Genomic DNA, 57,671 nt, shown 5'->3' on the forward strand with positions numbered 1-57,671 from the left:
ACAAGAATGGCGACGCCCATTACGACACGATTTCTGCTTTTCAAAAATCGATTCGCGGCTCGGATGTGAACGCTGCACTGCACTATTTGGCTGTCCTGGCCGCCAGCGGTGATTTACCCGCTATCATGCGCCGTTTGTTGGTAATTGCGTATGAAGACGTGGGAATGGCTAATTTGCCCGCGGCCGCGCGCACTGTCGCCGCGGTCCAGGCCGCTGATCGGCTAGGTTTGCCGGAAGGGCGTATTCCGTTGGCCGATGCGGTGATTGAGCTTTGCTTATCTCCCAAATCAAACTCTGGGATTAAAGGGATTGATGCTGCCTTGGCGGATGTAAACGCCGGTAAGGGGCAGCAAATTCCAGATACATTGCGGGACGCCCACTATCAGGGTGCCAAGGAATTAGGCCACGGAACCGATTATAAATTTCCCCACGATTACCCTGGCGATTGGGTCGCTCAGCAGTATCTGCCTGACGATATTCGCACCGCTCAATATTATGAACCAAAGGAAAACGGCAAATATGAAAGTGCCTTCGCGGTCCAATATCAACGCCTGCAAAAGGCAAATCACTACCCTGCCAAGAGTTGAATCAGCAGACATAAAATGTGATTTAATTAGGCTAATGCCCTTGACAAATCCGAGGAGAGAATGTTGTCATCATCATGTTGGAAGAGCTTCCACACTCCTTGCCAAACACCCGTGACCATGGTAGTATTAGTTATGGTCATCTTAGGTGTTCGAGTTTTCCTCTTATCAGGTTGACCGATCAAGTAACACCACATTGGGACGGCGAATTTCTTCTGTGCGTGCATGCCATTTCCCTTGGTAGCCCAGAACGGAAGAATAACTGACCCACCTGCTTAATAATAGCGGGTTCAACTGTACGGAAAAATCAACGGCACCACTAAGAGCCAGCGTGTGGCAGCAATGTCACACGTTATTTTTTTGCTCAATTAACCTTGCCGCACTCACGCCGACAATAAAAACCGCTGCGCATCTCTGGTATAATGGGGTTAGTAGCGCTTCACCGAAAGGACCGACCTTGTTTATGTTGATTACTGTGCTCATCATCGTTTTAATCGTCTTCTTGCTGCTCTGCAGTATCGTCGCCAACCAAATTGCTATTCGTTTACGCGGTGTAAGCAATGCGGTGCCAGCGACGCAGACCATTCCGCCAATCCTGCAGCATGCCACGTTTGGCTTTTTAATTCTAGCGGTCATAGGGGCAGTAATATTACGGTTTGCGCCACCTCTCGGAAACTTAGTCACGGTAGCTTTGACATTGATTTACATCATTCAGCTGGTTTTCCGCATCGCTCATTTACTGAAGCAATCGCATTAATTCCACGCAAGTGGATTGAGTACGGTATAATAGGATTGAAAGAAGAAATGAGGTGGGAAACATGTTGCAACAATACAAACGGATTTTAGTCGCCATCGATGGTTCATACGAGGCTGAATTGGCTTTCCGCAAAGCAGTGGAAGTCGCCAAGCGTAACCATGCCCATTTGTTCCTACTGCACGTCATTGATACCCGGGCATTCCAGAACGTATCAAGTTTTGATTCCGCGATGGTTGAACAAGTGACAGATACACAGAAACAAACAATGAAGGAATATGTCTCGATCGCCAAGCGGTCCGGGCTGGATGATGTGTCGTATGAAATCGAATATGGTGCTCCCAAAACATTAATTGGCCGCGACTATCCCCAAGCCCACGACATTGATTTAATCATGATCGGCGCCACCGGATTGAATGCGGTGGAACGGCTCCTCATCGGGTCCGTCACGGAATACATTACCCGGGTCGCCAATTGTGACGTCCTGGTCGTCCGGACAGACTTGGATAACAAGCCAGCATTAATTGATGATAAACATCCAGAAAGTCATATCCAACCTGAAAACGACAAATAATTAATTTTGCACGCAAAAACCGAGCCAGCTGATCATATCGTTGATCACTCGCTCGGTTTTTTTGTGTCAGGCTAACCAGGAAACTGACTTCCCTCTTCTTGATGAAAATGGTAGCAAATACTCATTTGCCATTCTTTCACTTTGGCACTGATTCGCCGTTTCATATCGTCGTGTTCTCGCAACGTGGCCAACCACAGTGCACCATCGAGATAATGGGCAGTCTCCTGTTTTTGCCCCATGGCATGTGAAATTTGAGCAAAAAGAAATAAAAATCGATCGATGATGAATAATTTGCCGTTTGCGCGTAACTTCGCCAGCCCTTCGTGGACGAGCATCGCTGCGCGTTCATAATTCCATTGAGCCAAAGCCAGCTCCCCTTCTGCCAGTAACAGTAATAAATTACTTTCCAACCCGTATGGGTGATGAAGCTGCGGTCTTTCCTCAATGCTCATCCGCGCAGAGCGAATATAGTAATCCGCCTGTGTCATTGCATTCTTCCGAAAGTGGGCGCAACCATATCCTAATTGGGCCAAAAGCCTAAAGATGTCCCACTCTCCCACCTGTTCCTCATTCACCGCTTGACCAAACAGCGAAATTGCACTGGTCAAATTATGTTGCTGAGCCAATGCGACCAATCCCGATAGGGTAAAATACTGGCGCCGGATGGTCGCCGTCATCCCTGCACCCGTACGAATCGTGGAAAGAATTTGGGCGCACCCGTCGACATCCTCTTGCATGAACAAAATCAATGCATCTTGCAAGCGTTGGGGAGTTAATACCGTGGACTGACAAATTACCTCTTGGGGTTGTATATTCAACCGCAGACACACCGCATAAAGAATATCCATTGAAACACATTGATCATGCTTCTCCAGCAGACTGATTGTTCCTTGCGTACAAATGCCCGCGGCCAAATTGGCTTGTGACAGATGTTTACGCAAACGGGCACTGCGAATTATCGCCCCTTTAATTTCCATTATTCAATACCTCTCTGTATCCCGCGCCCCTATTCGTTCAATTATACGCAACTGTTTCACGCCGAGGCAAGCTTAAAAACGCACATTTTTTGAAAACATTGGTACAATGATCGGTAGATACACGTAGAAAGTAGTGAAAATAATGGAGCTTAAACAATATCGATATACAGGTGCTAACCATTTCAAAATTGCCGATTGGTCGACCACCCCACCCACTGAATTTCAGGGTAAAAAAGACGATATCAAAAAGAGCATCGCCCAAGAAGTGAAAAAACTAGCCGATGCTCAGGATAAGCTGTATGCCCAAAATCGTTATAGCGTCTTGATTCTGTTCCAAGCTATGGATGCCGCTGGGAAAGACGGGATGATCAAACATGTCATGACCGGACTCAATCCCCAGGGGATCCATGTCACCCCCTTCAAAGTCCCTACCAGCCTGGAGTTGGCCCATGACTATTTATGGCGCGAACGCAATGCCTTCCCCAAGAGCGGCGAAATTGCAATTTTCAATCGTTCGTATTACGAGGAAGTGCTGGTGGATAAAGTCCATCCAGAAAATATTCTGAATGAGCACATTCCCGGCATCGATGGTGTGGATGATATCACCGCCGACTTTTGGTATCACCGTTATGAAGATCTTCAATACCTAGAAACTTTCGCTCAGCGTAATGGCACAATTGTATTGAAGTTCTTCCTCCACTTATCGAAAGAAGAACAACGCCGACGTTTCCTGTCCCGAATTGAAGTCCCCGAAAAAAACTGGAAGTTCTCTGCCGCCGATATTCGGGAACGCCGCTTCTGGGATGATTATCAAGAGGCCTATCAAGACGCTATTGACCACACTGCCACGAATATCACCCCATGGTACGTGATTCCTGCAGACGATAAGTGGTATGCGCGCTGGATCGTGTCGCAGATCATCAATGCCCGGATGGCTGAATTGCCGTTGCACTTTCCCACTGTGACCAAAGAACAAAAACTGGCGTTAGCGTCTGCGATGGATCAGTTAAAGCAGTAATTCAAAAGCGTCCCGAGCCGTGCCATCATCCAACATGTATACCGTTCCGGTATGTTGAAATGAAAAATGGCCCAGTAAATGATGCATCGGCAAATTGACCGCATGGGTATCAATACGCACGGACGGCAGGTGACTTTTTCTAGTCTCTGCAATCAATTGGGCCATGAAGTCGCTGCCGATACCATGATGCAAATGAGTCGCCGAAACTACGAACCGGTGGATGGTCGCATAAGCATTGCCCTGAGTGAGCCACTGCCCATCAATCTGGGCGTAATTGGGATCGGGCTCAGTGACTAACGCCGCATAACCCACCACCGTCCCATCTGTGAGAGTTGCCACCCGTCCTTCACCGGTATGTAAGTCATTTTCAAAATCCGCAATGCCTGGATATTCTTCTTGCCATTGCGGTATTTTTTCATCATGCAATCGTTGCCGGGCACTTTGCCACAGCGCGTTGACGGCTGATTCATCAGTCGGTTGAGCTAATCTTACTTGTATTGTCATCATTCACCGCCATCCAAGTGTTAGTAATTATTTGTCACATCATTCAGAAACTGATTAATGCTATCTGGAAAATCACCGCGTAAAATCATCGCTTCCAACAAGCGGTTACGATTGTACCAACGATTCCAAAATGTCACGCTGTCTCGTGGGCGAATACTCATCAATCGGCCCTGCCACTGTTTCAGCAGCAATAACAAATAGTCGGCATAAAAAGTCTCTTTATTCACCAAATTACTCAGTGAAAAGGCAAGCCGCTGGTCTTCCCCATAGACAAGCGGGTCGCGGACCTGTTGATAACCCAACACAATGGCAGTCATCAAAAATATTTTATCCGCACGGGTCAAATTTCGCTCAATTAATTCATCGAAAACATTGCCCACATGAATCCAAGCGTGACCCCAACCCTTATTCTCAATAAACCCGCGGCCATCCTCTTCAAGTAATGCATAAGTCGCCAAGCGGTGCAAGAGGACGAGAATCTCACCTTCAGTTAACGTGTGATAAAAATTACGATCGGCAAACAACAATGTGCCCATCACCAGCACTGCAAAGCTGCGCCGAAAAAGAGCGTCTGACTCTGGTTCAAGGATGTGGGGAAACAGGTATTCTGGCGAGGAGGTGACTGCCACAGCATAATGAAATTGATCATCATTCAACACGCCAGTCCTTAAAATGTCATTAAATACATAGAACGAGCCATGATCCCGCATCCGCGGATCGGGATTGCCGAGCTGATCTAACAGAAAGTCCAACTCTTTGTCATCTAAATCTTGGGGAACTTCTTTATCGGCGTCTTTTTCATCCGCATTTTTCAGCTCTTGTACGCGGTCGCGATATTTCTTAGCGAGGGCCGCCATCTGCGCTAGATTCGCTGCCGTGCTCTCTGGCGCCTTGTAAGCTGTTCGTCTCTTTTTTCGGTCCAGATTAGTCCGGGCAGCGATTATTAACTCAGGCATATTCTTGTAAATATCACCTTCATTGAATTGCAGCCGGATTTGATCCAACCGGTCGTAAAATGCATTAATTTCGTTATTCATCAGATTTTCCTTTCATCGTTAATGGTCCAAAACCGCTGGTAGTCGCGTATCGATGCAACGCGGTATACTGGAATGAGGAAGGTGGTGGTCAAATGTCAACGGAAACCCAGTATTGGTTAACGATGTTGGCGCAATTATGGCACGTCTATGAACGTGATCGTCAATTGGCCATCCATCGCCGACTGATTGCTGATCATTATCGGACGGATATGCTAGCCCGCGTTGGCCGAGAATACCGCCGTCCTTTCCTGACTGCCGCCGCCGCTGGCACCGTCGTAGCCGTTGGACTTAGTATCGTGGCAATCGTTGGCGATGCCGCCTGGGTTTGGTCCCTGGTCATTGGCTTACTCATCATCGCTGGTGTCATCAGCTTTTGGGGCATTTATCAAAGTCACCGGATGGCCTTGTTGCGTAGTCCGCGTTACCGGAAAAAGATTCATCGCCTCAAACACACTGTGCATTTTTCCCGTCTCGCAAAAACAGATTGGAAAATTCATCAAGAGCAACAACATCTGTTTCAACAACCAAATATTGTCAATGGCTTGAATGCTTTACCGCCTGCCCTGCGCAACCAGCGTGCGGTCAGTATACTCTATGCGTTATTGTATACGGGCCAAGCAGCCTCCATGGCGATTGCGGTGGCGCAATATCAGCGCGGCGATTCGGTCCGGGGAATGACACCTACAGATATTCGAGAGTTATTATACCAAACAAAGGCTGCCGATGAATCCTAATACCACATCCCCGATACACAAAGATGGTTCCATTGCTTCCCCGAAGAAGTGGTGGAACCATCTTTTTTACTGGTCTCAGCGAACTGACTTAACCGACTGAACCGACCATTTCATAACCAATCAGACGATTCAATTCCACTGCATATTCCATTGGTAATTCTTTGGTAAAGGGTTCTACGAAACCCATGATGATCATTTCGGTCGCCTTAGCCTCAGTAATTCCCCGGCTCATCAAGTAATACAATTGCGCTTCTGAAATCTTGGAGACTTTGGCCTCATGTTCCATCGATACATTGCCATTCAAAATGGTGTTGTATGGAATCGTGTCAGAACTGGACTTCTCATCCATGATAATGGTGTCGCACTCCACATGGGCAAACGAGCCATCACTATCCCGATCAAACCGCACAGTCCCCCGATAATCCACTGCTCCGCCATCTTTAGCAATCGACTTAGATACGATCGAACTAGAAGTATTCTTGGCATGGTGAATCATCCGGGCCCCATTATCTTGATCAACGCCAGCACCGGCCACAGCAATACTGAGCATTGTGCCGCGGGCACCCTCGCCGTCCAAATACACCGACGGGTACTTCATGGTGATTTTGCTGCCTAAATTACCATCTACCCATTCCATTGTGGCATTCTTCATGGCTTGCGCACGCTTTGTTTCCAGACTATACACATTCTTTGACCAGTTTTGAATCGTCGTATAGCGGCAATAAGCATCGTCATTCACAAAAACTTCGACCACTGCTGCATGCAGACTATCGGAAGAGTAGTTCGGCGCTGTACACCCCTCCACATAGTTAACACTAGCCCCTGGTTCAACGATGATCAGTGTCCGTTCAAATTGACCAGAATTTTCTGCGTTGATCCGGAAATAAGACTGAATGGGAATATCCGTCTTAACACCCGCCGGGACATAAATGAAACTACCGCCTGACCAGACTGCTGAATTCAACGCCGCAAATTTGTTGTCTGTGGGTTTAACCAGTTTCGCAAAATATTTCTTAAACAGCTCTGGATATTCCTGCAACGCCGAGTCCGTATCCATAAAAACGATTCCTAATTTTTCGAACTCTTTTTTCATATTGTGGTACACCATTTCGGACTCATACTGGGCAGCAGAACCGGCCAGATAGCGTCGTTCGGCTTCTGGTACCCCCAATTTTTCGAAGGTATTCTTAATGGTGTCCGGCACATCATCCCAATTCCGGTACTTCTTGTCCGTCGCCTTTTGAAAATACAGCATATCGTCAAGATCTAATTTGGAGAGATCGGGACCAAAATCAGGCATGGGCATCCGCCGATAAATTTTATATGCCTTCAACCGAAAATCGAGCATCCATTGCGGCTCTTTTTTTTCACGACTGATAGTCCTTACAATTTCTTCAGTTAGTCCCCGGCCAGTGGAAAAGACCGGCTTCACATCGTCGGAAAAGCCATAATCATAGTCCTCATCCAATGTCGGGACGGTATTGAGCAGCTCTTCATTGTTCTTAGTGTTTTTGGTCTTTGCATCAGTCAATGGCATTATCCTCCTTTGGGAAACCTGGTAAGGCCTGATCTAACGCCTTCCAGGCCAATGTCGCACACTTGATCCGGGCCGGAAAAGCACGGACGCCTGCGAGTAACGCGGCGTCTCCTAACACTTGATCCATTTCCTTGGTCGTTTTATCCCCCGTAATCATTTGCGAAAAAAGATACACCGCATCCCGCGCTTGATCGATTGTTTTACCCTGGACCACATCGGTCATCATACTGGCACTCGCCTGAGAAATTGTACAGCCGCTGCCGTTAAACGCAATGTCCTGAATATGAGTACCGTCTTCCCCCAACCTCACCTGCACGGTGATCACATCGCCACAGGTTGGATTCTCCAGTTGCTGTTCATGGCTGCCATCACTCAAGGTGCCATGGTGATGGGGATGCTGGGAATGGTCAAGAATCACTTGACGGTACAACATACGTAATTGATCCTCATTCATACCTGAAAGAACTCCTTTGTTTCATTCAAAGCGGCCACTAACCGATCCACATCTTTTTCCCCATTATACAAGTAAAAGCTGGCGCGCGCTGTGGCGACGACTCCGAGTCGACTCATCAGTGGTTGCGCACAGTGATGCCCCGCCCGCACGGCTACCTGTTGGGTGTCCAGTACCGTGGCCAAGTCATGGGGATGGACGCCTTGCAACGTGAAAGCGATGACGCCTCCTCGTTGCTGAGCGTCAGCGGGACCATATATTGTTAATCCCTCTACCTGTTTTAATTGCGTCAACGCATATTGCGTCAGGGCTTCCTCGTGTGCCCGAATTTCAGCCATGCCGATTCCCTGCAAATACTTAATTGCAGCAGCCAAGCCGATCGCCCCGGCAATATTCGGTGTGCCGCCTTCAAAACGCCAGGGAATATCGGCCCAGGTGGTGTGATATTTCTCGACCTTGCTGATCATTTCGCCACCGAATTCGATGGGTTCCATTTCTGCTAGCAAAGACATCTTCCCGTACAAAACCCCGATGCCGGTTGGTCCTAACATCTTGTGCCCAGAGAAAGCAAAGAAATCCGCATCGAGCGCCTGCACATCCACTGGCATATGCGCTGTGCTTTGCGCGCCATCCACGACTAGAATAGCGCCAACAGCATGAGTCAATTGACCAATCTGACGAATCGGATTGATCGTACCGAGGACATTGGAAACCTGGGTGACGGCGACGATTTTAGTCTTCGCGGACAGCATGGCCTTAAACTGGTCAAGATCAAGCACACCACTATCATCAATATCGACATAGCGCAGAGTCGCACCCGTCCGTAATGCCAGCTGCTGCCAGGGAACCAGGTTGCTGTGATGCTCCATGATGGTAATGATGATTTCATCACCTGCTTGAAGGTGGGTGCCACCATAACTCTGGGCGACCCAATTCAAGCCCTCCGTCGTGCCACGGGTAAAGATAATATTTTCGGGACGCGGGGCATTGATAAACTCAGCCACTGTTTTACGGGCTCCTTCGTACGCTTCGGTGGCTTGTTCAGCCAACGTATACACGCCCCGATGGACATTTGCATTTTGCTTCGTGTAATAATGGATCAAGGCATCAATAACTGCTTGGGGTTTTTGAGAAGTCGCTGCCGAATCCAAATAAACAGCATCTGGGGCGGATGGTCCTTGCCACATTGGAAAATCATTCTTGTGCATGGGCAACAGCTTGGCCATGAATAAGCTTCCTTTCAATTGTATCAATCAGGTCTTTTTGGACTGCTGGCAAAGGAATGGCCGTTAAAACTGCTCCTAAAAATCCGCGAATGACTAATCGCTGGGCCAAATCCCGGGAGAGACCACGACTCATCAGATAATACATTTGCGATTCATCTACGCGGCCGACAGAAGCCGCATGACCCGCCTTCACGTCATTTTCATCAATCAGCAAAATTGGATTGGCATCACCGTGAGCCGTCCGCGATAACATTAAAACACGATTTTCTTGTTGGGCATCTGCACCACGCGCACCTTTGACAATGTGCCCGATACCGTTGAAAACTAACGTGGCGTTCTCTAAAATGACGCCATGCTGCAAAATATTGGCAGTGGTTTGTCGTCCGATGTTAGTGATTCGCGTGTTCATACCTTGAATTTGCTTGCCACTGGCCAACGCCACCATTTTGACATCCGCTTCTGCACCGGTCCCAACCAAGTCAGTACTAGTGTCCACCAAGACATTGCCATCATTTAGGACGCCACCAGTCCAATTCAGCACACCATCTTGCGCCACAGTCGCTTGCCGACGAATAAAGGCTGTGATGTTGTCATCAAAAGCATCCACATTGGCATAATTGACCCGGCTGCCAGCGCCAACGACCAATTCAGTCACCACTGAATCGCCACTTTTTGCTCCTACTTCACCAGTGTATCGATCGACGATGGTCACTTGAGCATCTTCACCAACCACCACCAACACATGATGATGAGCGGTGCGTCCAGCGAGTAACTCAGTATTCAAGACAATGGGGTCCGCTTGGTGAAAATGATCAGGCACATGAATCAACAGACCACTGTTGATTTGGGCGACATGAAATGCAGTTAACCGGTCTTTGACCGTCGCCTCTTGAAATAAATATTGAGTAGCCCATGGCATCTGATCAATGGCTGCATCTAACAATGGCGTAATCAATAAACCGTCCTTTTGGTCAGGCAACCCATCTGGATAGCGGATGCCGGCATCGGCAGCTGGGGCCCCGAATAACGGCCAGGCATGAAACTGAACCTTGGGAAAATCTGGCCAAGGCGCGGTTCCATAAATTTTCGCTGCCGCAAGCCGTTGAGCCGTTAGCCACGCACTATGATCCCGGGGACCGAATTGATCCTGGATGGCTTGTTTCGCGAGTGTTTTCGGTCCGAATGCCATTTAGTGGGCCTCCTTTTTGTCCGCCGCTGGTTCGTCAGTCAAAGGCACATCCAATCCCAGATCATCCCGCAAACCCACGTAACCTTCCTTTTCCAATGTCTTGGCCAAATCGGCATTGCCGGATTTCACAATTCGGCCGTCCATCATGACATGGACCACATCTGGCACAATATAATTGAGCAGGCGCTGGTAATGGGTGATGATCAATGCCCCGAAATTATCGCCGCGCATGGCATTGACCCCCTTGGACACGACTTTCAAAGCGTCGATATCCAAGCCGGAATCAATTTCATCCAAAATGGCAAAGGGTGGTTCAATCATCAATAGTTGCAAGATCTCGTTGCGCTTCTTTTCACCACCCGAAAAGCCTTGATTCAAATAACGCTCAGCCATTTCCTCGGACATGTCTAAAATAGCCATCTTGTCATCCAACTTTTGAATAAACTCGCGCACGCCAATTTGGTGATCGTCATCACGCCGAGCGTTGATGGCTGCCCGCATAAATTCAGCATTGGTGACACCCGCAATTTCGGCCGGATATTGCATGGCTAAGAAAAGACCATGGCGGGCCCGTTTATCCACTGGCCAATCCAAGATACTCTCTCCATTCAGCAAGATGTCGCCTTGGGTGACATGGTACTTGGGATTGCCCATGATCGTTTCTGATAGTGTGGATTTACCCGTGCCATTGGGACCCATGATGGCGTGAATTTCGCCGGTATGCATAGTGAGATTAAGCCCTTTCAGGATCACTTGGTGCCCATCTTCATCGTCCACGGCCACATGTAAATCTTTCACTTCTAACGTATCCATTCTTATCCGTCCTCTCGTGTCATAGTGCTCAATCAAATTGTACAGCAAATAGTTGGTGAATGCAGAGGGCGGAGCCGACCGGTTGGGGGCGTAGGCAGAAGGCAGGGCAGGCAGAAAACTCGCCCTTAGGTTTTATGTCTGCCCTGCCTTCTGCCCTAGCCCCTGGTCGGCGGAGCCCGTTTATGTCGGTGCTCTAGCTTCTGCTCGGCTTTGCCCGTTTCAGGGAGCTGAGCGGGGACCAACATAAACGGGTTGCGCGCCCCAGCTCCGCCCTCTGGCAAAAAACCAGCCGCTACCTGTTCTTCAGGACGACTGGTCGATTATACTTAAAAGTCCTCTTCTTCGCCGCCAAACATGTAACTGGTGTAATGATAACGCATCGACATAATGAAGCCGATACACATCATATTCCCCAGCAATGACGATCCGCCCTGCGAGATGAACGGTAAAGGAATCCCGGTTAGCGGTAAGAGACCGATGCTCATCCCAATGTTTTCAAAAACATGGAATACGATCATCATGATGACGCCCGTAGATACATAGGCATAGAATTCGTTTTTGGTATCAAAAGTGACCTGAATCATTTGATAAATCAGCAGGAAATACAACAAGATCACCGTACAACTGCCAACGAAACCAAAGTTTTCACCAATGACGGAAAAGATCATGTCGGATTCACGCACAGGGACATATACCTGCGAGTTATCGAATCCACGGCCCGTCATTTGGCCTGAACCAATTGCTTTCATCGACTGCCATAACTGATAACTGGTTGACGAGGTATCCCCCGACGGATTTAGCCAAGCATCAATTCGGTTAAATTGATACTGCTTGAAACCAATGTGGGTTAAGATTTCCCGGCCCCAATCTTGGGTGACCAGCAAAACAGCCGTACCGCCCGCCAATACAATGAGAGTGATTAGCGGGACCAATATCTTCCAGGTAATGCCCGACACCAACATGACACCACCGACAATGGCGAAGAAAACAATCATCGTCCCAAAATCATTCTGCAATTTAAGCAAAACAGCCACTGGGAGCAATGTTAACATCATTTTACCGATCAACAGTAAATCCGTGGGAATCGTGTGGGTCGCGAATTTCTCGTTGTGCCGGGAAACAACCATTGCCAACATCAAGATAAAGGCCGGTTTCATGATTTCAGAAGGCTGAAAAGTGATCGATCCAATCGCAAACCAGCTTTTGGCCCCTGTGTTGGCAGCGTAACTCTTCGAATAAAACCGCAACACCAGGACTAGCAGCAGCAATCCCCCGGCATAGGCGTAAGGTGCAATCTTCCAAAGCTGTTCGGAATCGAATTGCATAATCACCGCAATGGCCACAGCGCCGATCACATACCAAAGAACTTGGACACCGACTGTTCGCAAGACGCTGCCGCCGCCATTTGAATCGTGGGTAGTCGCGACATAGATCGACAGCAACCCCACAATCGCTAACATCATGACGGAGAAAATCACCCCGTAATCAATGCGGTCCCCTTCAGATTTATTCTTGCGATGAAGTGTTTGCATGCAATCCTTCCTTATTCATTATTACGCGTTGTGATGATGTAAATTGTATTCAGCGATCAACGCCTCAACTGCATCATCCGCATTTTTATACTTACCACCGACAAGTGTCGAACCGGTTCTTGCCAGATAATAATCGCCTTCTTGAGAAACTGTTCCCAATACGCCTTGCGCACTGGTGAGTCGCCATGTATTCGGCGTATCCGGGATGTCTTCTAGAGAAAGCGCAATGTTTTGTTTTTTCTTACTTGTCATGGGTACCTCCAGTATTTTCCGCAAATTTTTCAGGATGGAAGCGGCGAGCGATGATCTCATCCTCGTATCGTTCGGGATGGGGATTGCGACGTAACGAAAAATGGTCTGGCACCGGATCAAAGCCGCCCTTCACGAATGGATTACACCGCAGTATGCGGGCCAAGCCCATCAAAAAACCACGCACTGCCCCAAACTTTTGAACAGCCTGCAACATATAGTTTGAACAGGTTGGATAATAACGACAGCTGGGCGGCGTGAGCGGTGAGATAAATCGTTGGTAAAAACGGACAAAGCCGAGTAACAAACGACGCACGATTCATTCCCCCCGACTAATTAATGCCAAAATGAAAAGACGTGCTGCCATGTGGCCGGATCAAAGAAACGGAAAGGGTTTTGGCCACCTAAAGCCATCCCCGCCATTCCGCCGATCAGCAGCGCCAAAAACGCTGCGATGAGCACGATCAACACATGCTTCAATACTTTTCGGGCATGATGACTATCTGTTTTCAACAGCATCACTTCCTGCTTTCATCGTCACCATTAACGTTTCTTTTTACCGACAATGTGGTCCAGCAAAATGCCTGTGCCCAGTGCCACTGAATCCAACGGATCATCAGCAATCACCACAGGTAAGTCCAATGCGTCGGCAAAGAGATGGTCAATATTCTTAAGTAGGGCACCGCCACCAGTCAGCATCACTCCGCGGTCAATAATATCCGCCGAGAGTTCTGGCGGCGTCTGGTTCAATACCTCTTTGGTCGCCGCAATCACTTCACTCAGTGTGGGGGCAATGGCGTCAGTAATCTCAGTGGCATTGACCGATACTTCTCGCGGCAAGCCGGTCATCAGATCTCGACCACGAACCTCAATACTATCATCGGCTGGTGGTTCAAAAGCATAGCCGATTTCTTTCTTTAATGTTTCAGCGGTATGTTCACCAATTAATAAGTTGTGCTGCTTCTTAATGTGATTGACGATATCCTGGTCCAAACGATCGCCTGCGCGTCGTAATGACCGAGAAGTGACTACATCACCCATGGACAGTACCGCAATATCGCTGGTCCCACCACCGATATCCACCACCATGTTACCTTGCGGCTTAAAGATATCCATACCTGCACCGACAGCCGCCACTTTCGGTTCAAGTTCCAAATAAACCTTGCCGCCGCCAGTTTTTTCAGCAGCCTCAATAATTGCTTTGCGCTCAATATCTGTCGTATTGGTGGGCGCACAGATCATGATGACTGGCTTCGACATGAAGCCCTTCACATTCAATTTATTGATGAAATACGCGAGCATTGCTTCTGTCACGTTAAAATCAGCGATTACGCCGTCTTTCAACGGCCGAATTGCACGAATGTTGCCTGGTGTCCGGCCTACCATTTGATAGGCCTCTGTTCCGACTGCCAAGACTTTCCCAGTTTGGGTATCGATGGCCACAACGGAAGGCTCGTTCAAAACGATCCCCTTGCCCTTTACGTTAATTAAAACATTTGCGGTACCCAAATCGATTCCGATGTCCTTTGCCAAAATGTTGACTCCTCTCGCAGAAATGCTTGCATTATTATAGCATAAAAATCCCCGCCATTGCGCCGCCGACACCCTGGAGTGTCTTGTCGCCCATGACGGTGCGGCATTGGACCGGCGTTAATACCAATACTAAAGATTACTAAAAATAGTCGAAAATTGGTCAATAATGTCCAGCACAAACGAACTGACCCCGAATCCAATCGCACAAGCTAACAGAATTAAGAAAATACGGGCAGGTCCTGTCTTATCACGCTGCAAAATCATGTCGAAACGTAATGCAATAAATGAACGAAATGTTAAGAGGATAAAAAACAAGTGCGATGCAATCCGTAAACCGGCTTGGATTTTGAATTGATTCATAAAGTTCTCCTTTGTATATACAAAAAGTCAGCGCATTACACGCTGACTTTAGCATACCATACTCTTTATTTTTGTTTGACTTGAATTCGATTCACAGCCCGCTGCAACGCGACGGAAGCACGTTTCACCTGATCGGTGTCATGCTTCGCGTTGGCAGCCGCAATCGCTTTCTCGGCCCGTTCCTTGGCGCGCTGCGCTCGGCTCAAATCAATATTGCGCTGTCGTTCTGCCGAATCAGCCACAATACTCGCCACGTTGTTGGAAAATTCCATGAAGCCGCCGTTCACTGCAATATGGTTCTCATGGGTCGGGCCATCAATTCGTTCCACCCGGACCTCCGCTATTTTCAACGGGGCAATGATGGGTTCATGATTGGCCATAATTCCCAATTCACCGTCAATCGCATTAACGACGAGCAGACGGGCGTGGTGGTCATACACGACACCATCGGGTGTCACGATGCGCACCGTGATGATGTGGTCATTATCTTCCGCCACTTAAATCCCCCCTACTGTGCTGCTTGTGCAGTCGCTTTGTTCGAGGAATCAGCGGTATTTGCCGAGGTGTCCTTCGGCGAGAAGCCTAATTGTTTAGCCTTCTTCACCACATCTTCGATTGGTCCGACTGAGCGAAAAGCTTCTTCCGGATAGTCGTCATATTCGCCATCCAAGATGGCCTTAAAGCCAGCGACTGTATCCTTGACAGGAACATATGAGCCAGGCTGACCAGTAAACTGTTCAGCCACGAAGAAGTTCTGGGACAGGAAGAACTGAATCTTCCGCGCCCGGGATACAATGAGCTTTTCATCATCGGACAGTTCATCCATCCCGAGGATCGAGATGATATCCTGTAATTCCCGGTAACGTTGCAGCACATGCTGGACCTGGGTAGCCACTTCATAGTGGTCTTGACCCACGATCTCTGGATCCAAAGCAGAAGATGAGGACTCCAGCGGATCAACTGCTGGATAAATCCCTTGTTCAGTCAACCGTCGTTCCAAGTTAGTCGTCGCGTCCAAATGGGCAAACGCAGTGGCAGGCGCCGGGTCGGTATAGTCATCGGCCGGCACGTAAATGGCTTGAATCGATGTGACTGAACCCTTTTTAGTGGATACGATCCGTTCCTGCAACTGGCCCATTTCTGTCGCCAATGTGGGTTGATAACCTACAGCAGACGGCATTCGACCCAGCAATGCAGAAACTTCGGAACCAGCCTGGGTAAATCGGAAAATGTTGTCGATGAACAACAACACATCCTGCCCGGCGACATCCCGGAAGTATTCAGCCAGAGTCAAACCAGTCAACGCCACCCGCATCCGGGCACCAGGCGGTTCATTCATCTGACCAAAGACCAGTGCGGTTTTTTCAAGCACCCCGGAACCCTTCATTTCAAAATAAAGGTCGTTCCCTTCCCGGGTCCGTTCACCAACCCCGGTAAAGACGGAGATGCCCCCGTGTTCTTCGGCAATGTTATGAATTAATTCTTGAATTAATACAGTTTTACCAACACCGGCACCGCCGAACAAACCAACTTTCCCACCTCGTAAATACGGAGCCAGCAAGTCAATGACTTTAATGCCAGTTTCCAACACTTCCGAAGTCGTACTAATATCGGCGTACTTAGGCGGCTCACGGTGAATGGGGTCGCGTCTGAAGTCGGCTGGGAATTCTGGGCCACCGTCGATTGGTTGCCCTAAAACGTTAAATACCCGTCCTAAAGTTTCCTTACCCACAGGGACAGAGATGGGACCGCCAGTATCTTTGACGGTCATCCCGCGCTGCAAACCATCGGTGGATTCCATCGAGATGGTCCGCATAACGCCGTCACCGAGCTCCAGAGCGACTTCCAAGACAACGGTTTGTTGGTTATTGTTTTTCACTTCCAGCGCATTGTTAATATCCGGCAATGAGCCGTCAAGTGGAAAAGTCACATCGACAACAGGACCGATGACTTGGACGATTGTACCTTCACTCATTCAATTGTCTCCTCCCATCTTGATTATTCCAACGCAGCGGCACCACCGACAATTTCGGTGATTTCCGTTGTGATTTGAGCCTGCCGAGCGCGGTTCAATTGCGTCGTCAGCGTACTGATCATGTCGTCTGCATTATCTGATGCCGACTTCATCGCCGTCATTGCAGAGGCATGTTCAGCCGTCTTGGCATCCAGAATCGCACCGAAGATCAGGCTTTCAGCAAATTGCGGTAAAATCGCACTCAACACAACAGACAATGACGGGTCAGTGTCATACTCCGTTGTCACGGGTGCTTCAGTGTCATCCTCTTCCGCTTCAATGTCATTAATCGGCAGCATTTTTTCAACCCGGAACGCGCTGCTCAATGAATTGATATGATGGTTGTAGCACACATACAATTCATCGAACACGCCGTTGTCATACATGGTGACAGCAGTTGAAAGAATTTCCCGAATTTCATCGAAGGTAGGGATATCACTGATACCGCGATATTCATAAATCAAATTCATGTTGTTTGTCTTAAAGAAGTCGGCACCCGTTCCGCCAATCGCCATAATCGCGTAATCTGGACCAGATGGGTCATGATCCCGGTGAATCATATCCAGCATGGCTTTGAGGATGGTGTTATTGTAACCACCGACCAAACCACGATCCGATGTGATGACCAGGTAACCAGTCTTCTTGACCGGCCGCTGAATCATTAAATCACTGAGGCTAATGCCCAGCTCATCCGTCAATGGATTCGAACTACTACCTACTTCATTCGCTTTTGCCAGCAATTGAGCGCTGGCCAAATGTGTCACAATAGAACGAATCTTATCCGCATAAACCTGATAATCAGTGGAACGCTGTTGAATTCGATTCAACTTGGAACCAGAGACCATCTGCATTGCTTTGGTGATTTGCCGAGTACTCTTGGTTGAGGCAATGCGCCGTTTAATGTCAATTAAGGAATCAGCCATGTTGCCCCCTCCTATTTCGCTTGACTTTGTGTGGTATTACCCTGTTTGCCACCATTCACGGCAGCAGCTTCTTGAGCGGGCGTTTGCTTTTGCGTCGAGAATCCAGCCGCAAAGTCTTTCACGGCCTGCTCCAATGAATCATCCTTCGGCAAATCACCAGTATCTTTGATTTGTTTCAGAACATCCGCATGGGTGCCATCAAAGTAAGCAAACAATTCTGTTTCAAACCGAGTAATATCGTCAACCGGCACAGCATCCAAGTAACCATGAACCAAGGCATACAAAATCAAAACCTGTTTTTCCACTGCTAATGGTTTGTGCAAGCCTTGCTTCAATACCTCCACTGTTCGACGACCACGGTTCAACTTTGCCTGAGTCGCTGCATCCAAGTCAGAACCGAATTGGGTGAATGATTCCAGCTCCCGATAAGAAGCCAAATCTGTCCGCAAAGTTCCGGCAACTTTTTTCATTGCCTTAATCTGTGCCGCACCACCAACCCGAGATACGGAAGCCCCGGCATCAATAGCCGGCCGTGTCCCAGAGAAGAACAGATCACTTTCCAAGAAGATCTGACCATCAGTAATCGAAATTACGTTGGTTGGAATATAAGCAGAGATATCGCCTGCCTGGGTTTCAATGATCGGCAAAGCGGTCATGGAACCGCCGCCCAGCTTATCACTCAGCTTAGCGGACCGTTCCAGTAAACGAGAATGTAAGTAGAAAATGTCCCCCGGATAAGCTTCACGACCAGGTGGACGACGAAGCAGTAAAGAAAGTTCACGGTAAGCAACTGCCTGTTTAGACAGATCGTCAAACACAATGAGCACGTGTTTGCCGTTATACATGAACTCCTCACCCATCGCAGACCCAGAATAGGGTGCGATATAGAGCATTGGGGCAGGTTCAGAAGGACCCGCTTCAACAATAATGGTATAATCCAACGCCCCGTATTTACGTAATGTCTCCACTTGTGCACGAACTGTCGATTGTTTCTGGCCAATCGCGACGTAAATACAGATCATATTTTGACCCTTTTGGTTCAAAATGGTATCGATGGCAATGGATGTTTTACCAGTCTTACGATCACCAATGATCAACTCCCGCTGACCACGGCCAATTGGTACCAAGGCATCAATTGCTTTAAGCCCAGTCTGCAATGGTTCATCAACGGATTGACGTTGCATGACGCCGGGGGCTGGTGATTCAATGGGACGGGTTTTGTCCGTATTGATCGGTCCTTGTCCATCGACTGGTTGACCTAATGGGTTGACCACGCGGCCAATCATGGCATCACCGACCGGTACTTGCATGATTCGGCCGGTCCGCTTGACCCGATCGCCTTCACGAATATTATCAAACTCTCCCAGGATAATGATCCCGACATCGTTTGTTTCCAAGTTCTGGGCGACCCCATAAGAGCCATTGGAAAATTGCAACAGCTCATTACTCATGGCATTTTCCAGTCCGGTCGCACGGGCAATCCCATCACCGACGTAAGTGACAGTACCCACTTCGTCGACTTGCAGATCATCTTGGTAACTCTCTAATTGTTTTTTGATCAGAGCACTGATTTCCTCAGCTTTGATGCTCATTCATTTCACCTCTCTTGCGACCAATCACGAAGTCATTAACGCTTGCTTGAGGTGCGCCAACCGACGCGCCACACTGCCATCTAGGACTTCATCGTGCACCCGTACAACAACTCCGCCGATTAAAGCGGGATCTTGTTGCAAATGCAGATGAACGGCAGTAGCGCCATAACGTTTTGCCAAAGTTTCTTGCAACGCTGTCTGCTGGTCTGTGCTCAATGGTACAACTGACGTCACAAACGCCTCAATAATTCCCTGTTGGGCATCGTAAAAGCGTTCGTACGCCGTCACCACGTCAGGCAGATCAGTCATCCGTTTATAATCAAACATCATTTGCAGCAATGTCTGTATTAATTTGGAAAACGGCTGTTGCAATCCGGTCAGAATTGGTGCCTTCTCTAACGCAGACAATCGATTGTCTGTTAAGATTTGGCCCAAATCCGGCTGTGCGGCAAAGACTTGCGCCAATTCCTGGAGTTCATCCAGAATCTGTGCCGCATTATTTTGCTCATTGGCCACTGCCAATAATGCTTTGGCATAACGCGTGCCCACAGTCTGTCTATCAAGCTTTGCCATGATCATCCAATCCTTTAATATAAGAATTGATCAATTGCTGATGGGCGCTGGCATCCAACTCTTTATTGATCATCTTACTGGCAATTTCCACAGACAAACTGGCAATGTCGTCCTTTGCGTGGGCAAGTGCATCTTGACGGGCCTGAGCGGCATCTTTTTCAGCAGCGGCTTGAGTCGCTGCTGCTGCCGCATGGGCTTGTTTCATTATGGCGTCTTCTTGCGCCGATCCGCGCTTTTGCGCTTCGGCGATAATGGAAACGGCTTGATTCTTAGAATCTGCTAGTGCAGCAGCAGTCTTTTTCTGGTTGTCTTCGGCATCACTGCGCGCCTTTTGGGCATGATCAATGTCACCATTGACCTTATCTTGCCGTTTTTGCATCATGGCGTTAATGGGACCCCAGGCAAAGTGCCCAACAGCCCACATCAATAATGTGAAGAGAACGAGGTAAAGAATCAAGTCGCCAACATATAGGCCACCTGCTAATATTAAATCATTAGCCAATCATACACACTTCCCTTCGTCCAAATTCGTTGCCTTGAAGTTAGACAAAGAGAATAACGAAGGCGACGGCGACAGACAAGATCGGCACGGCTTCAATTAAACCAACACCGATGAACATCAAGGTACGCAGCGTACCAGCAACCTCGGGCTGACGGGAGATGCTTTCCACCGTCCGGGAAATAACTAACCCGTTACCAAAAGATGCAGCCAGGGCAGCTAAGCCCGCAGCGATAGAAGCGGCAATATATTGCATGTAAGTTCCTCCTAGATTATGTTTATTCTGTTTCCAATTTCCGTGACATGTACACCATAGCCAGTGTCACAAAAACATAGGCCTGAATGGATCCGATGAATACGGAGAATCCTTGCCAAATCAGCTCCAAGGGAGCCGCCAGCACAATACTCACAATACCGAAACTCTTCATAACGGAGCCCAGTAAAGTCAACAAAATTTCACCGGCAAAAATATTACCATAGAGCCGGAGAGCCAGCGTCAAGAAGTTCGTGAACTCCTCCAACAAGTTAATTGGCAACAAAAGGGCCATTGGTCGCAGGTAATTATGCAAATACCCGCCAAAACCAAACTTGCGTACAGAGAAGTAATGGGTCAAGACTAAGGCCATGAAGGCCAAAGACATGGTCACCATTGGATCGCTTGTGGGCGACTTGATCCAAGTCGTGCCGCCAACATTGACTTCAATCGCCAAACCCAGTTGATTGGACATCCAAATGAACAAGAACAACACAAAGGCAAATAAACGAAAAGGCTGAGCAGCTTCACCTGGGATCGCACTATGCACGATACCATCGGTGAAGTCGATCAACCATTCTAAAATATTTTGCTTCTTTGTGGGGCGAAACTGGGGTTTACGGGACAGCCAAAATACCAATGCAAAAACTAAGACAGCGGCAACAATACCGGATAAATCATTGGCCAAGTTGAAGCGAATCCCCATAAATTCCACGATCGGATACTTCTCGTTCACGTTGTGACCTCCTTTCTGAAAATGGTGGGTAGAGTCGTGCAAGAAACGTGCACTCTCTCCCGAACACACTTGGAATGATAACACCACTAAGTCTAAAAGACAAAGTGAAAGAAGTGCGGAAAACGGTTGCGAAATGGACAATTACAAGGGATTGTCCAAAAAAATGCGCGCACTAATCAACAATTCATCGCAGTCCTCGCACACATGCGACTACTTGGTACCGAATAACCGATCACCCGCGTCACCCAAGCCTGGCACAATATAGCCATTGTCGTTCAAATGATCATCCAATGCGGCCGCATAGATGTCCACGTCGGGATTTTCAGCCTGGACCGTTTTGACCCCTTCAGGCGCGGCAACTAATACCACCAGGCGCATGTGAGTCGCACCACGCTTCTTTAAAGCCGCAATGGCCATGTTTGCAGAACCACCCGTGGCCAGCATTGGATCAACGATAAACAGCTCCCGTTGATCAATATCTTCCGGCATCTTGACGAAGTATTCATGGGGCTTCAACGTCTTTTCATCCCGATACATCCCAATATGCCCGACCTTGGCGGCTGGTACCAATTCCAAGACACCGTCCACCATGCCCAGACCAGCCCGTAAGATCGGAATGACTGCTAATTTTTTGCCGGCCAATTGTTTCTGGATGGTTTTACCCATCGGCGTTTCGATTTCAACATCCTCCAAAGGCAAATCCCGGGTAATTTCATAGACCATTAACTCAGCAATTTCGTTAGCGACTTCACGAAATTCCTTCGTACCCGTGTGTTTGTCCCGAATGATGGTGAGCTTATGTTGGATCAGCGGATGATTCAACACTGTAAATTTTCCCAATGTGCGATACCTTCCTTTGCATTTTCTTCTATTCTACCATGCTTTGCGCAGCAAAAGACCCGCTTACCGGGTAATTGGGCGGCGATCGGTTAATTCGTACACCTGCTGACGAAGCGTGGCCAATACTGCAGGATCATCATGGTGGTGCAAAGCGTGCACGATAATTTCCGCGACTTCATGACAATCTTTCTCGTCAAAGCCACGGCTAGTGACCGCCGCTGCACCAATTCGCACACCACTGGTCTTAAACGGTCCGAGTTTCTCGCCAGGAATCGTATTTTTATTAAGTGTAATAGCAATACTATCGCATAAGTCTTGCACATCGCGACCGCTCATACCAACGCCTGTCACATCCACCATGAAGAGGTGATTATCCGTACCGCCGGAAACGACCCGTAAATCAGGCTGTTCAGCAAAATAATCGGCCATGACGGCAGTGTTTTTGAGCACCTGTTGGATATACGTCTTGAACTCTGGCTGCAAAGCTTCATTCAACGCAACTGCCTTGGCGGCAATGACATGTTCTAAAGGACCACCCTGGGTACCAGGAAAAACAGCCGAATTGATGGCCCGACCATAGTCTGCCTTAGCTAAAATCAGCCCGCCCCTGGGTCCCCGTAATGTCTTATGGGTCGTCGTGGTCACCACGTCAGCATAAGGTACTGGACTAGGATGCAAGCCAGCCGCAACGAGTCCGGCAATATGCGCCATGTCCACCATTAAATAAGCTCCCACAGAATCCGCAATGGCGCGAAATTTAGAGAAATCAATTGTGCGCGAATAAGCCGATGCGCCCGCGACGATCATCCGCGGCCGAATTTCTTCCGCTAATGACCGGATTGCATCGTAATCAATTCGTTCCGTTTTTGGATCCACACCATAACTATGGAACGCATAAGTCTCACCTGAAAAGTTAACGGGTGAACCATGCGTCAAGTGCCCACCAGCCGACAAATCCATCCCCAAGACCTTGTCCCCGGGTTTCAAAAAGGCACGGTAAGCAGCTTCATTTGCCTGAGAACCAGAGTGCGGTTGAACATTGGCATATTCCGCACCAAACAATTTTTTGGCCCGGTCAATGGCGAGGTTTTCCACAATATCGATGTACTCGCAACCGCCATAAAAACGGTGACCAGGATAACCTTCCGCGTATTTATTAGTGAGTACTGACCCTTGCGCGGCACGCACACCAGTGGAAACGATGTTTTCAGAAGCAATCAACTCGACATTATGCTGTTGACGATCTTCTTCCTGGTGCACTGCTGCCCACAATTCATGATCTTCATTTTCATATGTTGGGGTTGTCATGGCGCTCATCCTCTCAAAATTGATTCATTCCAAACCAGCTAATCGAAATATTGCAACCCCGCGGCTTTTTCCAACCGATTCATGTAGGCTAAGCCCAGACCGTCCGGGGTAAAACCCTGGGCCAAGATGATTTTGATTTCGGGGTTTAGGTCAAAATAACGCAGTCCGGCAAACAGGCGGTGAGTGGCAGACTCGACATCATTTCCCAATGAGTACTGGGATTTAAACCGCACCGTATTTTGCTTCTCCAACACGGCATCAGTGGCCAATAAGCCCACAGGTGCCTTTTCCTCTGCCCAGGCAATCGCTTTGGCAAAATCTGCCGGGTCCCGCACAATAATCACTTGGGCGTTGGGCGCATAATGTTTATACTTCATTCCCGGTGCCTTAGGAATTTCGTTGGCCTTGACCTTATGGCTGTCATTCAACACTTTCCCAATAATCGGTTCAAGATCATGGGCAGAAATTGCCCCTGGCCGTAAAATAACCGGCGGCACCACGGACATGTCCACAATCGTAGATTCTACCCCGACCTTGGTCTGACCATCATCCAGTACAGCTGCAATCTTGCCATCCATGTCGTGGAGGACATGGTCCGCAGTGGTCGGACTGGGTTTACCGGATGTATTCGCACTTGGACCGACAATGGGTACCCCCGCGCGGCTAATGATCTCTCGGGTCAGTTTATCCGCTGGATTGCGGAAAGCGGCTGTGCGTAAGCCCCCTGTCACGGCACTGGGCAATGCATTGGGTTTGATGGGCAAAATGATGGTTAACGGTCCCGGCCAGAAATTATCAAACAGTGCCTGAACTTTTGGCGTAATGCCTGCCGCATACTGGGCCACTTGATCGGGGCCAGAGACGGTGACAATAAGTGGATTATCGCTGGGCCGGCCCTTGGCCGCATACACCTGCTTCACCGCTTCCTCATTCGTGGCATCGGCGCCAAGGCCGTAAACTGTTTCTGTTGGAAAAGCCACCAATTTCCCTGCTTTAATGAATTGGGCTGCTTGATCGACTTCTTCTGGTTTTAATCGTAACGTATTCACTATCTATTTCCTTCTTTTTTGCTCATTGTTGAACTTTTTTGTGTTTGCCAAATGGCTTGGACCATGCGGGGATGGCCGGCCATGTCGCGTCGAAAGTTGGCCTGCCAGTCTGGTGCAGCTAATATCGTTTTTAACGCGGGGGCTTGTTGATAGCCGTACTCCAGAAAAATCCGGCCAGCAGCTGTTAAATGGGCAGGCACTTCCCGAATGAATTGTTCATAAAAAGCCAATCCATCGTGGGGCGCAAACAACGCAATGCTGGGTTCAAATTTTTTGACTGACTGATCCATCACGCCGAGTTCAGACCAGGCCACATACGGCGGATTGCTGATCACGACATCATATTGCTTGTCGCTCACTGGCTGAAACATGTCCCCTGATAAAAAGTGGATACTGTGCGGTGCCAGGATAGCGGCATTCTTTTCTGCCACTGCCAACGCCCGAGGTGAAATATCTGTCGCTGTAACCTGCCAATCCGGTCGTTCGCTGGCCACCGTCACGGCAATCGCACCTGAACCGGTGCCCATATCCAATACCTGCAAAGGTTGTTGCGCCGGTAATGAATCCAACAGCCACGCCACGAGTTCTTCCGTTTCTGGCCGTGGAATCAATACGCCTGGGCCGACTTGGAAAGGACGGCCATAAAACCACGCTTGCCCCACCACATATTGCGCTGGCTCAGCAGCTAACAACCGCTGCGCGTCACTCGCCAGTTGCTGTCGCAAAGGGACTGGAATTAAATTGCGGCCGTGGATGACAAAATCGGTGTGCCGCCAATTATTTCTAGCTAACACCACGTATTCAGCACCGCCATCGTCTAATCCGGCAGCTGCCAACTGTGTCCCGATTTGATCCACCCACTGGGCATAAGTGACTGAGTGTTTACTGGACTCCGGCATTTTGCAGGTTCTCCAGTTTTTGAGCCTGGTCGTGGACGATCAGTGCATCAATAATTTCGTCCAAGTCACCATTCATAATCCGATCCAATTTATTGAGGGTCAGACCAATGCGGTGATCGGTCACTCGGTTTTGCGGATAATTATAAGTTCGAATCCGTTCAGAACGGTCACCGGTACCAACCTTATTCTTTCGGTTTTCATCGTACTTATCCTGATTTTGGGTTTCGTAAAAGTCGTAAACCCGCGAACGCAAAATTTGCATTGCTTTTTCCCGGTTTTGTTGCTGTGAGCGTTGATCCTGCATGGCCACCACAATACCCGTGGGCAAATGGGTCATCCGCACGGCCGAGGAAGTCTTGTTGATATGCTGACCACCGGCACCAGACGACCGATAAACATCCACGCGGATATCCTTGGGATCCAGTTGGAAATCAATTTCGTCATATTCTGGCATGACCGCCACCGTCGCCGTGGATGTATGGACCCGACCAGCAGATTCGGTCACCGGTACCCGCTGAACGCGGTGAGCGCCATTCTCATACTTCAATTTGGAATAGACTCGATCGCCAGTAATCATTACCGCAACTTCTTTATAGCCGCCCACGTCGGTTTTATTCTCATCAACGATTTCGAAGCTCCAACCTTGGCGTTCCGCATACTTTTCATACATACCCAAAAGATCGGCCGCAAACAAACTGGCTTCGTCGCCACCGGCAGCACCGCGAATTTCCATGATGATATTCTTATCGTCATTAGGATCGGCAGGCAGCATCAGGACGAGGATCTCATGCTCTAATGTGTCTTTTTCGGACCGCAAATTGGCCAGATCTTCCTTAGCGAGTTCTTCCAAATCAGAATCCTTAGAATCTGCCAAGACCTCTTCGCTTTCCTCGATGTCGTGCATCACTGTTTTGTAGTGCTTATATTTTTGCACCACATCCCGCATGCTGCCCTCTTCTTTGCTGACGGCCATATAGCGTTTCGTATCCGAAATTACATCTGGATCGGCCATCATTTCTTGAAGCTCATCATAGCGGGCCAAAACGCCCTCCAGCTGAGCAATAATCTTATCCATTTACGTCATCGCTTCCTTCTAATTTATTCAGCGGCGGGTGAAGGTAGTGATGGCGGCACACTGGGTAATAAGACTCGTTGCCGCCAATCATGATTTGTTCTCCTTCATACACTGGCTGTCCATCGTGTACGCGCAGATTCATTGTGGCTTTGTGGTTGCAGAACCAACAAATCGTCTTCATCTCTTCAATTTTATCCGCAAACAGGAGTAAATACTTAGACCCTTCAAATAATTCATTGCGAAAGTCGTTTTTTAACCCAAACGCCATTACCGGAATGCCTAAATCATCCACGACCCGGCAGGCCTGCAGAATTTGATCTCTTTTTAGAAACTGAGCCTCATCAATGAGCACACAAGCGGGCTTAACTGGTTGCGCATCAGCCACTGCAAAAATATTTGTATCATCTAAAATCGGCAATGCCGGTCGGTGCAAACCGATCCGGCTGGCAATCACACCTTCTCCACTACGGGTATCCAAATGACTGGTCATTAAAACTACCGGTTTATTCTGTTCTTCATAATTATGGGCCACCTTCAAAATTTCGATGGACTTACCACTGTTCATTGCGCCGTAACGGAAAAACAATTGGGCCAAAACAGCCACCCCCACTTTCGTCAAGATCTTAATTAGTATAGCGGAAAAAAAAGAGAGAGTGAAGCAGAGGGCAAAGCCGAGCGGTCAGAAGCGTAGAGATAAGGCAGGGGCGGTGAAAAACTCGCACTTAAGTTTTACACCGCCCCTACCTTATCTCATAGCTTCTGCTCGGCTTTGCCCGTNGGTGAAAAACTCGCACTTAAGTTTTACACCGCCCCTACCTTATCTCATAGCTTCTGCTCGGCTTTGCCCGTTTACAACGAGTTAAGAACGGGCGCAAACCCTAAAGTTTTATTGGTCACTGCATTTGTCTGTCCCTGGGATGGCCCAGGCGTATACGGTTCAAGGCGGTCTCACATAAACGGGCGGAGCCGACCAGGGGCTAGGGCAGAAGGCAGGGCAGGCAAAAAATCTAAAACCGGGTTTTCTGCCTGCCCTGCCTTCTGCCTACGCCCCTAACCGGCCGGCTCCGCCCTCTCGCTGTGCTTCCACCTTCATCTATGCTAAAATTTATCAAGAAATCAGTTCACAAAGGATGGGTGTCGACGGATGAGTATTCGGGAGCAATTGGCAATTACAGCAGGAAAAAGTGTGTACTGGTTTTTACATACCTTTCGCAATGGCGGCAGTTCCTTTCCAGGTCAGCTGGTAGAACGTATGGCGCCCAATGCCTTAAGTGCTCTTGGCAAACGGTATGACACCATTATTATTACCGGAACCAATGGCAAGACATTAACCACCGCATTGACGGTGAAGGCGCTTGGTCAAGGCTACCAAAATATCTTGACCAACCCTACCGGCTCAAACATGACCCAAGGTATTGTCGCAGCCTTCTTAGCAAAGCCGCAACCAGCTCGGGGACAAAAAGGATTGGCCGTTTTAGAAGTTGATGAAGCTAATGTGGAGCGGGTGGCTATTCAGTTGCATCCCAAGATGTTTGTCCTCACCAATATTTTCCGGGATCAAATGGACCGGTACGGTGAAATATATACCACGTACGAAAAAATCTTGGCTGGTATTCGCCGGTGTCCAGACGCCACCATCGTGGCCAATGGTGACGCCCCAATCTTTAATTCAAAAAAATTGCCAAATCCAAAGGTGTATTACGGTTTCAACTTGCCCGATCAAGGTGACATCCGGGCAGACGTCAATACAGATGGTGTTTTATGTCCAGTATGCGATCACATTCTTCACTATCACTTCAATACCTACGCAAATCTAGGTAATTACTTTTGCCCGAATTGCGGATTTCACCGTCCCGCTCTCAAATACACCGTGAACAAAGTGGACACATTGTTACCAACGGAATCTCAATTCGATCTGGATGGACATTCGGCCACGATTCACATTGGCGGCATGTATAACATCTATAACACTTTGGCGGCCTATACCGTCGCTCGTGAATTCGGTATCGCTGGTCCAGCGATCGTCAATGCCTTAGCGGGTGACGAAACTGTCTTTGGCCGGCAAGAAGTGATTACCATGGGCGGTAAAACAGTGACGATAATCCTTGTTAAAAATCCGGTGGGTTTGAATCAAGTCTTGACCATGATTGGCAATGATCCTCAATCATATTCGCTCGCGGTATTGCTCAATTCAAATTATGCTGATGGTATTGATACCAGTTGGATTTGGGATGGTCGCTTTGAAGACTTGGATTACCCAAAGATTCCCGCGATTATCACCGGTGGCCATCGGTACAAAGACATTTCACTGCGCCTGCAAGTGGCCGGTGTACCCGCTGAACGGATGCAAACTGCCGAGAATGTAGTGGATGTCATCCCTTTGATCAAGCAAATCCCCAACGATCGCATCTATGTGTTGGCCACTTATACTGCCATGTTGGAATTGCGTAAAGCATTAGCCGATCAGAATTATGTGAGCCAGCAATTGGTGAATGAATAACCTCGATATGGACAAAAACGACTCTACCATACGGATTGCGTATTGGTAGAGTCGTTTTTTAAGTCCGATCACATTCCGCCAACCACGTATTCACGATCCGTTCGCGGTTAATCAAGAAGCGGTCATTGTGACCGTTGGGATAGATTCGATTAGTGAGCACAATCAAGCCCTGCTGATGCTGGCGGTCTAACGCCATAAACGTCCCTGTGAACCCAGTGTGAAACAGGACCGGCGTACCATGTGGCGTTGTCTTTAAATCCCAGCCCAGAGATCGATGACCATGACGCGGCGCCCAATCGTGCCACAACGTCTGTAACCTCGTCTGAGTGACCGGCGCTGCCACTGGCGCCCACTGACCTAAATACCACTGACCAAAGCGTATGAGGGTCGCCAGATCACTGAAAAGACCTGCAGAGCCGCTGTGGGGGCCTAGAATACGGCTCTTAGGATCATGCACAACCCCTGCGAAGTTGGTTTTCGTCGACACATCGTACAAAGTAGGGACAGCTTGGTCAGGTTGAAATGTTGCACCTGCCAAACCAAGGGGACCCAATACGCGATCGGTAATTAAATCATGAATCGCTGCGCCATACAATTTTTCCAACACAAAACCAGTCAACAATAAATTCGTGTCGCTATATATTGGCCACCCTGCAAAAGCTTCAGTAACCGGCAACCGCAGCAGCGCCTCCTTTAACGCCGGTGCAGGCAATTCGTTGCGGTGGGGAATGTAGCCTGCAATACCGGAAGTATGGGTCAAGAGATGGCGGAAGGTCACTCGATGATCCGTCATGGTCGGTAAAAAGTCTGCCAACGCACTATCCGGTGTGAGTAATCCCTGGTCCACTGCCTGCAAAAACACTGTCAGCGTCCCCACTACTTTGGTCAGTGATGCTAAATCAAACTGAGCCGTGGGCGCAAGGGGCGCTGGTATCGGCCACAGCGCGGAATATCCATTAATCTGGCTAGACACTGTCGCTGGGCCGATATACGCATAGGCACAACCGGGCACAATCCGAGCCGTTGTTAAGCGATTAATCAATGCCTGACTCTGTCTCATGCCAGTGAAAACCAGAGGTTAATACCATTGGGATCTGTCACCTGGAGATAATGAAACTGGGCGTTATAATCAAAGTCCGAAAATCCTTGCGCAGCCAAATTGGTTTGCAATAAGTCCATGGCACTTTCGTTTGGTAATACCAAATTGACAAAGTCGAGCCCATAATTATTGAACGCTGGCCTAGCCAGCTGCCCGCTATCGGCCAAATTCACGCCAATATGATGATGATAATCGCCAGCGGCCAGAAACAGCTGCTTGGGATCAGCATCGTCATTGATTGAGAAACCAAGTCCCTTTTCGTAAAAATTTGCCGTTTCTTTCAAATTGTTTACGCGCAACTGGACATGGCCAATATTGACCCCCGCGGGTGCCTCTGAGTATTTACCATCCTGGTGGTTCAACACATTGTCTAAAGGAATCTTCACGGTGCGTTCGCTGTGCCAGTCGACAGCATTAATATTACGCCACTCTGCCGCCGATTTATCATAAGCAAATTCCACACCGTTGCCCTCTGGATCATGAATGATAAACGTTTGCGAATAGGCATTTTCATACACGCCGTCAATGGCAATACCATTATCGACCATGTGCTGCAAAGCAGAACCCAACGTATTGCGATCCGGCAGCAGAATGGCAAAGTGTTCCAATCCTGCTGTAGCTTCCTTGGGCTTTTCACCCGCAATTTTGTGCAATGTCACCAATACTTCTTGATTCTGCCGAGCGCCCAGGTACGCGGCCTCTTCTGAACGTTTTAACAATGCCAAACCTGCAATCTGTGAATAGAAATCCAACATTGCTTGCAGATCTTTGACCTTCAAGGCCACGAAGCCGATTCGTGTTTCATCGGCAATATTATAACCGGACATCGATCCCAATCCCTTCTCGATTCGTAGTCTGTGTTAATTGTGAGCGAACCAGCGTTAAAATTCAAGCATGCCGGCTTGAATCTCATTCTTCTTGATGTTTTCTAAGGACAAAAATTGAGCCGCCGACTCACCATGACTGCAGAATTACCGTAATCAAGGTGAACTAGCGACTCAGTGTTGTCATAAATGTAATTTAGTCTGGTTGGGCCATGGCCAAATTACCAGAGAATTGACTGTTATACAAATCCGCATAGAAACCATTTTCTGCTAACAGGCTCTGATGGGTCCCAGTTTCCACGACATCACCGTGGTTCATCACGATGATGTTGTCAGCGTCTTGAATGGTCGACAGCCGGTGGGCTACCACGAAGCTGGTCCGACCCTTAAGCAGCCGTTCCATCGCGTGTTGAATATGCAATTCTGTCCGCGTATCCACCGAACTGGTCGCTTCATCCAAAATTAGAATGTCCGGGTCAGCCACAAATGCCCGGGCAATCGTCAACAGCTGCCGTTGTCCCTGCGAAATATTTGAAGCTTCCTCATTCAAAACAGTGGCATAGCCATTGGGTAACTGACGAATAAAACCGTCCGCATGGGCCGCTGTGGCCGCTGCATAAATTTCGTCATCCGTGGCATTTTCTCGCCCATAGCGCAAATTATCCATGATTGAACCCGTAAATAACCAGGTATCCTGAAGCACCATGGCAAAGTGCGCCCGTAAATCTGACCGTTTGATATCCCGAGTATCAGTACCCGCCAAGCGGATCGAACCGCCGCTGATATCATAGAAGCGCTCCAACAAGTTGATGATCGTCGTTTTCCCTGCACCGGTGGGCCCTACGATGGCGACCATTTGACCCGTATATACATCCAAATTGAAATCGCTCATCAACTGCGGCTTTCCGACATAGCCAAATTGAACATGTTCCAAGGCAATTTTGCGTTTGTCATCGGGAATCGGTGCGACATTCGAGTGCGTTTCAGTCATTTCTGGTTCATCGAGCACTTCAAAAATCCGCTCTGCTGACGCAATTGTTGCTTGAATGGTATTAGCGAGGTTGGCAAGTTGTGAAATCGGTTGGGAGAATTGTTGGGTATACTGCAAGAAGGCTTGCACATCCCCTAAGCTGACCTGCCCGTTCGCTACCCGCACGCCCCCGAAAATGGCGACAAAGACGTAACCCAAGTTATTCACGAAAGTCATTAAGGGCATGATGATCCCCGAAATCATTTGAGCTTTCCAAGAAGAGTCGTACAATTTCTTGTTTTCGACTTCAAACTGGGTAATACTCTTATCTTCGTGGTTGAAGGACTTGTTAACGATATGACCACTATAATTTTCTTCAATTTGATCATTCAATAAACCCAAAGACTTTTGTTGAGCCGCGAAGAACTTCTGTGACCGGGGGGCCACAATACCAACAACAATCAGACTCAACGGAATGGTTAAAACGGCAATCCCCGTTAGTAACCAGCTGATGGAAGCCATCATCCATAACGTCCCGATAAACATGACGGTACTGGTAATGGCCTGGGTAATATTTTGCTGCAAAGTGCCGGCAATATTATCCATATCGTTGATAGCCCGAGACATGATGTCCCCATTGGGATGTGTATCATAATATTGGACTGGCACCCGGGCCATCTTATCCTTTAGATCGCGCCTTAACCGATAAACCGTGTCCTGGGATACCTGGGTCATGATAAACTGCTGCAGAAAGCTGAATAGGGCTGCTGCCAGGTAAAGAAGCACCACCGTCATAATAATTTGTTGAATCTTACCGAAGTCAATCGGGAATTGATTCACTGTGATTCCCGCTTTTTGTTCAGCGGTCCCTTTCATGACCCCTTTGAAGATTTCAGTTGTGGCTTCCCCTAAGATTTTGGGCGTCCGCACTTGGAAAATTTGGGATACCACCGCCAAAATAATTACCGCTGAAAAGGCAATGGCGTGGGGTTTCATATAACCCATTAAGCGCCGAGTCGTGCCCCAGAAATTCTTTGGCTTGACCTTGACACCCATTCCGCGCATTGGCCCCCGCGGACCCGCATTTACCGGTCGGCGACTCGTTTTATTATCACTCATGGTGTGTCTCCCCCTTTCGAATTTGCGACGAGACAATTTCTTGGTACGTCTTATTATTCGCCAATAATTCTTGGTGGGTGCCGCGACCAACCATCTTACCGCTATCTAATACAATAATCGTGTCCGCATCGGCCACAGTGGATACCCGCTGCCCAACGATGACCACGACGCTTTGCTGCATTTGAGTATCATGATGCAAAGCAGCCCGTAAATTTGCGTCCGTTTTGAAGTCCAAAGCAGAGAAAGAATCGTCGAATACGTAAATGCTGGCTGGCTTTACCAGTGCCCGGGCAATTGCCAAACGCTGCTTTTGACCACCGGAGAAGTTATTCCCGCCCTGTTCAACAACGGCGTCCAGACCGGCGGATAAGCCTTTCACAAATTCTGTGGCTTGGGCAATATCCAAAGCGTGCCAAATCTGTTCATCGGTGGCCTGTTCATTACCATACAGCATATTTGAACGAATGGTGCCGCGGAATAGAACTGATTTTTGCGGTACGAAAGCGACGTGCCGGTGGAGATCCGATAGATCCCAAGAACGCACATCCGTGCCGTTCACATCGACATCCCCCTTTTCCACATCATAGAAGCGGGAGATAAGATTCACCAAGGTGGTCTTACCGGAACCAGTACCCCCGATGATCGCTACCGTCTGGCCAGTGGCGGCATGGAAGTCGACACCGGTTAATGCTGGATTCTCAGCTTGGGCATAACGGAATTGGACATTGTTAAAATCCAAAGACGCTGTCGCTGATTTTTGCTCTTTGGTTTGGGTTGGCGAAGTCAATGTTGTCTTGGCATCCAATACCTGATTGATCCGTGTCGCGGACGCTTGGGCCCGGGGAACAAAGAAGAACACCATGGCGAGCATCATGAAACTCATCAGAATTTGCATCGCGTATGTAATGAAGGCAATCATATTACCAGTTTCCATAGACTGGGACGCAATCCGTTGGGCTCCAAACCACACAATGCCGATGTTAGTCCCGGACATAATCAGTGTCACCAATGGGAAGAGGACCGCTATGATGGAGAAAACGCGCCGGGCATTCTGGGTATAGTCCTTGTTGGCGACATCGAACCGGTTTTGCTCAAACGCATCCCGCCGAAACGCCCGAATGACCCGGACCCCAGTAAGACCTTCTCGAAAAATCAGGTTTAACCGGTCGGTTTTCGTCTGCATTTTTTTGAACAACGGTACAGCAAAAAACATTGTTCCGCCCATCACGATGACCAATACTGGGATAACGACTAAGAAAATACGGGTCAGATAGGCATCTTTAGAATAGGCCAAAAAACTAGCCCCGACCAATGTGATTGGTGCCATGATCATCATCCGCAGCATCATCATGGTGACGTTTTGAATCTGTACGACATCGTTGGTCGTCCGCGTAATTAATGAACTCGTCCCAATCTGATCGAACTGATCGTTGGAGTAGTACAGCACTTTATGATACAAATCGCTGCGCAGTTTTTGACCTAATTGTTGCGACGCCCGGGACGCCAAAAAGACGTTCCCCGTAGCCGACAAAACGGCCACCAGGGTCACCAGTAACATGCGCATACCAGTTTGCCAGATATAATTCACATCACCGTTGGCAATACCCTTGTTCACGATGTCTGCCGTCAAGTTAGGCAAGAATAAATTGGCCACCACTTGTCCCGTCATGAACAGGATTGCGCCCAAGATGGCCCAAATGGACATCCTGGATTTCATTAACTTGATCATTAACTTTCCTCCTGCGTTTCTTTTTCAACACCGAACTGCAGCCAATCAAACATCAGCAGCATGTTTTGGCGATACTGTTCAGCCACCAGTTCATCATTTTTACCGGCCGTCTCGTTAAAGTAGTTCGCGACGTTTTGAGCGAAAACACCAAAAAGCATGTAAAGTAGTGTCCGCAGCTGGGTATCATTGGACACATTCAGGCGTGACACATCCACCATTTCTGCCCATTGCGTGCGCGGGTGGCCCTCAGCCTTGTAGGCCCTAGCCCATTCTTTATTGACTTGGGCAGTACCGCGATAACTGAAATTGAGGAAGAGCGTGCGATAAAACGCCCGGTGTTTGCCGCGACTGACATCACGAAAGCCAGCTTGTGCCAGCTCCCGCACTGTCGCAAATAGGTCGCCCTGATGACGCCGCAAGGTACCCGTCGAATTGGCCACCCATTGTTCTCGCATCTGCGTCAGTAGGTAAAAATAAAGGTCTCTTTTATCAGCAAAATACTGATAAAAACTGCCTCGAGAAATTTTCGCCAACCGGACAATTTCACTCACGGAGGCGTCTTCCAGACTGGCCCGAGAAAAAACAGAAAAGCCCGCTTCGATTAACCGTTGACGCTTCATCTCAGGTAAATTAAAAAACGTTTGGGTGGGCACGGCCGCTTTCCTCCTCCATTATCACATTATCGAATAAAAATGACACACTGTCATATGACAATGTGTCATTTTTATAGCCTCTTCACAGGAAAAATCAATCCGTAATCGTATTGGTTTCCTTCAATATGTTTGTTAAATCACGGGTACTGGTCAGATTCACCGCCAATACTGTCGGTACACCATCTTCCACATCGACTAGGCTCACGCTGGTATTGTCCAGCAAGTGGCCATTGATCACTGAGCGATCCAATCCATACAGATAGTTACTCAACGATAAACCAGAAGAGACGATCAAAATATTACCGTCTTCGTTTTGGTCACAGATGTGCTGCATTGTAGTCGTCATTCGCTGCTGCAACGTCCGATAATCCTCCGCTTGATCGGTTGAATCTAGTGCAGCAAAGGAATTCGTCATTGCCATGATATTACCGTCACCCGCATACAAATTGCGCGCGGTCCGCAAACCATAGCGCCGCACAATTTCGATAAACACTCGACGCATCGGTTGTCCTTCCAGCGCCCCGAAGTACATCTCCCGTAAACCTGTGTTCACATGCAGTGTCGTTTCCGGATGTTTTTGCAAAATCAGGCGGGCGGTGACTTGCTGACGTTCTAAGTCGCTGGCATATGCTGCGGCAAAGTCCACTTTACGCAGCATATGGCTCAACTGCCGGGCTGATTTCATCCCCTCCGCAGTTAACGGCGAATCAATCCAGCCTTGCAGTTTGTCTGCCACATTCAATTCTGTTTGGCCATGACGGACCAGGAACAGCAATTGTTTGGTCATATTTGGGTCACCCTTCTCTTCGAACCTCTTGATACTGCATTTTAACATATTTCAAGCCGCCACAAATTTTTTTGCCCGACCGTCTTGACAACCCCACCCAAAAATTTATATACTATTACTCGTTGTTAAGCACTGGGTAATAGCCAAATTGGTAAGGCAACGGACTCTGAATCCGTAATGTCTAGGTTCGAGTCCTAGTTACCCAATAATCGGGTGTCACCGGCTGTCATGGACGTTCAAAACGTTGATGTGACAGCCTTTTTTATTTCTCAAATTGTCACTGAACCGCACTGATTTTCAAACCAGGCGCATTTCGGGCGGTTGCCGTTGCGCAAAGACGTCACGGCTATTTTTGTCCACAAAAAAGCTGGCCCTCGTGAACCAGCTGCTGTTATCGTATTAAGCTTGTGCACTGCGCAAAACCTTCAGAATATTTACCCATTCGAAGGTCACCACTTGATCGACATGCAAATAGGGCAAACGGACCGGTGCGGTCAAAATCTTGCCTTGTAAATCATCCACATTGATCGCCGTGATGGTCACCGGTAACATTTCCCCTTGAATCTCAGGATCAACAAAACCCAATTGCACTTCGTCACCCACCATCAAGCGTTTAATCGCCTCTGGAGTGGGTGCTTGGAACGTCACCGGTTGGGTGATTGCTAATTGTTGGGCATTGAGATAATGAATCTGGTCATCTTGTACCATGTTGTTCCTCCTATTGAAAAATCAGATAAGGGGTTGAAACCGATTGGCTTCAACCCCTTATGATTTACTGATAGCCCGTACGAGAATCGAACTCGCAACTCCGCCTTGAGAGGGCGACGTCTTAACCATTTGACCAACGGGCAATAAAAATGGCACGTTTATTATTCTACAAAATCTACGGAAAAAGTCAAGGCCTATTTTCACCGTCGGTAGGCAAACCAAAACGTGCCGGCCATAATGATCAGTAAGAAAATACAGAGAAACAAACTAATGTAGAACGCATAGTGAAAAGCCGGCCACCGAAACAGTTGCCAGCACACCGCAAAAACCAACGTCATGATGATACATTCCACCAGTCGAGCGCGAAACTGCATGAACACTGATTTCATTCGTAGGACAACTCCACCATTAACAAGTGTTGATCCTTCAACCAAGAAGTGGTCATCCAAACATCTTGATACCCTCGCTCAGTGGGACTCAAGGTTTCTTGGTATAACGCATCCAACATTTTCTTTTGCTTTTTGACAAATTCTCGCGGCAATCGGTAGACATGCAGCCGCATCGGGACAAAATAATCGGGATAATCAGCGTATGGGAAAAGTTGTTGATCAAATGCAAAAGTCAGCATGTTAACGTACTTACGCGGCTCCCGGACAATATCATCCCGATGGGTCATAATAAATTGCAAAATTTCAGCAGATGGTGACATACTTGCGTCTCCTTTCATCAATATAACTGAGCATTGGCATCCTGGGCAAACCGGACGAAGGATGGTTGGGTAATGTCCCGATCATGTTGCTCCAAATTAAGGACAGCACTATCCCTTTGTCCGCCTTTAATAAAATCATACATAAAATCATCGCGGAACCCAATTTTTGTGGCGTCAGCAGGAGCGTTACCATAATATACCGTTTTGATATTGGCCCACATAATCGCCCCGAGACACATTGGGCAAGGATAAGCCGATGTGTACAATTCACAGCCTGTGAGGTCATAGGTATCCAAGGTTTCGCAAGCCTGGCGAATCGTCACAATTTCGCCATGAGCAGTGGGATCATGCTGGAAGAGCACTTGGTTGTGACCCTTTCCCACGATCTTACCATCTTTGACAATCACACAGCCAAATGGGCCACCTTCATGTAGTTCATTGTTAAGTTCTGCCTGCGCGGCAGCAATCTTCATAAAACGCTGTTCATACGCCATTTTTCGTCGACCACTTTCATATCGCAATTAATGCGTCGCCTGTCCTAATAAAGTATTCAGTCAATCGACGCTATTCAAACTCCAGCATACCACAGTCCCAAGCCTATTTCTTGGGCCGCAACGGTAAGACGACTGTGAATTGTACCCCCTGGGGATGGATATCACTGACAGTCATTTTACCCTGATGATTCTGGACAATCCAATGGGCTATCGCCAATCCCAGACCACTCCCCCCTGTATCTCGATTACGGGATGGATCCACCCGGTAAAATCGGTCAAAGATACGCGCCTTATCGGCGTCCGGAATGCTGGGGCCAGAATTACCGACTTTAATTGTCCAAGTATTCTTCTCTCGGTCAAGCACGACCCAAATAGAATCGCCGGCACTCGTGTATTTGAACCCATTGTCCAACAAAATGACCAGTAATTGATGCAACTGATCTGCGTCAAAGATGGCTTCTCCAGCGGCATTGAGAGTGCTGTCAAAAGCCCGTTGCTGCGCACTGGCGATCTCCGGATAAGGGGTTAACACACTGGCCGCCCAGGCCTTGATATTGTGGGCCTGCAAATCAGTAGTCAAAGCATTGCTGTCGGCCTTCGCCATCGTTAACAAGTCATTAGTCAAATGTTCTAACCGCGTCGCCTCAGCCAGTGTGGTGGCAATTGCTTCACTTTGCGCCATCACCGTGTCGCGCGGTTTCGTTAACAGATGCTCTTGTTGACTTTGAATCACCGCCAACGGTGCCCGTAATTCATGCGCAGCATCCGCCACGAAATCCTGCTGCCGCTGCCAGGAGCGAATAATTGGCCGCATGGAGCGGCGACTGAGGAATGAGGCAAACAATAAAGCCAGTAACCAGAAAATGATCATAGTGACGACTAACACGCGCAGAAAACTGTTAATCCCATCAAGCTGCGCATCCACATTTTGCAAAATCAGCACATAGTTACCCGCATACAACGGATTCAACGTGTCTTTGGAGACTTTCACCAATAATGTGCGAAAAACGCCTCCGCTAGTCGTGAGGGTTTGTTCTTTACCGACAGAACCTTTGTCCAAGTGTAAATTTTGAAAATAGGCATAATAGCGATCCCCTAAATCGGTGGCATTGACAATTTCTCCACTCGCATCGAAGACCACCAAATTAGTCCGAAACGGTGCACCATTTTGACCACTGGGCCGCCGATTGGGTGTCAATGGCCCAGGCGGTGTGCCAGGGCTGCTTTGCAGCAGCTTCTCTTGGCGAATCAAGGCATTGTCGACCCTTCGATAAACAGAATTTTGATACAGAAAAAAGACCACTGCGCCAAGTGTGAAAAACAGCACCGCAAAGCTAAGCACTTCGCCCCAAAATAACCGTCGCTGCTGTCGCCGAATCCCTTCATTTGGCCTCATCATTATCTCCTTGTTCAAAAATATACCCCACGTTGCGAATGGTCCGAATGGCTGCCGCCGTGGCCGTTCCCCGTAACTTCTTTCGTAAATTACTCATATAGACTTCAACCACGGCTAATCCCGTATCGGAATCAAATCCCCAGAGGCGATCAAAGATTTGCTCTTTCGTAAGAATCGTTCCTTGGTTTTGCAACAGGTAAACTAACAAATCAAATTCTTTACCCGAAAGTGGCACAGCAGTCTCGTTCACCGTCACCGAACGATTGTCCAGCTGAATCTTCAGCGAGCCATCCGTCAACATGTGATCATCGGCAATTTTTCCAGCTCTTTTAAGCAGCACTTTGATTCGGGCCATCAGTTCTTCCCGGTGAAACGGCTTAGTTAAATAATCGTCCGTACCTAACGTGAACCCGCGCATCTTGTCACTGAGACCGTCCTTAGCCGTCAGAATCAGCACGGGCGTAGTAATTCCTTTCTCCCGAATCTTGTGTAAGATCGTAAAACCATCCATTTCAGGCAGCATGATATCCAAAATAATGGCATCAAAAATACCTTCTGCCGCTAAATACTCTCCCTCATCGCCAGTCAGCACACCCTGGGAATCGGCCAGCGGTGCCAAAAATTCACGGATGCTGTCATTCAAAACACGGTCGTCTTCCACGACTAATACCAACGGCTTGGTGGTCATGAGGTATCTTCCTTCTTTCCTATTAATATCGAGTATACCGGTTCAACCTTTATGGCACCTTAAACATTTTCTGTATGTTTTTAAGCTGAATTTATGCTCCACCCCTTAATGTGGTCCCTAAAGCAAAGGAGGTGGCAATTGTGAAACGATTGCTCACTCAGTTCATCCAGTTTGGATTAGTGGGTGCACTGAATACTGTGTTAACTTACGTCATTTATTTGTTATTATACCAACAAATTTCTCCCACTCTGGCAATGGCAGTGGGATACGGCCTCACGTCTTTAATGGGCCTTTGGCTCAACAAGTCCTGGGTCTTTAAACGTGCCGGAGGAGAATTGTCCTGGCTCACTTTTAAATATTATGCCACATATGGTTCAACATTTTGTCTCAGCCTCGTCCTCACTAGTCTCTGGGTGGACGCCTGGCATTTGCCATCCGCGATAGCACCATTGTTCAGTCTGATGATCACGGTGCCGGCCAACTTCGTATTAAGCAAATATTGGGTGTTTACACAGAAAGGAGTCCGCATCAATGCAAGCAAAAACTAAACCGACTGTCACTGAACCACCTGTAAAAAAGCGCTGGTCCATGGATATATGGTTAATTGCCATTCTAATTCTGGCCGCATTCCTTTATGGCTGGAACATTTGGCAAGCCGGGAATGCCAATGATTATTACACCGCTGCCATCGTCAGCATGACCAAGAGCTGGCACAATTTTTGGTACGGCGCGTTCGATCCGGCCGGCTTTATTACTGTCGATAAGCCGCCAGTCGCATTATGGTTCATGGCGATTTCGGCCAAAATATTCGGGGTCCACGGCTGGTCCGTGGTTTTACCGTCGATCCTCTTTGGCATTGGCTCCGTATATCTCCTTTACGCAATGGTCAAACGTCCGTTTGGTGCCTGGGCAGGCCGCTTAGCTGCCTTGATCATGACATTAACACCAATTGTGGTCGCCGATTCACGAACCAATAATATGGATGCCACATTGGTGTATTTCCTCTTATTAGCGACTGATTGTCTCTTTATTGCGATTGCCAAGAAGAAACCTTGGCTTGTCATTGTCAGCTTTGCATTGATTGGTGTGGCGTTCAACATCAAGATGCTGCAGGCATTTATGATTCTGCCGGCACTCATTCTTTTCTATTGGCTAGCCAGTTCTGCCACTTGGCCCAAGCGTTTACTGACTTTAGGCGGTGCGGCTGTTGCTTGTGCCGTCTTCACTCTGGCTTGGCCCTTGCAAGTAGATTCCACCAATGCTGCCGATCGGCCATATATCGGTAGTTCGCAAACCAACTCGGTGATGGAACTTGCTTTTGGTTATAACGGCACTGAACGGCTACTCGGTCAATCCACCGGCACTGGTGGTGCATTCGGGGCTGGTATGACCGGTAAGACAAATAGTCAACAAGAGGGCATGCCCGGCAGTATGGGAACAACGAAGTCTGGGACCACCACCAAAAAGAGTACCGGTAAGACAACGACTACCCAAGGACAAATGCCCGGCGGCGGTAATCCGCCATCTGGTACCCCAAAAGGCGGGAACCCGCCTACAGGAGCCAAGGGTCAGAACCCGCCGGGCCAAGCCGCTAATGGCACAGCCACCAATAAAACTACGACAAAAGGTAGTACAACGGTAACCGCCAATGGTACCACTACTGGTCAAACAGCCGAGGGCGGCTTCCCCGGTGGCACGCCGCCCACAGGTAACCGCAAGGGTGGTTTTGGCGGTAGTAATCGCCGTGGCCGCACGGGCGGCGGTGGCGGTGCGTTCAACATTGGTACTGTCGGTGTATTCCGAATATTCCAGACTGAACTAGGACCGCAAATCAGCTGGCTATTACCCACAGCGCTGATTGGCTTTGTCAGTGCCTTTGCCTACTACTTTGATCGCAAACGCAAATGGTGGCAATTGACCTTGCAGCAGAAGCATCTCGGCTACTGGCTCGCATGGCTAGTTCCCGTCGGTGGCTTCTTCTCCATCGCATCGTTCTTCCATCCGTATTACACAATCATGCTGGCACCTCCCATTGCCGCTTTGGGCGGGATTGGTCTTTACACCATGTTTAAACAGTTTAGCGGTTCTTGGAAAAAATGGACTACCTACTTACTTCCGCTAGCAATTGCTGCTACCGTGGCGTTGCAAGCTTGGTATCTGACGCTGTACTACACCATTGCGCCGTGGCTCTTAATCATCGCGGGCCTCGTCGTCATCGCAGGGTTACTGGCCACTCGACTGCGCCGCTTCCGTAAAACCATGGTAGGTGCAACCTTGATCACCATTCTGGCGGCTCCAGGCTTTTGGTCACTCACCCCAACATTAGCTGCAGAGTCCGCGGGTATCCCCACCGCCGGTCCAGATTTACTTTCTCAAGGCGGTAATGCCAGTGGCGGAATCGGCAGTGGCAGTGTCAATTCTGGCATGCTGAAATACTTGGAAAAACATCAAGGTTCTGCGAAATACCTTTTTGCCACCTCTAATGCCTCCACCGCTGCCCCCTATATCATTAAATCGGGCAAAGCGGTTATGGCCATCGGTGGATTCAACGGCACCGACCCAACATTAACTTTGAAGCAATTCAAAGCGTTAGTGAAGAAAGGTGAAATCAAGTATTACTACAGCTCTGGCCGTGCAGGTAACTCAACCATTACCACTTGGATCGAAAAAGTCGGTAAAAAAGTCTCCAGCAGCAAGTATTCTTCTGGCAGCACAAAAACTACCAATCAGAGAAGCTTTGGCGGCGGTATGCCAGGTGGCATGGGAGACAGCGGTACGCTGTACCAACTGAGTCCCAGCGATGTCAAATAATCCCACTAGAAAGGAGTCATCATTATGGCTAACATACATTCAATCAATCCCCTCATTTCCATTGTTTTACCGGTATTTAATGAAGAAGCGGGTATTCAAGAAACCATCGATGTGTTAGAACGCTTCGTGGTTGCCCGAAAGGAGCGCTATGAACTGATTTTTGTCGATGATGGCAGTCGCGATCATACAATTGAAATCTTGCATGCCGCCATGCAAAAGTTTCCGCAAATTCGGATCGTCGAATTTTCTCGCAACTTTGGCCATCAATTGGCTATCACTGCTGGGGTGCGTTATGCGTCCGGTGATGCGGTAGTCGTAATGGACGCAGACTTGCAAGATCCCCCTAGCGTGATTCCCAGTATGATCGCCAAGTGGCAGGAAGGATTCGCCGTGGTGTATGGCAAACGACGGCATCGCGATGGTGAGACGTGGTTTAAAACCGCTACCGCAGCAGCTTTCTATCGATTACTGCGCAGCATGACGAACGTCGATATTCCTGTGGACACTGGTGATTTCCGCCTTATGGATCGCAAAGTCGTCGACATATTGGCACAAATGGACGAACCCGACCCTTTCGTTCGCGGAATGGTCAGCTGGGTCGGCTTCAAGCAGACGGGGGTGCTCTATGATCGCCAAGAACGGTATGCTGGTTCTTCCAAGTATCCCCTGCGCAAAATGTTGGGACTGGCAATGAACGGCATCACGAGCTTTTCTAAACTGCCCTTGGTCATTGGCTACTGGGGGGCCGGTCTGCTCGGTATAATCAGTGTCTTAGCCGTATTGACGAACTTATTTTTGGGCACCATGACTGGTACGACTTGGTTGATTGCCATGACTGGGTTCGTGGGCGCCTTGATCCTCCTGTCGTTAGGAATACTGGGCACCTATGTTGGCCGCATGTTTACTGCTTCCCGGCAGCGTCCACTTTACATCGTGGCGCAAACGGAAGGATTTAAACAAGCCATCGTGAAACCAAAGCAAAATGATTATCACTTGGTTCAGTTGCGTAACTGACCGACACTGACTCACCCCAATCGGTCTGGCGCTGAACCAAACGCCCACCAGGATTCGAAGAAACCGTCTCTTGCATACAATCGCAAGGGACGGTTTTGTGTATCTATGGAAATCACTAAAAAAAGAAGCTCCGCCAAAGCGGAACTTCCGTGATACCAAAAATTAGTCAGTCATTACGTCCTTATCAAAGACCTCAATGTTGTCCAAACCACCATAAATGGCATACCAAGGCTTCGCATACTTCGCTAAAATGTCATTCAATTCCTCAACATTTTCCTTGCCTTGCGTATCAAGCCACTGAATCAGCGCTTCGCGACCATCCTTGGCATAAACTTCTACACCGTCTAACCACGTTGCCCGGCCACCTAAAATACCGCTATAGGCATTGCCAGATTCACCAGCAAAAGTTAATTCTTCCCGGAATGTTTCGGCAGGCACACCCGCAGACAAGTAAATGAACGGCCGATCCACCAATTCATTCATGTCTTTGAAGATTTGTTTTACTTCATCTTGGCTGTAAACAGCGTCCACACCATCCTTGGTGTAACCAGCCACGTAATTCCAGTTAACCGGAATCTCTGCCTTGAGCACGTCAATGTGATATTTGTCCTTCGAGAATTCCTTCATCGAATCCAATACCAATTGCGGTTTCTCCTTGGCAAACTCTGGGCTCTTGCCATCCGGTACATTATCATCATACGTGACAATTTCAACAAACACGGGAATGTCTGCGGCTAAAGCTTCATTACCCAGGCGTTCCAAGAAAGCGTGCTTCACCTTATTGATTTCGTCTTTGTCATTGGGATTGTAATAGATCAAGACTTTAGCCGCGTCGCCGCCCTTTTCCAGAATCCGGTCTAATGATTCATCTGGTAAGAGTTCTGGGAAACGACCTACAGTATCAGCATCGTAGCCTGTCTTCTCGTAAGAAAGAATCAAACCACTATCCTTAGACTTAGATTTCATTCCCTTGAAACCCAGCTCTTCATCAATCAAAATGGCGGAGGTGTACTCCGTCAACTCTTGGGCGACGAGTTCCTTGTATTCATAAACCATGTCCAAAGAATATTCCTTGCCGTATTTCTTGGCAGCCGCCTGCATAATACGCTTCATCGAACCCCGTTGGTCAATCGCCAAAGCTGCAATAACCCCTTGATCATTGGACAACTTCTGCAACTTGTCGAATTTACCGCGGGAAATACGTTTCTTTGCCATAAGTGTGTTCCCTCCATAGTTTGTGAGCATCGCTTACCAGTGGAAATGAAGCGGCGCTCGATATTCTCAATCGCCCTGAATTATACAGGGAAAGGCGAACATTAACAAAGAATATGCCTCGCAAAACCCACTTGGCCTTTTATGCGGATTGACGTCGATTGCGATGCCAGTGCAGATTGGGGCGGTATAAATACCAGTAACCGAGCAGTAAGACGATGATTCCCGTAATGCCCATCGAGATTGCTTTTTCACCTACGAATAACCAGTCTCCTGTGGCAATCGGTACATAAATCACGAAGGCTAATAAGACCCATGGCCGCAACCACTCCAGGAGCAAATAATGACCGCTGTTCTCCATGGATACCCGATCGTAAAACCAGAACGTCAAACCTAAAAATATCATAGTCAGTACCAGAACGATGATTGTATAGGATACTGCATTGTCCAAATACCGCCAAACTTGTTTTTGTACATGGAAGAACTGAGTCACCTGGTCAAAGAAAGAACTTCCCGAAAGTCCAAGAAATGCCACTGTCAAGACAAGGGGCAGTGCGGTACCGATAATGGTGCCAAACATCGCTCCGAGTCCGAACGCGAAGAGCAAAGTGCCGACAAACGCGACTAGATTGAGCATCGTGTTTGGCCAGTCAATAATCAAATACCGTGCGGGAATTCCAAAATGATAAACGAGCATGATGATTGCCGCAGCGCCTAAATAGCTGAGCAAAACGACCGCCACATAAGGCAAGATTTTGGCCATTAAGATCCTCTTTCTGGCCACCCCACTGCTGAACAACAACCGATTAAACTGACTGTTTTGGTCCATGAACATCATCAGCACACCAGCGACCAGTGCCATGATTATGAACGGCTCTATAAATAACATACTGGTGCCAAAAGTGATTTTATTACCCTTGTCGCCGATATACTCTGTTTTTTGACGCCGCACGAATTCTTGGTACGATATTTTCTCATCACCCACATAGTCCCGATACTCTTTTGTAAAAGACCGCGCACTGGGAATGTATTCGTTGGTTGTCGCGCGATTGGCCAAATGATTGGTCCCCAAAAACAGACCCAGTAAGAGCGTGAGCACAGCAATGAGGATCAACCACACCCGATGACGTTCTAAAATCAACTGACGCACTTTTTTATTTGTCATGTGTGAAATCCTCCTGTCCCATCAAGTAGTCCGTATCATGTACTGCGGTGGTGCGAAACACATCGGTTAAGGTTAATGGCAGTTCTTCCATAAACACAGGCTGGGCCTGATGAAGAGCCCCATCAATGGCATCCGTATATTTTAGGAAGATAATTTCCAACACCTGGCCAGTGACCCGAATCAAGGTACCCTGCTCTTTGACAAGTGGCGGCACCTGATTGTGGCGAAAGACGACTTGAATTTTCTTTGCTTCTTCCCGCAGCTTCTCCAACTCGTAATCGTGGGTAATATGATGATTCTTTAAGATCAATACCCGATCGCTGATGCCATCCAATTCTTCCAAATCATGGGAGGAAATCAAGAATGCATGATTGCCGTCTGCCGCTGCCTGAATAATGAGTTTGGTCACTTGATCCCGCGCAATCACATCCAAACCGGAGAATGGTTCGTCCAAGATAATGTACGGCGCGTCACTGGCCAGTGCCAATGCCATTAATACAGTGGCTTGCATTCCCTTGGATAGATCCATCCACCGGGCCGTCGCTTCAATTGAGAAATGCCGTACTGTATTCAAAAAGTCAGCCATTTGGAAACCGGGATAAATCAAGGCATAGTAGTCGGCCATTCGTTGGACTTCAGAACGGTCAAAGAAATTTTGTTGACCGTCCACGAAAAAAATCTGCTGGGTAAAATTAGCCTGGGGATTGATGGCCTGCTCGTTAAGACAAACCGTTCCCTTTTCTGGAATATACTGCATCATCATGGTTCGAAAAAGAGTCGTTTTACCCGCACCATTACGCCCGACCAAACCCGTGATTTGCCCTGGTTGCCAGGTGAAGCTCACATCTTGCAGTACGACTTTGCCATCGATCCGTTTACTCAGATTCATTACTGTCACTGTCATTGCTTGGAATCCTCCTTTGCCGGTGAATATCGGGTATTCAGAAAATCATCGATTTGTACCCGCGTAATCCCCGCCACTTCCGCGTTGATTAACCATCGCGATAATTGCTGCCATAATGGTTTTTGCTGATCCACAGTCGTTGCTGTCATCGCTTTGATAAAAGTGCCCTTCCCCGGTTGAACTTCGATGACGCCATCTTTTTCCAGTTGACGATATGCTTTCGCCACTGTATTAGGATTGAGTTGTTCTTGTTGCGCCATTTCACGGACAGACGGTAATTTGTCTCCGGCAGCCCAGATCCCCTGCAAAATTTGATTTTTGATCTTTAATGCCAGCCGCTCATAATAAGCCATCGAATAGTTTGCCTCCACAATCAAGTCACCGCCTTTAATTTGATGTGTACTATGTGTACTACTATACCTAGTACACTTAAAAAATCAAGTCCCCTCTTTTGGAACATAAAAGCCCTGAAAATCAGTTGATATAATACGGTTTCTAACCAATTGTTGGGAATTGCATTTTGGTGCGTAAGCGATTAAAGTGATAGAGTAATGGTTTATCGAAAAAAAGAAAGCAGGTTTATTCATGGCACATATTTCATTTGACTCATCTGCGTTAACCAAATTCGTTCACGACAACGAATTAAGTGAAATTCAACCGTTAGTCACCGCGGCCGATAAAGAGTTGCGGGAAGGTACCGGCGCTGGTAATGATTTTAGAGGTTTCCTTGATTTACCCGTCGCTTATGACAAAGATGAATTCGCGCGGATCAAAGCCGCTGCCAAGAAGGTGCAAGGTAATTCTGAAGTCTTTGTGGCCATTGGGATCGGTGGTTCCTACTTGGGTGCCCAAGCAGCCATTGATTTCTTGAATCCAAATTTCTATAACCAACAGGCCAACCGTTCTGTCCCAGAAGTGTACTTTGCCGGTAATTCCATTAGCGGCAGTTACTTACACGACTTAGTACAAATGATCGGTGATCGCGACTTCAGTATCAATGTGATTTCTAAGTCTGGCACAACCACTGAACCATCCATTGCCTTCCGCGTATTGAAAGCCAAGCTGATTGCCAAATATGGTGCAGCCGGTGCAAAGGAACGCATCTTTGCGACTACTGATAAGGCAAAAGGAGCTTTGAAGACTGAAGCAGATGCAGAGGGTTACGAAGAGTTTGTCGTGCCCGATGATATCGGCGGCCGTTTCTCTGTTCTTTCTGCTGTTGGTTTGCTGCCGATTGCTGTGGCTGGCGGCGATATTGACCAACTCATGCAAGGCGCGGCAGATGCCCGGAGTGAATACACAAATCCAGATGTCACCAAGAACGAAGCTTATCGTTATGCTGCACTGCGTAACATTCTGTACCGTAAAGGTTTCACCACTGAATTGTTGGAAAACTACGAACCGAATCTGCGTTTGTTTGGCGAATGGTGGAAGCAATTAATGGGTGAATCCGAAGGTAAAGATCAAAAGGGTATCTATCCTTCTTCCGCCAACTTCTCAACTGATCTGCACTCCCTGGGCCAATATATCCAGGAGGGTCTGCGTAATCTGTTTGAAACAGTGGTTAAGATTGATGACGCGCCTAACGATGTCACCATCCCCGATGATGACAAGAACTTGGACGGGCTTGGTTACTTGGCTGGCAAGTCCATGAACTATGTCAATGACAAGGCTTATCATGGTGTGGTATTAGCCCATACTGATGGTGGCGTACCGGTAATGACTGTCAACGTACCGAAGCAGGATGCTTATTCTTTGGGCTACACAATCTACTTCTTTGAAATTGCAGTGGCAATTTCTGGTTATCTGAATGGTATCAACCCATTCAATCAACCCGGGGTGGAAGCCTATAAGAAGAATATGTTTGCCCTGTTGGGTCGCCAAGGTTATGAAGAATTGACTAAAGAACTGACAGCGCGTCTAAACAAGTAATTTGACGTGAGCAAAAAGAAGTTTCGCTCAAAAAGCGAAACTTCTTTTTTTGTGGATTTAAGCAAGCTGTGTTTTACCGTCCTACCGTCGAAACAGGCGTCGGCCAATTGCGTACAGCAGATAACCACATAATGCCCCCAGCGTATTAAACATCACATCGTCCACATCAGAAATACCAGTGTACAGGATAAACTGGAGCGCTTCGATGATACAGGACACCAGCATTCCCGTTAACACTGTGGTAAATAGCCCCACTCGTTTTTTCCGGATGGCGGGATACAATACGCCAAAAGGAATGAACCAGGCAATGTTCCCAAAAAGATTGTAGATGAAATCGACAATGGATTGGCCCTGCTGCAGCTTGGCGGTTTGAGTCCATAGCTGCCAGTTCACATCACTTAATGGGCGATGCAGATAAAGATGCAACTGCCATGGGAAATAAACCCCGCGAAACACAGTGAGCGCAAAAACCAGCATTAGATAAAAGACAAACACCCACACCAGCAATTCTTTGCCCCAACCTCCGGTGGTGTGTCGATGATGGCGCCAAATCAAACGCACTCCGATAAAAATCAAGAAATACAGCAGTGTCTTATCCAGCGAATAAAACGTCAACCGAATCAGTGGAAAATGGTTGATACGATCACTAAAGGTGGTTGCCACCCAGTTATACAACGGACCCAAGAAAATCAATGGGACACGCCCTCTCCATGTTTTAGAATTTACTTACAGTTGGGTCCGGAATTGCGCACTAATCGCGTTCCGCGTTACAATGTTGGCAATGAACACAGAAAGGATCACGGTCATGCTCAAAATTCAGCAATGGGTTCGTACGCGTCCGCGCTTTACCGCCCTGCTCGTCTTCCTGTACTGGGCTAAGTGTATGCTTGCCTATACAGTCGATTTTTCTTTGGGGGTTGATAATCCGTACGACGCTTTTATACTCGCTTTGAACCCACTGGCCACGACCCTTTTACTCTTCAGCCTCAGTTACTTCATTCCCCGTCCAAAAATAGCTTACTGGGTGCTGTTTGGTCTGTATGTGGCCAATACGCTTTTATTGTATAGTAACATTATTTACTATCGTCAATTCACCGACTTTCTGACCCTTTCCACAATTTTAAATGCCTCTAAGGTCAGTGCCGGCTTAGGCAGCAGTACACTCAAGCTGATGACCATCCACGATGTCTTTTACTGGTTGGATATTATCATCCTCTTACTTCTCTTGTTGCGTAAGGCCATTCCCATGAATCCCAAGCGTTACCCATCGGTCAATGCGTGGGCTTGTTTGAGTGGCGCCGTCGTTTTATTCGCTGTTAACCTCACACTGGCGGATACCTCCCGACCACAACTGTTGACGCGAACCTTTGACCGTAATTACATTGTGCGCTACTTAGGAATTAATGCCTTCATGGTTTACGATGCAGCCCGTTCTGCGCAAAATAACCAGATTCGGTCGCAGGCGGACGGGACTGATTTAACCAACGTGCTCGCATACACCCGGAAGCATTATGCCGCTCCCGACCCCCAATATTTTGGCGTGGCTAAGAATAAAAACGTCATCATCATTCATCTGGAAAGTTTTGAACAATTTTTAATTAATTATAAGGTGGACGGCAAGGAAGTCACACCTTTTCTCAATAGCCTTTACAAGAGCAGTGATACGCTGTCTTTCGACAACTTTTATCATCAAGTGGGACTCGGTCGGACCAGTGATGCCGAAAATATGTTAGAAAACTCTGTATACGGTATTTCCGACGGATCTGTCTTCACTTCCCTGGGCAGTGACAATGTCTTTCAGTCTGCCCCGGCTATTTTGCAGCAAAGTGCGGGGTATACCTCCGGCGTTTTCCATGGCAATGTAGGTAGTTTCTGGAATCGGGACAGTGTTTACAAGAACTTGGGGTATCAGTATTTCTTTGACTCCCGCTATTTTGACACATCCGCTGACAATTCCATGGGTTATGGGCTGAAAGATAAGTTGCTGTTCGCTGAAAGCACTAAATATTTGGAACAAATGCAGCAACCTTTCTACGTGAAATACATTACCGTCACCAACCACTTTCCTTTCATGATCACCAACACAGATAGTACTTTTCCCAAGGGCAACACGGGTGATAGTTTGGTGGATAACTACTTCCGGACGGCAAATTATCTGGATCAATCCATCAAAGAATTCTTTGACTACCTGAAGAAATCTGGTCTGTACGATAATTCTCTGGTGATGATTTACGGCGACCATTATGGTCTCTCCAATTCCAATAACTTATCGTTGGCCAAAATGCTCGGGCGTGATCCGAGTCACTGGACTGCTTTTGACAATGCGCAAATGCAAAGGGTGCCCTTTATGCTGCATATGCCCGGATTAAAGGGCGGATTACAGCCTCAATACGGCGGTGAAATTGATGTACTACCGACTCTTCTCCATCTGTTAGGCGTAAATACCAAACAGTATGTCCAATTTGGCACCGATTTGTTGTCCCCCCAACATGATCAAACAGTCATCTTCCGGAACAACAACTTCGTCACACCAAATTACACCTTTGTAGGCGGCAAAGGCGCAGACAGCAGCGTATATGACAACCACACGGGCTTGCCTGTGACTAACCCCACAGATGCCCAAAAGGAAAACTTCAACAATTTGCAAACCCAGGTAGACAACACATTGTCGCTATCGGATTCCCTTAATTCAAAGAATCTGTTGCGGTTTTATACACCGGCCAATTTTACCCCGGTCGATCCAAAACAATACGATTACCGGGCGCTATGGACCAAATTACAAGCCACCGAGAAAATGTTGGGTAAAAAATCGACCAGTTTGTATAGCAAAAACGGCGATCGCACGACAACTGGTCTTTATCAAACGGATGCGCCAGAATTACAGGAAAATAACGATGCCATCAACAATGTACCCGCTGATCAGTTGAAAAAGGAAAAGGAAATCTCGCAATCTGACAAAGAAAAGGTTTCCAAATCAAGCAGTGCAAATCCTTAACTTCATTTTTTCACAAATTATTCAAACTCAACCGGTACAATAATTGTGGAGGGTAAAGGATGCTGTTTATTAATCGCGCAATTGCCAGTTTGAAGTATCACCGCCGCAATTCTATCGTTGTAGTCAGCGGAATGGTCGTATTTATGATCGTTGCGCTGGCATTGCAAATGTTGCACCAAATTGAAACATCGATTTCGATCAATTTTATGCAAAATATCAAGATGTTTCCTCAGTCGGTGCAGACTGCATTGAAGTACACAATTGATGCCTTGCAGCAAAGTCATATAGACATGTTGGGATTGTATGAACACTATATCCAATACACCTATCTTGGCTTCTTTCTTTTCCTGGTAGTCGTCCATCTATTTTCCCTCCATGCCCGCCAAAGTGAGTTGAAGGCCTATACCGCCACTGACAAATCCGTGTCTTGGATTTCCTTGCAATTGTTTACCGAGTACTTTCTGCTTTTTCTTTTGGCATATGTCATCGTATTCGGACTGGGTATTATTCTCACTTTTGTCGGAATCAATTGGCTGCGGGATCTGAATCAGCAATTATTTGCCTATCAATTTCCCAACATTTTGACAACTGTTGTGAAGACGGCCGACGACAATCGATTCATTAGTAATTTATTTCACCAGCAGTTTACCTATTTCAATTGGGACGAATTGCTTGCTGGCAATACCGTCTACATCAACCGCATCTCCATCTTCACCAGCGGTATCCGTGAGAATTTCTTTTCATTCTTCGCTCTCGTGATTCTGGCCATCATCGGCAGTTCATGGGTTGGGATCCACTGGTGGCGATTCCGGTTAAGTCGCAAACAATAATAATCGCTCGAAACGTTTAGGAGGAATGCACATTGCGCAAAGCCAGTATGACGACACCCTGGATGGACACTTTGACCACCCCCGGTTCCTACTTTGTCCTAACACCTGCGGATACGACGCCTGCTGCTTTTTATCAAAAGTTATGGCATGATTTCCATCGATTGGATGATGTTGGCTTCGTTGATCCCAGCGATCAATCGGTAATTCCTTTTTTATCTGTGGCCGACAATATCTTAATTGACTCGCCCAAAAATGATGTCGAACGGCTGCGCCAATTTCTTTTGGACAACGAGTACACGGAACTCAACACCCATGACTTTTTGGATAAACCCGCTAGCACGTTGAATGAGACCGAGCGTTTCTATGTTCAGCTCTTCCGGTTTTTATTGTTAAAACGCCATTTTATTGTGACTACCAATTTCTTGGATCACCAGGGAGTTTCCACCTTCCGGATCTTCTTCAATTTGTTAGAAAACGTTTTGCAGTCCACGCAAAGTCATTTGATTATGGTGACTAGTGATCACGAAATGATCGATGGTCAGCCGCCGGAACGCCTTCTCAACGCCAGCATGTTTAAACGCGAATAGCAAAAAATGGATTTAGCCTGCACCGTCGGCTGAGTCCATTTTTTTGCGTTCTCCAATGGTGCTGGGCATAATGGAAGTGTTCACTAAGTTAATCAGATTGGAGATTTGTTGTGATGCATGAAATATTTATTGCCGCACCCGTACCTCAACTCATGACGGACCAGTTAGCAAAATTGCCCGTGCATGTCACCATTCATCAAAGTGCCGACCCTATTACCCTCGCTGAACTCAAAGATGGCGTTAAAAATGCTGAAATTCTGGTGGTTCCCTTATCGACTCCGGTGACAACTGATGTGTTAGCCGCCGCACCGCATTTACGCTTAATTGCAAACTATGGGGCAGGTGTGGATAACATTGCACTGGACGACGCCCATGCCCGCAATATTCAGGTCGTGAATACTCCCGGCGTGTCCGCCAACGCAGTGGCCGAGTTAACCATCGCGTTAATCTTAGCCTGGAGTCGCCGCTTGCCCGAGGGCGACTCCCTCATGCGCCACGAAGGGTTCAAAGCCTGGGAACCATTATTCTTCTTAGGCCACGAGATCCAAGGCAAGTCGCTGGGAATTGTTGGTTTGGGCGCGATTGGCCGATCAGTTGCGGCCAAGGCAACTGCGTTGGGAATGTCCGTCCAATACTGGCAGCGTCATGCCCTCACCTCAGATGAAGAGAAGACATTGGGTGTGCATTATGCCACCCTTGACCAATTACTCGCGACAAGTCAATTCGTCAGTCTGCATGTACCGCTGGTTGCCGGTACGCACCATTTAATTGATGCTCCAAAATTGGCTAAAATGCGTCATGACGCGGTTTTGATTAATGTTGCTCGTGGACCCGTCATTGACGAAGCAGCCCTGCTCAAGGCACTGCAAGCCGGAGAAATCGCTGGTGCTGCCCTGGATGTATACGAGCACGAGCCTCAGGTGAGCGCGGGTCTTAAAAAAATGGAAAACGTCATACTGACACCACACATCGGTAATGCGACCGTTGAAGCCCGGGAAGCCATGGCAGCATTGATCACTGCCAATATTACTGCCTACCTGCAGGGAGAGCCGCTAAAGTTTACGGTCTAACTTAAAAAAACTGGCCGCCGCAGAAATTATCACGGTGACCAGTTTTTTGATGCTGTTTACTTTTCCAATTTTGGTTTTTCTTCCTTGGGTTCCGTGCTATCCGGGAATGTAATTTTGAACGTGGTGCCCTCATGCAATTGACTGTGCACTTTGATATCGCCGCCGTGTTGTTTGACCAGCGAATGCACAATTGAAAGCCCCAGTCCAGATTCCCCGTACTTCGTGTTTTTACGAGACGGATCAGCCTTGTAATACCGATCCCAGATATTGCGTACTTGATCTGGCGTCATCCCAATCCCCGTATCTGAAATCGTAAAGGCCGCCTCATGGAAGCCCCGCTCAGCCTTAATGGTAATTTGACCATTTTGGGTAAATTGAATGGCGTTTTGGATCACGTTGAAAATTATTTGCACGAACCGGTCGTAATCAGCGTACACTTGTACCGGCGCAGTTCCTTCCAATATCAACTTATCTTTGGCCTCCGCAGCCTTTTGCGTCAATTGTGTCACAATATTGTGCAAAGGCTCCATGGCATCAAACTCCCGCTCAGATAGTCGAATCTGACCGGTGCGGATTTTTTCGTAATCCAGGTTTTCATTAACTAATCGGATGAGTCGCTTGGTTTCACCACGCATCAATTCGATGCTCTTACCCTTAGACTCTTCAGGAATAGCATCGTAGGCTAAACCTTCCAACAGACCATTGATCGTAGTCAATGGCGTCCGCATTTCGTGTGCCGCATTCGCCATGAATTCTTTGCGGCGTTCTTCCTGCCGCTCGATTTCATTTTGCGAATCCTGCAGTGACTTGGCCATGATATTAAAATCACTCGCCAAATCGTCAATTTCATCTCGATGCTTACTGGGCAAATCAATATCAAAGTTCCCATCTGCGACTTCATGGGCCGCATGACGTACCTGATTGACTCGAGAAACCTGATACCGTGCCAGTAAATAAGCCAAGATTAAAGCCAGTACCAACGAAATAATCAGGGCCACAAACATATTGGACTCGATCTGGTTAATATTCGAGTTAATGTCTGCAATGCGCGCGCTGACCACCACGGCAGCAATCATCTTGTTCTCATAGAACCAGGGAACGACAACATATGCTTCTGGCTGGGCCCCTGTTGGCATTTGATCCATTCGCAACAGTTTACCCGTGGAAGACACATCCCGAATATATTCGCTCTTCTTCAGAGTCTGCCAATATGCTTTAGTCAAATGCAGCGGTACTGGTCGCATGGCATTCTCATTCGGGGCAGGATAAACACGCAGATTACCATTGGTCTGATTGGTCGCGGCGGAATAAATCGCAAAATTGACCTTTTGATTTTTAAACACCGTCTCAATGTTGCGAATGGTTTCAGCATTGATCTGATAATGACCATCACTGGACGTTCTGGCCACCAACCGCTCAGCATTTTGCCCATAACCTGTCAGTTGATCATACGTGCTGCTATACACGTAATTACTGTAATAATTAAGAACCGTACCGCCCACGATGAAGATCACGGTCAGGATCACCGCGAAGAAGCTGATCATCAACTGGTAGATAAGTTTCATTCGTCCTCACTTTGCCCATCCGAAAGGTCGCTATCATCGTACTTATAGCCGACCCCCCAAACCGTCTGGATGACTTGTGGACCCACCTTTTCAATTTTTTGGCGCAACTTTTTAATGTGGGCGTCGACGGTTCGTTCATCCCCAAAATATTCATAATCCCAGACTAATTCCAATAATTGTTCCCGAGAAAATACCTGTTTAGGCTTTTGTGCCAATGTCTTCAACAAATCAAATTCCTTCGGTGTTAAATTCTCGATTTGCTTGCCATCCAAAAAAGCTTCCCGCGTTTTAGTCGACAACTGCAAATGGCCAGTGGTCACATCGTAGGCATCATCAGCGCTCTCGCTATGTTCTTCTCCTTCACCCATTTCCACCCGTCGATGCAGTGCCTTGATGCGGGCAATCAACGTGATGGGACTGAAAGGCTTGGTGACATAATCATCGGCCCCCATTTCCAATCCCAAGACCTGATCACTATCCGAGTCCCGCGCGGTTAACATAATGATCGGCACGGTTTGGGAAACTTCACGAATTTCTTTAGCGACTTGCATACCGTCTTTACCAGGCAAATTCAAATCCAGTGTGATAATATCCCAACCAGTGGGATCTTCATTGAATTTATCCACTGCCTCGTTGCCATCATACGCAAAAACAACGTCCCAACCTTCTTTTTGGAAAAACATCGACATCATTTCCGAAACAGATTTATTATCCTCAATCATTAAAAGCTTCATGTCCATACCCCTTTACTTCAGTCGATCGCGTAACCCGATTGTTCGATGACGCCGTTTGTGGGCGAGATTGTTGTCTGGGTCCACATAGTCTCGAGGCAATTCGTCCCGGTCGATTAAGTATTTCTTCAATTTTGTTTCAACATAGGCAAAGATGCCCACGGTGAGTAACACGCTTAAGAATAACCATATGATAAAAAAGTTGTCCCAATGTAACCAATGTATGAATAAACCAAGAAGGAGGGTTCCTCCGCCAATGATCAAATGGGCATTTCGCGCTTGTTGCTGCGCATATTTAAACGCAGCTTCGTTGGTACTGGCCAAATACGACTTGTAAGCCACAATT

Annotated in this window: 62 protein-coding genes, 2 tRNA genes and 1 other RNA gene (2 of these 65 only partly in view); 16 read left to right on the forward strand and 49 right to left on the reverse strand. The window is 47.9% G+C overall.

Annotation, left to right across the window (positions count from 1 at the left end):
• The 4 genes from FD09_RS03260 to FD09_RS03275 form a co-directional block, all read left to right on the forward strand.
• Window positions 1–587, forward strand: the 3' portion of a protein-coding gene (locus FD09_RS03260) for a replication-associated recombination protein A (RefSeq protein WP_057818278.1). Its footprint begins 703 nt before the window's first position; only the last 587 of its 1,290 coding nucleotides appear in the window; its start codon lies off the left edge, out of view; the stop codon is at window positions 585–587.
• Between the two features lie 134 nt (window positions 588–721).
• Window positions 722–915, forward strand: a non-coding RNA gene (gene ssrS, locus FD09_RS15845) — 6S RNA.
• Between the two features lie 132 nt (window positions 916–1,047).
• Window positions 1,048–1,341, forward strand: coding sequence for a hypothetical protein (locus tag FD09_RS03270; RefSeq protein WP_157053662.1), 294 nt, complete (start codon window positions 1,048–1,050; stop codon window positions 1,339–1,341).
• Window positions 1,342–1,402: 61 nt separating this feature from the next.
• On the forward strand, window positions 1,403–1,912 hold the full coding sequence (locus FD09_RS03275; RefSeq protein ID WP_057818283.1) for a universal stress protein: 510 nt from the start codon (window positions 1,403–1,405) through the stop codon (window positions 1,910–1,912).
• Window positions 1,913–1,983: 71 nt separating this feature from the next.
• Here the strand turns inward: FD09_RS03275 and FD09_RS03280 are convergent, their stop codons facing one another.
• Window positions 1,984–2,889 carry a helix-turn-helix domain-containing protein gene (locus tag FD09_RS03280; protein ID WP_057818285.1) on the reverse strand — a complete coding sequence of 302 codons (906 nt, stop codon included), beginning with the start codon at window positions 2,887–2,889 and terminating at the stop codon, window positions 1,984–1,986.
• A gap of 142 nt (window positions 2,890–3,031) precedes the next feature.
• Between FD09_RS03280 and FD09_RS03285 the strand changes: the two genes are divergently transcribed.
• The gene (locus FD09_RS03285) at window positions 3,032–3,907 is read left to right on the forward strand and encodes a PPK2 family polyphosphate kinase (RefSeq protein WP_057818287.1); all 876 of its coding nucleotides are present in this window, start codon (window positions 3,032–3,034) and stop codon (window positions 3,905–3,907) included.
• Here FD09_RS03285 and FD09_RS03290 read toward each other — a convergent pair.
• Together FD09_RS03290 and FD09_RS03295 are read right to left on the reverse strand one after the other, a co-directional pair.
• A complete protein-coding gene (locus FD09_RS03290) occupies window positions 3,896–4,414 on the reverse strand; it encodes a GNAT family N-acetyltransferase (RefSeq protein WP_057818290.1) in 519 nt (172 codons plus the stop codon). The genes FD09_RS03285 and FD09_RS03290 overlap by 12 nt on opposite strands.
• A 17-nt stretch (window positions 4,415–4,431) precedes the next feature.
• A complete protein-coding gene (locus FD09_RS03295) occupies window positions 4,432–5,448 on the reverse strand; it encodes a DUF2785 domain-containing protein (RefSeq protein WP_057818292.1) in 1,017 nt (338 codons plus the stop codon).
• 92 nt (window positions 5,449–5,540) lie between these two features.
• On the opposite strand from FD09_RS03295, the gene FD09_RS03300 reads away from it, so the two are divergent.
• Complete coding sequence (locus FD09_RS03300; protein ID WP_057818294.1) at window positions 5,541–6,182, forward strand: hypothetical protein; 642 nt, start codon at window positions 5,541–5,543, stop codon at window positions 6,180–6,182.
• An 88-nt stretch (window positions 6,183–6,270) separates the two neighbouring features.
• Here FD09_RS03300 and sufB read toward each other — a convergent pair whose 3' ends face one another.
• From sufB to FD09_RS03425, 25 genes are all read right to left on the reverse strand, one after another.
• Window positions 6,271–7,713, reverse strand: a complete 1,443-nt coding sequence (sufB, locus tag FD09_RS03305) for a Fe-S cluster assembly protein SufB (protein WP_415649201.1) — start codon at window positions 7,711–7,713, stop codon at window positions 6,271–6,273.
• Window positions 7,706–8,173 (reverse strand): Fe-S cluster assembly sulfur transfer protein SufU, encoded by a 468-nt coding sequence (gene sufU, locus FD09_RS03310; protein ID WP_057818298.1) that lies wholly within the window; start codon window positions 8,171–8,173, stop codon window positions 7,706–7,708. Before sufU ends, sufB begins: the two co-directional genes overlap by 8 nt.
• Complete coding sequence (locus FD09_RS03315) at window positions 8,170–9,396, reverse strand: aminotransferase class V-fold PLP-dependent enzyme (protein WP_057818300.1); 1,227 nt, start codon at window positions 9,394–9,396, stop codon at window positions 8,170–8,172. Before FD09_RS03315 ends, sufU begins: the two co-directional genes overlap by 4 nt.
• Complete coding sequence (gene sufD / locus FD09_RS03320) at window positions 9,365–10,585, reverse strand: Fe-S cluster assembly protein SufD (RefSeq protein WP_057818302.1); 1,221 nt, start codon at window positions 10,583–10,585, stop codon at window positions 9,365–9,367. Before sufD ends, FD09_RS03315 begins: the two co-directional genes overlap by 32 nt.
• Window positions 10,586–11,398 (reverse strand): Fe-S cluster assembly ATPase SufC, encoded by an 813-nt coding sequence (sufC, locus tag FD09_RS03325; protein ID WP_057818304.1) that lies wholly within the window; start codon window positions 11,396–11,398, stop codon window positions 10,586–10,588.
• 326 nt (window positions 11,399–11,724) lie between these two features.
• Window positions 11,725–12,930, reverse strand: coding sequence for an FtsW/RodA/SpoVE family cell cycle protein (locus FD09_RS03330; RefSeq protein WP_057818311.1), 1,206 nt, complete (start codon window positions 12,928–12,930; stop codon window positions 11,725–11,727).
• A 21-nt stretch (window positions 12,931–12,951) separates the two neighbouring features.
• On the reverse strand, window positions 12,952–13,182 hold the full coding sequence (locus FD09_RS03335) for a DUF2969 family protein (RefSeq protein WP_057818313.1): 231 nt from the start codon (window positions 13,180–13,182) through the stop codon (window positions 12,952–12,954).
• The gene (gene yidD, locus FD09_RS03340; RefSeq protein WP_057818315.1) at window positions 13,172–13,495 is read right to left on the reverse strand and encodes a membrane protein insertion efficiency factor YidD; all 324 of its coding nucleotides are present in this window, start codon (window positions 13,493–13,495) and stop codon (window positions 13,172–13,174) included. Before yidD ends, FD09_RS03335 begins: the two co-directional genes overlap by 11 nt.
• 20 nt (window positions 13,496–13,515) lie before the next feature.
• Window positions 13,516–13,692, reverse strand: coding sequence for a DNA-directed RNA polymerase subunit beta (locus FD09_RS03345; RefSeq protein WP_235812199.1), 177 nt, complete (start codon window positions 13,690–13,692; stop codon window positions 13,516–13,518).
• 30 nt (window positions 13,693–13,722) lie between these two features.
• Window positions 13,723–14,712, reverse strand: coding sequence for a rod shape-determining protein (mreB, locus tag FD09_RS03350; RefSeq protein ID WP_057818319.1), 990 nt, complete (start codon window positions 14,710–14,712; stop codon window positions 13,723–13,725).
• A 129-nt stretch (window positions 14,713–14,841) separates the two neighbouring features.
• Entirely contained in the window at window positions 14,842–15,072 is a 231-nt protein-coding gene (locus FD09_RS03355) for a DUF1146 family protein (RefSeq protein WP_057818322.1), read from the reverse strand.
• A gap of 65 nt (window positions 15,073–15,137) precedes the next feature.
• The gene (locus tag FD09_RS03360; protein WP_057818324.1) at window positions 15,138–15,569 is read right to left on the reverse strand and encodes a F0F1 ATP synthase subunit epsilon; all 432 of its coding nucleotides are present in this window, start codon (window positions 15,567–15,569) and stop codon (window positions 15,138–15,140) included.
• Between the two features lie 11 nt (window positions 15,570–15,580).
• Entirely contained in the window at window positions 15,581–17,047 is a 1,467-nt protein-coding gene (gene atpD, locus FD09_RS03365) for a F0F1 ATP synthase subunit beta (protein ID WP_057818326.1), read from the reverse strand.
• 23 nt (window positions 17,048–17,070) lie between these two features.
• Window positions 17,071–18,009, reverse strand: coding sequence for a F0F1 ATP synthase subunit gamma (locus FD09_RS03370; protein ID WP_057818328.1), 939 nt, complete (start codon window positions 18,007–18,009; stop codon window positions 17,071–17,073).
• A gap of 11 nt (window positions 18,010–18,020) precedes the next feature.
• A complete protein-coding gene (gene atpA, locus FD09_RS03375) occupies window positions 18,021–19,601 on the reverse strand; it encodes a F0F1 ATP synthase subunit alpha (RefSeq protein ID WP_057818330.1) in 1,581 nt (526 codons plus the stop codon).
• Window positions 19,602–19,625: 24 nt separating this feature from the next.
• The gene (atpH, locus tag FD09_RS03380; protein ID WP_162261468.1) at window positions 19,626–20,174 is read right to left on the reverse strand and encodes an ATP synthase F1 subunit delta; all 549 of its coding nucleotides are present in this window, start codon (window positions 20,172–20,174) and stop codon (window positions 19,626–19,628) included.
• Complete coding sequence (gene atpF, locus FD09_RS03385; protein ID WP_057818334.1) at window positions 20,161–20,676, reverse strand: F0F1 ATP synthase subunit B; 516 nt, start codon at window positions 20,674–20,676, stop codon at window positions 20,161–20,163. The genes atpH and atpF overlap by 14 nt, the downstream gene beginning before the upstream one ends.
• A gap of 40 nt (window positions 20,677–20,716) precedes the next feature.
• Window positions 20,717–20,929 (reverse strand): F0F1 ATP synthase subunit C, encoded by a 213-nt coding sequence (gene atpE / locus FD09_RS03390; RefSeq protein WP_057818336.1) that lies wholly within the window; start codon window positions 20,927–20,929, stop codon window positions 20,717–20,719.
• A gap of 22 nt (window positions 20,930–20,951) precedes the next feature.
• The gene (gene atpB / locus FD09_RS03395) at window positions 20,952–21,662 is read right to left on the reverse strand and encodes a F0F1 ATP synthase subunit A (protein ID WP_057818338.1); all 711 of its coding nucleotides are present in this window, start codon (window positions 21,660–21,662) and stop codon (window positions 20,952–20,954) included.
• A 210-nt stretch (window positions 21,663–21,872) separates the two neighbouring features.
• Window positions 21,873–22,502 (reverse strand): uracil phosphoribosyltransferase, encoded by a 630-nt coding sequence (gene upp / locus FD09_RS03400; RefSeq protein ID WP_057818340.1) that lies wholly within the window; start codon window positions 22,500–22,502, stop codon window positions 21,873–21,875.
• Window positions 22,503–22,565: 63 nt separating this feature from the next.
• Entirely contained in the window at window positions 22,566–23,810 is a 1,245-nt protein-coding gene (gene glyA, locus FD09_RS03405) for a serine hydroxymethyltransferase (protein WP_057818342.1), read from the reverse strand.
• 38 nt (window positions 23,811–23,848) lie between these two features.
• The gene (locus FD09_RS03410; protein WP_057818344.1) at window positions 23,849–24,859 is read right to left on the reverse strand and encodes an L-threonylcarbamoyladenylate synthase; all 1,011 of its coding nucleotides are present in this window, start codon (window positions 24,857–24,859) and stop codon (window positions 23,849–23,851) included.
• Window positions 24,859–25,758, reverse strand: coding sequence for a peptide chain release factor N(5)-glutamine methyltransferase (gene prmC, locus FD09_RS03415; RefSeq protein WP_057818346.1), 900 nt, complete (start codon window positions 25,756–25,758; stop codon window positions 24,859–24,861). Before prmC ends, FD09_RS03410 begins: the two co-directional genes overlap by 1 nt.
• Entirely contained in the window at window positions 25,742–26,833 is a 1,092-nt protein-coding gene (gene prfA / locus FD09_RS03420; protein ID WP_057818348.1) for a peptide chain release factor 1, read from the reverse strand. Before prfA ends, prmC begins: the two co-directional genes overlap by 17 nt.
• Window positions 26,826–27,428 (reverse strand): thymidine kinase, encoded by a 603-nt coding sequence (locus FD09_RS03425; RefSeq protein WP_057818350.1) that lies wholly within the window; start codon window positions 27,426–27,428, stop codon window positions 26,826–26,828. The genes prfA and FD09_RS03425 overlap by 8 nt, the downstream gene beginning before the upstream one ends.
• 549 nt (window positions 27,429–27,977) lie before the next feature.
• On the opposite strand from FD09_RS03425, the gene FD09_RS03430 reads away from it, so the two are divergent.
• The gene (locus tag FD09_RS03430) at window positions 27,978–29,333 is read left to right on the forward strand and encodes a Mur ligase family protein (RefSeq protein WP_057818352.1); all 1,356 of its coding nucleotides are present in this window, start codon (window positions 27,978–27,980) and stop codon (window positions 29,331–29,333) included.
• A 58-nt stretch (window positions 29,334–29,391) separates the two neighbouring features.
• Here FD09_RS03430 and FD09_RS03435 read toward each other — a convergent pair whose 3' ends face one another.
• The 6 genes from FD09_RS03435 to FD09_RS03460 form a co-directional block, all read right to left on the reverse strand.
• Entirely contained in the window at window positions 29,392–30,393 is a 1,002-nt protein-coding gene (locus FD09_RS03435; protein ID WP_057818354.1) for a serine hydrolase domain-containing protein, read from the reverse strand.
• Window positions 30,390–31,259 carry a VOC family protein gene (locus FD09_RS03440; protein WP_057818356.1) on the reverse strand — a complete coding sequence of 290 codons (870 nt, stop codon included), beginning with the start codon at window positions 31,257–31,259 and terminating at the stop codon, window positions 30,390–30,392. The genes FD09_RS03435 and FD09_RS03440 overlap by 4 nt, the downstream gene beginning before the upstream one ends.
• A gap of 193 nt (window positions 31,260–31,452) precedes the next feature.
• A complete protein-coding gene (locus tag FD09_RS03445; RefSeq protein ID WP_057818358.1) occupies window positions 31,453–33,345 on the reverse strand; it encodes an ABC transporter ATP-binding protein in 1,893 nt (630 codons plus the stop codon).
• A complete protein-coding gene (locus tag FD09_RS03450; protein ID WP_057818360.1) occupies window positions 33,338–35,074 on the reverse strand; it encodes an ABC transporter ATP-binding protein in 1,737 nt (578 codons plus the stop codon). The genes FD09_RS03445 and FD09_RS03450 overlap by 8 nt, the downstream gene beginning before the upstream one ends.
• Entirely contained in the window at window positions 35,074–35,727 is a 654-nt protein-coding gene (locus FD09_RS03455) for a TetR/AcrR family transcriptional regulator (RefSeq protein ID WP_057818362.1), read from the reverse strand. The genes FD09_RS03450 and FD09_RS03455 overlap by 1 nt, the downstream gene beginning before the upstream one ends.
• Window positions 35,728–35,821: 94 nt before the next feature.
• Entirely contained in the window at window positions 35,822–36,514 is a 693-nt protein-coding gene (locus FD09_RS03460) for a histidine phosphatase family protein (protein ID WP_057818364.1), read from the reverse strand.
• A gap of 133 nt (window positions 36,515–36,647) precedes the next feature.
• Between FD09_RS03460 and FD09_RS03465 the strand changes: the two genes are divergently transcribed.
• Window positions 36,648–36,720 (forward strand) — tRNA-Gln (locus tag FD09_RS03465).
• A gap of 193 nt (window positions 36,721–36,913) precedes the next feature.
• Here FD09_RS03465 and FD09_RS03470 read toward each other — a convergent pair.
• The 7 genes from FD09_RS03470 to FD09_RS03500 all read right to left on the reverse strand — a co-directional run bounded on the left by FD09_RS03470 (window position 36,914) and on the right by FD09_RS03500 (window position 40,509).
• The gene (locus FD09_RS03470; RefSeq protein WP_057818366.1) at window positions 36,914–37,222 is read right to left on the reverse strand and encodes a hypothetical protein; all 309 of its coding nucleotides are present in this window, start codon (window positions 37,220–37,222) and stop codon (window positions 36,914–36,916) included.
• Between the two features lie 71 nt (window positions 37,223–37,293).
• Window positions 37,294–37,364: transfer RNA gene (locus tag FD09_RS03475), tRNA-Glu, on the reverse strand.
• Between the two features lie 58 nt (window positions 37,365–37,422).
• The gene (locus FD09_RS03480) at window positions 37,423–37,611 is read right to left on the reverse strand and encodes a hypothetical protein (RefSeq protein ID WP_057818368.1); all 189 of its coding nucleotides are present in this window, start codon (window positions 37,609–37,611) and stop codon (window positions 37,423–37,425) included.
• The gene (locus FD09_RS03485) at window positions 37,608–37,931 is read right to left on the reverse strand and encodes a hypothetical protein (protein WP_057818370.1); all 324 of its coding nucleotides are present in this window, start codon (window positions 37,929–37,931) and stop codon (window positions 37,608–37,610) included. Before FD09_RS03485 ends, FD09_RS03480 begins: the two co-directional genes overlap by 4 nt.
• A gap of 17 nt (window positions 37,932–37,948) precedes the next feature.
• Window positions 37,949–38,425, reverse strand: coding sequence for a nucleoside deaminase (locus tag FD09_RS03490; protein WP_057818372.1), 477 nt, complete (start codon window positions 38,423–38,425; stop codon window positions 37,949–37,951).
• A 103-nt stretch (window positions 38,426–38,528) separates the two neighbouring features.
• Window positions 38,529–39,824: a sensor histidine kinase gene (locus tag FD09_RS03495; protein WP_235812200.1), complete on the reverse strand. Its 1,296-nt coding sequence runs from the start codon at window positions 39,822–39,824 to the stop codon at window positions 38,529–38,531.
• Window positions 39,808–40,509: a response regulator transcription factor gene (locus tag FD09_RS03500; protein WP_057818376.1), complete on the reverse strand. Its 702-nt coding sequence runs from the start codon at window positions 40,507–40,509 to the stop codon at window positions 39,808–39,810. The genes FD09_RS03495 and FD09_RS03500 overlap by 17 nt, the downstream gene beginning before the upstream one ends.
• Window positions 40,510–40,649: 140 nt before the next feature.
• On the opposite strand from FD09_RS03500, the gene FD09_RS03505 reads away from it, so the two are divergent.
• From FD09_RS03505 to FD09_RS03515, 3 genes are read left to right on the forward strand one after another with little or no spacing between them, the layout of a single operon-like run.
• The gene (locus FD09_RS03505) at window positions 40,650–41,057 is read left to right on the forward strand and encodes a GtrA family protein (protein WP_057818378.1); all 408 of its coding nucleotides are present in this window, start codon (window positions 40,650–40,652) and stop codon (window positions 41,055–41,057) included.
• On the forward strand, window positions 41,041–43,320 hold the full coding sequence (locus FD09_RS03510; protein ID WP_057818380.1) for an ArnT family glycosyltransferase: 2,280 nt from the start codon (window positions 41,041–41,043) through the stop codon (window positions 43,318–43,320). Before FD09_RS03505 ends, FD09_RS03510 begins: the two co-directional genes overlap by 17 nt.
• A gap of 24 nt (window positions 43,321–43,344) precedes the next feature.
• Complete coding sequence (locus tag FD09_RS03515) at window positions 43,345–44,334, forward strand: glycosyltransferase family 2 protein (RefSeq protein WP_057818382.1); 990 nt, start codon at window positions 43,345–43,347, stop codon at window positions 44,332–44,334.
• A gap of 162 nt (window positions 44,335–44,496) precedes the next feature.
• On the opposite strand, the gene FD09_RS03520 is transcribed toward FD09_RS03515, so the two are convergent.
• The 4 genes from FD09_RS03520 to FD09_RS16995 form a co-directional block, all read right to left on the reverse strand.
• Window positions 44,497–45,549, reverse strand: coding sequence for a tagatose 1,6-diphosphate aldolase (locus FD09_RS03520; RefSeq protein WP_057818384.1), 1,053 nt, complete (start codon window positions 45,547–45,549; stop codon window positions 44,497–44,499).
• 139 nt (window positions 45,550–45,688) lie between these two features.
• On the reverse strand, window positions 45,689–46,711 hold the full coding sequence (locus tag FD09_RS03525) for an ABC transporter permease subunit (RefSeq protein ID WP_057818386.1): 1,023 nt from the start codon (window positions 46,709–46,711) through the stop codon (window positions 45,689–45,691).
• A complete protein-coding gene (locus FD09_RS03530) occupies window positions 46,701–47,615 on the reverse strand; it encodes an ATP-binding cassette domain-containing protein (protein WP_057818388.1) in 915 nt (304 codons plus the stop codon). The genes FD09_RS03525 and FD09_RS03530 overlap by 11 nt, the downstream gene beginning before the upstream one ends.
• Window positions 47,612–47,968 carry a GntR family transcriptional regulator gene (locus tag FD09_RS16995; protein WP_057818390.1) on the reverse strand — a complete coding sequence of 119 codons (357 nt, stop codon included), beginning with the start codon at window positions 47,966–47,968 and terminating at the stop codon, window positions 47,612–47,614. The genes FD09_RS03530 and FD09_RS16995 overlap by 4 nt, the downstream gene beginning before the upstream one ends.
• A gap of 232 nt (window positions 47,969–48,200) precedes the next feature.
• Between FD09_RS16995 and FD09_RS03540 the strand changes: the two genes are divergently transcribed.
• A complete protein-coding gene (locus FD09_RS03540; RefSeq protein ID WP_057818391.1) occupies window positions 48,201–49,547 on the forward strand; it encodes a glucose-6-phosphate isomerase in 1,347 nt (448 codons plus the stop codon).
• Between the two features lie 81 nt (window positions 49,548–49,628).
• On the opposite strand, the gene FD09_RS03545 is transcribed toward FD09_RS03540, so the two are convergent.
• Complete coding sequence (locus FD09_RS03545) at window positions 49,629–50,240, reverse strand: VanZ family protein (protein WP_057818393.1); 612 nt, start codon at window positions 50,238–50,240, stop codon at window positions 49,629–49,631.
• 88 nt (window positions 50,241–50,328) lie between these two features.
• Here FD09_RS03545 and FD09_RS03550 point away from each other — a divergent pair, with 88 nt between their 5' ends.
• The 4 genes from FD09_RS03550 to FD09_RS03565 all read left to right on the forward strand — a co-directional run bounded on the left by FD09_RS03550 (window position 50,329) and on the right by FD09_RS03565 (window position 55,029).
• Window positions 50,329–52,542 carry an LTA synthase family protein gene (locus tag FD09_RS03550; RefSeq protein WP_083487502.1) on the forward strand — a complete coding sequence of 738 codons (2,214 nt, stop codon included), beginning with the start codon at window positions 50,329–50,331 and terminating at the stop codon, window positions 52,540–52,542.
• 59 nt (window positions 52,543–52,601) lie between these two features.
• Complete coding sequence (locus FD09_RS03555) at window positions 52,602–53,372, forward strand: hypothetical protein (protein ID WP_057818397.1); 771 nt, start codon at window positions 52,602–52,604, stop codon at window positions 53,370–53,372.
• A gap of 32 nt (window positions 53,373–53,404) precedes the next feature.
• Window positions 53,405–53,959 (forward strand): hypothetical protein, encoded by a 555-nt coding sequence (locus FD09_RS03560; protein ID WP_057818399.1) that lies wholly within the window; start codon window positions 53,405–53,407, stop codon window positions 53,957–53,959.
• A gap of 113 nt (window positions 53,960–54,072) precedes the next feature.
• Entirely contained in the window at window positions 54,073–55,029 is a 957-nt protein-coding gene (locus FD09_RS03565; protein WP_057818402.1) for an NAD(P)-dependent oxidoreductase, read from the forward strand.
• A 56-nt stretch (window positions 55,030–55,085) separates the two neighbouring features.
• Here FD09_RS03565 and FD09_RS03570 read toward each other — a convergent pair whose 3' ends face one another.
• The 3 genes in view from FD09_RS03570 to FD09_RS03580 are tightly spaced (at most 12 nt apart) and all read right to left on the reverse strand, a layout consistent with a single transcriptional unit that may run on beyond the window.
• The gene (locus tag FD09_RS03570; RefSeq protein ID WP_057818404.1) at window positions 55,086–56,594 is read right to left on the reverse strand and encodes a sensor histidine kinase; all 1,509 of its coding nucleotides are present in this window, start codon (window positions 56,592–56,594) and stop codon (window positions 55,086–55,088) included.
• Window positions 56,591–57,328: a response regulator transcription factor gene (locus FD09_RS03575; protein WP_057818491.1), complete on the reverse strand. Its 738-nt coding sequence runs from the start codon at window positions 57,326–57,328 to the stop codon at window positions 56,591–56,593. The genes FD09_RS03570 and FD09_RS03575 overlap by 4 nt, the downstream gene beginning before the upstream one ends.
• 12 nt (window positions 57,329–57,340) lie before the next feature.
• Window positions 57,341–57,671, reverse strand: the 3' portion of a protein-coding gene (locus FD09_RS03580; RefSeq protein WP_057818406.1) for a hypothetical protein. It continues 80 nt past the right edge of the window; 331 of the gene's 411 nt are visible here — the last part of the coding sequence; the start codon falls outside the window, past its right edge — the gene reads right to left on this strand; it ends in the stop codon at window positions 57,341–57,343.

The organism is Schleiferilactobacillus perolens DSM 12744 (assembly GCF_001435585.1).
In the GTDB taxonomy this organism is placed as follows: Bacteria; Bacillota; Bacilli; order Lactobacillales; family Lactobacillaceae; genus Schleiferilactobacillus; species Schleiferilactobacillus perolens.

Bases quoted from the DNA above. Each gene is read 5' to 3' on its own strand.
- FD09_RS03270 (WP_157053662.1), top strand. From the start codon at position 1,048: ATGTTGATTACTGTGCTCATCATCGTTTTAATCGTCTTCTTGCTGCTC.
- FD09_RS03275 (WP_057818283.1), top strand. From the start codon at position 1,403: ATGTTGCAACAATACAAACGGATTTTAGTCGCCATCGATGGTTCATAC.
- FD09_RS03280 (WP_057818285.1), bottom strand. From the start codon at position 2,889: ATGGAAATTAAAGGGGCGATAATTCGCAGTGCCCGTTTGCGTAAACAT.
- FD09_RS03285 (WP_057818287.1), top strand. From the start codon at position 3,032: ATGGAGCTTAAACAATATCGATATACAGGTGCTAACCATTTCAAAATT.
- FD09_RS03290 (WP_057818290.1), bottom strand. From the start codon at position 4,414: ATGATGACAATACAAGTAAGATTAGCTCAACCGACTGATGAATCAGCC.
- FD09_RS03295 (WP_057818292.1), bottom strand. From the start codon at position 5,448: ATGAATAACGAAATTAATGCATTTTACGACCGGTTGGATCAAATCCGG.
- FD09_RS03300 (WP_057818294.1), top strand. From the start codon at position 5,541: ATGTCAACGGAAACCCAGTATTGGTTAACGATGTTGGCGCAATTATGG.
- sufU (WP_057818298.1), bottom strand. From the start codon at position 8,173: ATGAATGAGGATCAATTACGTATGTTGTACCGTCAAGTGATTCTTGAC.
- FD09_RS03315 (WP_057818300.1), bottom strand. From the start codon at position 9,396: ATGGCCAAGCTGTTGCCCATGCACAAGAATGATTTTCCAATGTGGCAA.
- sufD (WP_057818302.1), bottom strand. From the start codon at position 10,585: ATGGCATTCGGACCGAAAACACTCGCGAAACAAGCCATCCAGGATCAA.
- sufC (WP_057818304.1), bottom strand. From the start codon at position 11,398: ATGGATACGTTAGAAGTGAAAGATTTACATGTGGCCGTGGACGATGAA.
- FD09_RS03330 (WP_057818311.1), bottom strand. From the start codon at position 12,930: ATGCAAACACTTCATCGCAAGAATAAATCTGAAGGGGACCGCATTGAT.
- FD09_RS03335 (WP_057818313.1), bottom strand. From the start codon at position 13,182: ATGACAAGTAAGAAAAAACAAAACATTGCGCTTTCTCTAGAAGACATC.
- FD09_RS03355 (WP_057818322.1), bottom strand. From the start codon at position 15,072: ATGAATCAATTCAAAATCCAAGCCGGTTTACGGATTGCATCGCACTTG.
- atpD (WP_057818326.1), bottom strand. From the start codon at position 17,047: ATGAGTGAAGGTACAATCGTCCAAGTCATCGGTCCTGTTGTCGATGTG.
- FD09_RS03370 (WP_057818328.1), bottom strand. From the start codon at position 18,009: ATGGCTGATTCCTTAATTGACATTAAACGGCGCATTGCCTCAACCAAG.
- atpA (WP_057818330.1), bottom strand. From the start codon at position 19,601: ATGAGCATCAAAGCTGAGGAAATCAGTGCTCTGATCAAAAAACAATTA.
- atpH (WP_162261468.1), bottom strand. From the start codon at position 20,174: ATGGCAAAGCTTGATAGACAGACTGTGGGCACGCGTTATGCCAAAGCA.
- atpE (WP_057818336.1), bottom strand. From the start codon at position 20,929: ATGCAATATATTGCCGCTTCTATCGCTGCGGGCTTAGCTGCCCTGGCT.
- glyA (WP_057818342.1), bottom strand. From the start codon at position 23,810: ATGACAACCCCAACATATGAAAATGAAGATCATGAATTGTGGGCAGCA.
- prmC (WP_057818346.1), bottom strand. From the start codon at position 25,758: ATGCCGGAGTCCAGTAAACACTCAGTCACTTATGCCCAGTGGGTGGAT.
- prfA (WP_057818348.1), bottom strand. From the start codon at position 26,833: ATGGATAAGATTATTGCTCAGCTGGAGGGCGTTTTGGCCCGCTATGAT.
- FD09_RS03430 (WP_057818352.1), top strand. From the start codon at position 27,978: ATGAGTATTCGGGAGCAATTGGCAATTACAGCAGGAAAAAGTGTGTAC.
- FD09_RS03435 (WP_057818354.1), bottom strand. From the start codon at position 30,393: ATGAGACAGAGTCAGGCATTGATTAATCGCTTAACAACGGCTCGGATT.
- FD09_RS03440 (WP_057818356.1), bottom strand. From the start codon at position 31,259: ATGTCCGGTTATAATATTGCCGATGAAACACGAATCGGCTTCGTGGCC.
- FD09_RS03445 (WP_057818358.1), bottom strand. From the start codon at position 33,345: ATGAGTGATAATAAAACGAGTCGCCGACCGGTAAATGCGGGTCCGCGG.
- FD09_RS03450 (WP_057818360.1), bottom strand. From the start codon at position 35,074: ATGATCAAGTTAATGAAATCCAGGATGTCCATTTGGGCCATCTTGGGC.
- FD09_RS03460 (WP_057818364.1), bottom strand. From the start codon at position 36,514: ATGACCAAACAATTGCTGTTCCTGGTCCGTCATGGCCAAACAGAATTG.
- FD09_RS03470 (WP_057818366.1), bottom strand. From the start codon at position 37,222: ATGGTACAAGATGACCAGATTCATTATCTCAATGCCCAACAATTAGCA.
- FD09_RS03480 (WP_057818368.1), bottom strand. From the start codon at position 37,611: ATGAAATCAGTGTTCATGCAGTTTCGCGCTCGACTGGTGGAATGTATC.
- FD09_RS03485 (WP_057818370.1), bottom strand. From the start codon at position 37,931: ATGTCACCATCTGCTGAAATTTTGCAATTTATTATGACCCATCGGGAT.
- FD09_RS03490 (WP_057818372.1), bottom strand. From the start codon at position 38,425: ATGGCGTATGAACAGCGTTTTATGAAGATTGCTGCCGCGCAGGCAGAA.
- FD09_RS03495 (WP_235812200.1), bottom strand. From the start codon at position 39,824: ATGATGAGGCCAAATGAAGGGATTCGGCGACAGCAGCGACGGTTATTT.
- FD09_RS03500 (WP_057818376.1), bottom strand. From the start codon at position 40,509: ATGACCACCAAGCCGTTGGTATTAGTCGTGGAAGACGACCGTGTTTTG.
- FD09_RS03510 (WP_057818380.1), top strand. From the start codon at position 41,041: ATGCAAGCAAAAACTAAACCGACTGTCACTGAACCACCTGTAAAAAAG.
- FD09_RS03515 (WP_057818382.1), top strand. From the start codon at position 43,345: ATGGCTAACATACATTCAATCAATCCCCTCATTTCCATTGTTTTACCG.
- FD09_RS03520 (WP_057818384.1), bottom strand. From the start codon at position 45,549: ATGGCAAAGAAACGTATTTCCCGCGGTAAATTCGACAAGTTGCAGAAG.
- FD09_RS03525 (WP_057818386.1), bottom strand. From the start codon at position 46,711: ATGACAAATAAAAAAGTGCGTCAGTTGATTTTAGAACGTCATCGGGTG.
- FD09_RS03530 (WP_057818388.1), bottom strand. From the start codon at position 47,615: ATGACAGTGACAGTAATGAATCTGAGTAAACGGATCGATGGCAAAGTC.
- FD09_RS16995 (WP_057818390.1), bottom strand. From the start codon at position 47,968: ATGGCTTATTATGAGCGGCTGGCATTAAAGATCAAAAATCAAATTTTG.
- FD09_RS03540 (WP_057818391.1), top strand. From the start codon at position 48,201: ATGGCACATATTTCATTTGACTCATCTGCGTTAACCAAATTCGTTCAC.
- FD09_RS03550 (WP_083487502.1), top strand. From the start codon at position 50,329: ATGAACACAGAAAGGATCACGGTCATGCTCAAAATTCAGCAATGGGTT.
- FD09_RS03555 (WP_057818397.1), top strand. From the start codon at position 52,602: ATGCTGTTTATTAATCGCGCAATTGCCAGTTTGAAGTATCACCGCCGC.
- FD09_RS03565 (WP_057818402.1), top strand. From the start codon at position 54,073: ATGCATGAAATATTTATTGCCGCACCCGTACCTCAACTCATGACGGAC.
- FD09_RS03570 (WP_057818404.1), bottom strand. From the start codon at position 56,594: ATGAAACTTATCTACCAGTTGATGATCAGCTTCTTCGCGGTGATCCTG.
- FD09_RS03575 (WP_057818491.1), bottom strand. From the start codon at position 57,328: ATGAAGCTTTTAATGATTGAGGATAATAAATCTGTTTCGGAAATGATG.